The 55,287-nt window shown below is 70.1% G+C and carries 56 protein-coding genes and 4 tRNA genes (2 of these 60 cut by a window edge); 40 read left to right on the top strand and 20 right to left on the bottom strand.

All coding sequences use genetic code 11. The annotated features are described in order from the left end of the window. The 4 genes from BV453_RS14680 to orn form a co-directional block, all read right to left on the bottom strand. On the bottom strand, positions 1–166 hold the start of the coding sequence (locus BV453_RS14680; RefSeq protein WP_025103385.1) for a metallopeptidase family protein. 182 nt of this gene lie to the left of the window's left edge; the window shows 166 of its 348 coding nt (coding positions 1–166); the start codon lies at positions 164–166; its stop codon lies beyond the left edge, outside the window. Positions 167–199: 33 nt separating this feature from the next. After that, a complete protein-coding gene (locus BV453_RS14675) occupies positions 200–829 on the bottom strand; it encodes a LysE family transporter (RefSeq protein WP_085607447.1) in 630 nt (209 codons plus the stop codon). Between the two features lie 68 nt (positions 830–897). Next, positions 898–973 (bottom strand) — tRNA-His (locus BV453_RS14670). Positions 974–1,009: 36 nt separating this feature from the next. Next, positions 1,010–1,636: an oligoribonuclease gene (gene orn / locus BV453_RS14665; protein ID WP_025103387.1), complete on the bottom strand. Its 627-nt coding sequence runs from the start codon at positions 1,634–1,636 to the stop codon at positions 1,010–1,012. Positions 1,637–1,697: 61 nt separating this feature from the next. On the opposite strand from orn, the gene BV453_RS14660 reads away from it, so the two are divergent. Next, positions 1,698–1,773, top strand: a tRNA-Arg gene (locus tag BV453_RS14660). A gap of 26 nt (positions 1,774–1,799) precedes the next feature. Here the strand turns inward: BV453_RS14660 and BV453_RS14655 are convergent. Further along, positions 1,800–2,072, bottom strand: coding sequence for a hypothetical protein (locus BV453_RS14655; RefSeq protein ID WP_025103388.1), 273 nt, complete (start codon positions 2,070–2,072; stop codon positions 1,800–1,802). 206 nt (positions 2,073–2,278) lie between these two features. Between BV453_RS14655 and BV453_RS14650 the strand changes: the two genes are divergently transcribed. The 4 genes from BV453_RS14650 to BV453_RS14635 all read left to right on the top strand — a co-directional run bounded on the left by BV453_RS14650 (position 2,279) and on the right by BV453_RS14635 (position 5,485). Then, the gene (locus tag BV453_RS14650) at positions 2,279–2,734 is read left to right on the top strand and encodes a single-stranded DNA-binding protein (RefSeq protein ID WP_025103389.1); all 456 of its coding nucleotides are present in this window, start codon (positions 2,279–2,281) and stop codon (positions 2,732–2,734) included. 9 nt (positions 2,735–2,743) lie between these two features. After that, a complete protein-coding gene (locus BV453_RS14645) occupies positions 2,744–3,229 on the top strand; it encodes a hypothetical protein (RefSeq protein ID WP_249521913.1) in 486 nt (161 codons plus the stop codon). An 80-nt stretch (positions 3,230–3,309) separates the two neighbouring features. Then, entirely contained in the window at positions 3,310–4,989 is a 1,680-nt protein-coding gene (gene ettA / locus BV453_RS14640; RefSeq protein ID WP_025103391.1) for an energy-dependent translational throttle protein EttA, read from the top strand. 7 nt (positions 4,990–4,996) lie between these two features. Beyond that, complete coding sequence (locus tag BV453_RS14635) at positions 4,997–5,485, top strand: thioesterase family protein (RefSeq protein ID WP_025103392.1); 489 nt, start codon at positions 4,997–4,999, stop codon at positions 5,483–5,485. A gap of 8 nt (positions 5,486–5,493) precedes the next feature. Here the strand turns inward: BV453_RS14635 and BV453_RS14630 are convergent, their stop codons facing one another. After that, positions 5,494–6,381 (bottom strand): acyl-CoA thioesterase II, encoded by an 888-nt coding sequence (locus BV453_RS14630; RefSeq protein ID WP_085607449.1) that lies wholly within the window; start codon positions 6,379–6,381, stop codon positions 5,494–5,496. A gap of 50 nt (positions 6,382–6,431) precedes the next feature. On the opposite strand from BV453_RS14630, the gene BV453_RS14625 reads away from it, so the two are divergent. Beyond that, a complete protein-coding gene (locus tag BV453_RS14625; RefSeq protein ID WP_249521912.1) occupies positions 6,432–7,097 on the top strand; it encodes a hypothetical protein in 666 nt (221 codons plus the stop codon). A gap of 31 nt (positions 7,098–7,128) precedes the next feature. On the opposite strand, the gene BV453_RS14620 is transcribed toward BV453_RS14625, so the two are convergent. From BV453_RS14620 to pepN, 4 genes are all read right to left on the bottom strand, one after another. Continuing rightward, a complete protein-coding gene (locus BV453_RS14620; RefSeq protein ID WP_249521911.1) occupies positions 7,129–8,793 on the bottom strand; it encodes an FAD-binding dehydrogenase in 1,665 nt (554 codons plus the stop codon). Continuing rightward, a complete protein-coding gene (locus BV453_RS14615) occupies positions 8,790–9,239 on the bottom strand; it encodes a globin (RefSeq protein ID WP_025103396.1) in 450 nt (149 codons plus the stop codon). Before BV453_RS14615 ends, BV453_RS14620 begins: the two co-directional genes overlap by 4 nt. Continuing rightward, positions 9,236–10,312, bottom strand: a complete 1,077-nt coding sequence (locus BV453_RS14610; RefSeq protein WP_249521910.1) for a mechanosensitive ion channel family protein — start codon at positions 10,310–10,312, stop codon at positions 9,236–9,238. Before BV453_RS14610 ends, BV453_RS14615 begins: the two co-directional genes overlap by 4 nt. Before the next feature lie 81 nt (positions 10,313–10,393). Continuing rightward, positions 10,394–12,946 carry an aminopeptidase N gene (gene pepN, locus BV453_RS14605; protein WP_025103398.1) on the bottom strand — a complete coding sequence of 851 codons (2,553 nt, stop codon included), beginning with the start codon at positions 12,944–12,946 and terminating at the stop codon, positions 10,394–10,396. Between the two features lie 170 nt (positions 12,947–13,116). Between pepN and BV453_RS14600 the strand changes: the two genes are divergently transcribed. From BV453_RS14600 to BV453_RS14580, 5 genes are read left to right on the top strand one after another with little or no spacing between them, the layout of a single operon-like run. Next, positions 13,117–14,301 carry a ferrochelatase gene (locus BV453_RS14600; protein ID WP_025103399.1) on the top strand — a complete coding sequence of 395 codons (1,185 nt, stop codon included), beginning with the start codon at positions 13,117–13,119 and terminating at the stop codon, positions 14,299–14,301. A gap of 33 nt (positions 14,302–14,334) precedes the next feature. Further along, positions 14,335–14,820, top strand: coding sequence for a ribose-5-phosphate isomerase (locus BV453_RS14595; RefSeq protein WP_025103400.1), 486 nt, complete (start codon positions 14,335–14,337; stop codon positions 14,818–14,820). A gap of 1 nt (position 14,821) precedes the next feature. Then, complete coding sequence (locus BV453_RS14590; protein WP_025103401.1) at positions 14,822–15,820, top strand: Fpg/Nei family DNA glycosylase; 999 nt, start codon at positions 14,822–14,824, stop codon at positions 15,818–15,820. Between the two features lie 42 nt (positions 15,821–15,862). Continuing rightward, positions 15,863–16,504 carry an FMN-binding negative transcriptional regulator gene (locus BV453_RS14585; protein WP_025103402.1) on the top strand — a complete coding sequence of 214 codons (642 nt, stop codon included), beginning with the start codon at positions 15,863–15,865 and terminating at the stop codon, positions 16,502–16,504. Beyond that, complete coding sequence (locus BV453_RS14580; RefSeq protein ID WP_126893240.1) at positions 16,501–17,997, top strand: amidohydrolase; 1,497 nt, start codon at positions 16,501–16,503, stop codon at positions 17,995–17,997. Before BV453_RS14585 ends, BV453_RS14580 begins: the two co-directional genes overlap by 4 nt. Positions 17,998–18,059: 62 nt before the next feature. Here BV453_RS14580 and BV453_RS14575 read toward each other — a convergent pair whose 3' ends face one another. Beyond that, on the bottom strand, positions 18,060–18,545 hold the full coding sequence (locus BV453_RS14575; protein WP_126893239.1) for a Dps family protein: 486 nt from the start codon (positions 18,543–18,545) through the stop codon (positions 18,060–18,062). Positions 18,546–18,675: 130 nt separating this feature from the next. On the opposite strand from BV453_RS14575, the gene BV453_RS14570 reads away from it, so the two are divergent. The 7 genes from BV453_RS14570 (at position 18,676) to BV453_RS14540 (ending at position 24,331) form a co-directional block, all read left to right on the top strand. Beyond that, positions 18,676–19,212, top strand: a complete 537-nt coding sequence (locus BV453_RS14570; RefSeq protein ID WP_025103405.1) for a gamma carbonic anhydrase family protein — start codon at positions 18,676–18,678, stop codon at positions 19,210–19,212. A gap of 29 nt (positions 19,213–19,241) precedes the next feature. Further along, a tRNA-Ile gene (locus BV453_RS14565) sits at positions 19,242–19,315 on the top strand. Positions 19,316–19,410: 95 nt separating this feature from the next. After that, positions 19,411–19,923 carry a DoxX family membrane protein gene (locus BV453_RS14560; RefSeq protein WP_249521909.1) on the top strand — a complete coding sequence of 171 codons (513 nt, stop codon included), beginning with the start codon at positions 19,411–19,413 and terminating at the stop codon, positions 19,921–19,923. A 306-nt stretch (positions 19,924–20,229) separates the two neighbouring features. Beyond that, entirely contained in the window at positions 20,230–21,996 is a 1,767-nt protein-coding gene (locus BV453_RS14555) for a DUF5979 domain-containing protein (RefSeq protein ID WP_249521908.1), read from the top strand. 148 nt (positions 21,997–22,144) lie between these two features. After that, positions 22,145–22,651 (top strand): hypothetical protein, encoded by a 507-nt coding sequence (locus tag BV453_RS14550; protein ID WP_249521907.1) that lies wholly within the window; start codon positions 22,145–22,147, stop codon positions 22,649–22,651. 99 nt (positions 22,652–22,750) lie between these two features. Beyond that, positions 22,751–23,962 carry a globin domain-containing protein gene (locus BV453_RS14545; RefSeq protein WP_249521906.1) on the top strand — a complete coding sequence of 404 codons (1,212 nt, stop codon included), beginning with the start codon at positions 22,751–22,753 and terminating at the stop codon, positions 23,960–23,962. A 108-nt stretch (positions 23,963–24,070) separates the two neighbouring features. Then, entirely contained in the window at positions 24,071–24,331 is a 261-nt protein-coding gene (locus BV453_RS14540) for a DUF6458 family protein (protein WP_025103410.1), read from the top strand. A gap of 53 nt (positions 24,332–24,384) precedes the next feature. Here BV453_RS14540 and BV453_RS14535 read toward each other — a convergent pair whose 3' ends face one another. Together BV453_RS14535 and BV453_RS16785 are read right to left on the bottom strand one after the other, a co-directional pair. After that, positions 24,385–24,702 (bottom strand): hypothetical protein, encoded by a 318-nt coding sequence (locus BV453_RS14535; protein WP_060921991.1) that lies wholly within the window; start codon positions 24,700–24,702, stop codon positions 24,385–24,387. A 185-nt stretch (positions 24,703–24,887) separates the two neighbouring features. Next, positions 24,888–25,802, bottom strand: a complete 915-nt coding sequence (locus tag BV453_RS16785; RefSeq protein ID WP_249521905.1) for a helix-turn-helix transcriptional regulator — start codon at positions 25,800–25,802, stop codon at positions 24,888–24,890. Positions 25,803–25,938: 136 nt separating this feature from the next. On the opposite strand from BV453_RS16785, the gene BV453_RS14525 reads away from it, so the two are divergent. After that, a complete protein-coding gene (locus BV453_RS14525) occupies positions 25,939–26,838 on the top strand; it encodes an alpha/beta fold hydrolase (protein ID WP_249521904.1) in 900 nt (299 codons plus the stop codon). On the opposite strand, the gene BV453_RS14520 is transcribed toward BV453_RS14525, so the two are convergent. Further along, positions 26,810–27,283 (bottom strand): Lrp/AsnC family transcriptional regulator, encoded by a 474-nt coding sequence (locus BV453_RS14520; RefSeq protein ID WP_025103414.1) that lies wholly within the window; start codon positions 27,281–27,283, stop codon positions 26,810–26,812. The genes BV453_RS14525 and BV453_RS14520 overlap by 29 nt on opposite strands. A 171-nt stretch (positions 27,284–27,454) precedes the next feature. On the opposite strand from BV453_RS14520, the gene pdhA reads away from it, so the two are divergent. From pdhA to BV453_RS14505, 3 genes are read left to right on the top strand one after another with little or no spacing between them, the layout of a single operon-like run. Next, a complete protein-coding gene (gene pdhA, locus BV453_RS14515) occupies positions 27,455–28,570 on the top strand; it encodes a pyruvate dehydrogenase (acetyl-transferring) E1 component subunit alpha (RefSeq protein WP_249522084.1) in 1,116 nt (371 codons plus the stop codon). A 2-nt stretch (positions 28,571–28,572) separates the two neighbouring features. After that, positions 28,573–29,583, top strand: a complete 1,011-nt coding sequence (locus BV453_RS14510) for an alpha-ketoacid dehydrogenase subunit beta (protein ID WP_102209208.1) — start codon at positions 28,573–28,575, stop codon at positions 29,581–29,583. Further along, complete coding sequence (locus BV453_RS14505; RefSeq protein WP_249521903.1) at positions 29,580–30,959, top strand: dihydrolipoamide acetyltransferase family protein; 1,380 nt, start codon at positions 29,580–29,582, stop codon at positions 30,957–30,959. The genes BV453_RS14510 and BV453_RS14505 overlap by 4 nt, the downstream gene beginning before the upstream one ends. On the opposite strand, the gene BV453_RS14500 is transcribed toward BV453_RS14505, so the two are convergent. Next, positions 30,952–31,554: a TetR/AcrR family transcriptional regulator gene (locus tag BV453_RS14500; RefSeq protein ID WP_249521902.1), complete on the bottom strand. Its 603-nt coding sequence runs from the start codon at positions 31,552–31,554 to the stop codon at positions 30,952–30,954. The two genes, BV453_RS14505 and BV453_RS14500, sit on opposite strands and share 8 nt — an antisense overlap. A 111-nt stretch (positions 31,555–31,665) precedes the next feature. Here BV453_RS14500 and BV453_RS14495 point away from each other — a divergent pair, with 111 nt between their 5' ends. From BV453_RS14495 to BV453_RS14475, 5 genes are read left to right on the top strand one after another with little or no spacing between them, the layout of a single operon-like run. Beyond that, the gene (locus BV453_RS14495; RefSeq protein WP_051582212.1) at positions 31,666–33,219 is read left to right on the top strand and encodes a carboxyl transferase domain-containing protein; all 1,554 of its coding nucleotides are present in this window, start codon (positions 31,666–31,668) and stop codon (positions 33,217–33,219) included. A 5-nt stretch (positions 33,220–33,224) separates the two neighbouring features. Continuing rightward, positions 33,225–35,159 (top strand): biotin carboxylase N-terminal domain-containing protein, encoded by a 1,935-nt coding sequence (locus tag BV453_RS14490; protein WP_249521901.1) that lies wholly within the window; start codon positions 33,225–33,227, stop codon positions 35,157–35,159. Further along, positions 35,159–36,307 (top strand): acyl-CoA dehydrogenase family protein, encoded by a 1,149-nt coding sequence (locus BV453_RS14485; protein ID WP_283399081.1) that lies wholly within the window; start codon positions 35,159–35,161, stop codon positions 36,305–36,307. The genes BV453_RS14490 and BV453_RS14485 overlap by 1 nt, the downstream gene beginning before the upstream one ends. 15 nt (positions 36,308–36,322) lie before the next feature. Then, positions 36,323–36,805: a MaoC family dehydratase gene (locus tag BV453_RS14480; RefSeq protein ID WP_371512203.1), complete on the top strand. Its 483-nt coding sequence runs from the start codon at positions 36,323–36,325 to the stop codon at positions 36,803–36,805. Beyond that, positions 36,802–37,608, top strand: coding sequence for a CoA ester lyase (locus BV453_RS14475; RefSeq protein ID WP_025103423.1), 807 nt, complete (start codon positions 36,802–36,804; stop codon positions 37,606–37,608). The genes BV453_RS14480 and BV453_RS14475 overlap by 4 nt, the downstream gene beginning before the upstream one ends. An 8-nt stretch (positions 37,609–37,616) precedes the next feature. Here the strand turns inward: BV453_RS14475 and BV453_RS14470 are convergent, their stop codons facing one another. Together BV453_RS14470 and BV453_RS14465 are read right to left on the bottom strand one after the other, a co-directional pair. Continuing rightward, on the bottom strand, positions 37,617–38,204 hold the full coding sequence (locus BV453_RS14470) for a histidine phosphatase family protein (RefSeq protein ID WP_025103424.1): 588 nt from the start codon (positions 38,202–38,204) through the stop codon (positions 37,617–37,619). Beyond that, positions 38,201–39,040 (bottom strand): Sir2 family NAD-dependent protein deacetylase, encoded by an 840-nt coding sequence (locus BV453_RS14465; protein WP_085607476.1) that lies wholly within the window; start codon positions 39,038–39,040, stop codon positions 38,201–38,203. Before BV453_RS14465 ends, BV453_RS14470 begins: the two co-directional genes overlap by 4 nt. A 65-nt stretch (positions 39,041–39,105) precedes the next feature. Here BV453_RS14465 and BV453_RS14460 point away from each other — a divergent pair, with 65 nt between their 5' ends. After that, positions 39,106–39,912 (top strand): RNA methyltransferase, encoded by an 807-nt coding sequence (locus BV453_RS14460; protein WP_249521899.1) that lies wholly within the window; start codon positions 39,106–39,108, stop codon positions 39,910–39,912. A gap of 9 nt (positions 39,913–39,921) precedes the next feature. Here BV453_RS14460 and BV453_RS14455 read toward each other — a convergent pair whose 3' ends face one another. Then, a complete protein-coding gene (locus BV453_RS14455; protein ID WP_025103427.1) occupies positions 39,922–40,749 on the bottom strand; it encodes an SGNH/GDSL hydrolase family protein in 828 nt (275 codons plus the stop codon). A 145-nt stretch (positions 40,750–40,894) separates the two neighbouring features. On the opposite strand from BV453_RS14455, the gene BV453_RS14450 reads away from it, so the two are divergent. Together BV453_RS14450 and BV453_RS14445 are read left to right on the top strand one after the other, a co-directional pair. Then, entirely contained in the window at positions 40,895–42,637 is a 1,743-nt protein-coding gene (locus BV453_RS14450) for a DEAD/DEAH box helicase (protein ID WP_029989244.1), read from the top strand. A 130-nt stretch (positions 42,638–42,767) separates the two neighbouring features. Beyond that, a complete protein-coding gene (locus tag BV453_RS14445; protein ID WP_126893227.1) occupies positions 42,768–43,865 on the top strand; it encodes a VIT1/CCC1 family protein in 1,098 nt (365 codons plus the stop codon). A 102-nt stretch (positions 43,866–43,967) separates the two neighbouring features. On the opposite strand, the gene BV453_RS14440 is transcribed toward BV453_RS14445, so the two are convergent. Next, positions 43,968–44,050, bottom strand: a tRNA-Leu gene (locus BV453_RS14440). A 113-nt stretch (positions 44,051–44,163) separates the two neighbouring features. Here BV453_RS14440 and BV453_RS14435 point away from each other — a divergent pair. Beyond that, a complete protein-coding gene (locus tag BV453_RS14435; protein ID WP_249521898.1) occupies positions 44,164–45,459 on the top strand; it encodes a M20/M25/M40 family metallo-hydrolase in 1,296 nt (431 codons plus the stop codon). Between the two features lie 47 nt (positions 45,460–45,506). Continuing rightward, positions 45,507–46,337 (top strand): undecaprenyl-diphosphate phosphatase, encoded by an 831-nt coding sequence (locus tag BV453_RS14430; protein ID WP_085607482.1) that lies wholly within the window; start codon positions 45,507–45,509, stop codon positions 46,335–46,337. 13 nt (positions 46,338–46,350) lie between these two features. Here BV453_RS14430 and BV453_RS14425 read toward each other — a convergent pair whose 3' ends face one another. Beyond that, positions 46,351–47,199, bottom strand: a complete 849-nt coding sequence (locus BV453_RS14425; RefSeq protein ID WP_025103432.1) for a PAC2 family protein — start codon at positions 47,197–47,199, stop codon at positions 46,351–46,353. 87 nt (positions 47,200–47,286) lie between these two features. Between BV453_RS14425 and BV453_RS14420 the strand changes: the two genes are divergently transcribed. The 8 genes in view from BV453_RS14420 to BV453_RS14385 are tightly spaced (at most 57 nt apart) and all read left to right on the top strand, a layout consistent with a single transcriptional unit that may run on beyond the window. Continuing rightward, positions 47,287–47,970: an HAD family phosphatase gene (locus BV453_RS14420; RefSeq protein WP_025103433.1), complete on the top strand. Its 684-nt coding sequence runs from the start codon at positions 47,287–47,289 to the stop codon at positions 47,968–47,970. Continuing rightward, positions 47,967–48,986 (top strand): tRNA (adenine-N1)-methyltransferase, encoded by a 1,020-nt coding sequence (locus BV453_RS14415; protein ID WP_249521897.1) that lies wholly within the window; start codon positions 47,967–47,969, stop codon positions 48,984–48,986. The genes BV453_RS14420 and BV453_RS14415 overlap by 4 nt, the downstream gene beginning before the upstream one ends. A 10-nt stretch (positions 48,987–48,996) precedes the next feature. Next, entirely contained in the window at positions 48,997–49,929 is a 933-nt protein-coding gene (locus BV453_RS14410) for a hypothetical protein (RefSeq protein WP_249521896.1), read from the top strand. Further along, a complete protein-coding gene (locus BV453_RS14405) occupies positions 49,929–50,921 on the top strand; it encodes a YafY family protein (protein WP_249521895.1) in 993 nt (330 codons plus the stop codon). The genes BV453_RS14410 and BV453_RS14405 overlap by 1 nt, the downstream gene beginning before the upstream one ends. After that, positions 50,918–51,901, top strand: coding sequence for a YafY family protein (locus BV453_RS14400; protein WP_085607488.1), 984 nt, complete (start codon positions 50,918–50,920; stop codon positions 51,899–51,901). The genes BV453_RS14405 and BV453_RS14400 overlap by 4 nt, the downstream gene beginning before the upstream one ends. 45 nt (positions 51,902–51,946) lie before the next feature. Beyond that, positions 51,947–52,183 (top strand): twin-arginine translocase TatA/TatE family subunit, encoded by a 237-nt coding sequence (gene tatA, locus BV453_RS14395; RefSeq protein WP_025103438.1) that lies wholly within the window; start codon positions 51,947–51,949, stop codon positions 52,181–52,183. A 57-nt stretch (positions 52,184–52,240) separates the two neighbouring features. After that, positions 52,241–52,999, top strand: coding sequence for a twin-arginine translocase subunit TatC (gene tatC, locus BV453_RS14390; RefSeq protein WP_025103439.1), 759 nt, complete (start codon positions 52,241–52,243; stop codon positions 52,997–52,999). After that, positions 52,996–55,287: the 5' portion of an RNA helicase gene (locus tag BV453_RS14385; protein ID WP_025103440.1), read on the top strand. The gene runs 183 nt beyond the window's last position; only the first 2,292 of its 2,475 coding nucleotides appear in the window; its start codon is at positions 52,996–52,998; the stop codon falls past the right edge of the window. Before tatC ends, BV453_RS14385 begins: the two co-directional genes overlap by 4 nt.

The following is a 55,287-nucleotide window of genomic DNA, read 5'->3' as shown; positions in this document are numbered from 1 at the left end:
CCGGCAACGCGAGGCCGTCGTACAGGCCGAGCAGATCGAGGCTGCCGTCCTCGGGACGATCCTCCACCACGAAGACGACGTTCTCGAGCTGCTCGACCATTTCGTCGGGCAGCTGGTCGAGTTCGTCGATCACGAGGGCCTCGAAGGCCGCGGCGTCCATGTCCATCCCCTCCAGCCTACGGGGACGACGACGGGTTCCTCAGTGCAGGAGGACGAGCAGCGCCGCGACGCCGATGAAGAGGCTTCCGAACACGGTGTTGAGGATCCGCTGGCCGTGCGGAGAGCGGGTGAGGCGCCGGAAGGGGCGTGCGGCCGTGGCGAAGAATCCCCACATGACGAGCACGTCGACGACCACGACGGTCGCGACGAGGGCCAGGTACTGGGGGAGCGGAGGCTGGTCCAGCCGGATGAACTGCGGGATGAAGGCGAGGAAGAAGACGATCGCCTTGGGATTCAGCAGGTTGACCCAGAAGCCTCGGCGCATCATCGACCAGTGGCTCTCCCGGGCATCCACCGGATCCGGCGCGTCATCGAGCGCCGGAGCGGGGCGGGTCAGGATCAAACGGATGCCGAGGTACACCAGGTAGGCGGCGCCGGCGTATCGGATGAGGTTGAACAGGACGTCCGAGCGCGAGACGAGGAGCCCGACGCCGGCAGCCACGATCACGACATGCACGATGAGCGCGATCTGCTGGCCGATGATTCCCCAGATCGAGCGCTTCCAGCCCTGCGTGAGGGAGTTGGACATCGTGTTGATCGCGCCGGCCCCCGGCGTGAAGCTGATCACCACGGATGCGGTGAGAAGAGAGAACCAGACCGCCAGTGACACCAGGACAGTCTAGGGCCCGCGTGAGAGGCGAAGAGGCTCGGACCGAACCGGTCCGAGCCTCTTCGAGCTGGGGTGAGTAACGGGGCTTGAACCCGCGACCTCCTGGACCACAACCAGGCGCTCTACCAACTGAGCTATACCCACCATGCGCCCGTCGAAACAGGCAACCCCACGAGTCTATTACATGTTCGGGGCGAACTCCGACACCGTGCGCGCGGCGATCTCCTTGGCGTCGTCGCTGGAAGGGCCCGGCTCGTCCACGAAGACGGCCTCCCGGTAGTAGCGGAGCTCGCGGATCGACTCCAGGATGTCGGCCAGCGCGCGGTGGCCCCCGTCCTTCGCCGGAGCCTGGAAGAACACGCGGGGGTACCAGCGACGGGAGAGCTCCTTGATGCTGGAGACATCGACGTTGCGGTAGTGGAGCCACTGGTCGACCTGAGGCATGTACTTCGCGAGGAACATCCGGTCGGTGCCGATCGTGTTGCCGGCGAGAGGGGCGCGGCGCTCGAGGGGGACGAAGCGGCGGATGTACGCCAGCGTCTGCTCCTCCGCCTCCTCGAGGGTGACTCCGTGCGGGATCTCGTCGATGAGCCCCGAGGTCTCGTGCATGGCGGTGACGAAGTCGTTCATGTTCGCGAGCGCGTCCGCGCTCGGACGGATGACGACCTGGAATCCGGGGTCGAGCGGACGGAGCTCGAAGTCGGTGACCACCACCGCGATCTCGACGAGCTCGTCGACGGCGAGATCGAGCCCCGTCATCTCGCAGTCGATCCAGACGAGGCGGTCGTTCTCCGAAGCAGTCACCATGTCGCCATCCTATCGACGGCCCCGACATCGACCCGCGGGGCGCGGTACGGTAGAGACGTCCGCCTCCGTAGCTCAGGGGATAGAGCAGGAGCCTTCTAATCTCTTGGTCGCAGGTTCGAATCCTGCCGGGGGCGCCACTGATCGCCCGTCAGATCGACGGGTCTCAGCAGTGCCGCAGCGCGTCGACCGCGTCGTCTGCGCGCCAGAACTCGCCGATCAGCCGGAAGCCGCCCGTCGCCAGATGGAGCCGCTCCGCGCGGTAGCGGACGCCGAGGGGATCGGCCACCGCGCGGAGGTGACCGAGGACATGCTCGCGGCTGTCCTGGACACGCCACAGGTGATCGGCGGCACGGACGAGGTGCTCTCGACGGGACGCGAGCGGCGGGGCTGCAAGCGGGACTCCGGGAGCGGGGGTCGAGGTGGTGGTGGCGGTCATGGTCTCTCCTTCCATGGTTCGAACATACGACCGGCCACCGACATTCGTCCGGGTGTCGATATCCGGCGGTGACCGGGCCTCTTCTGCACGGATCCTCTCCGCTGTCGACCTTCCACAGAACGCGCGATCGCGCCCTCGCGCACCCGTCGGCGCGGTGCACGCTGGAGGTCATCCGGCCGCCGAGCCGGCACCGAGAGGACGAACACATGATCGACACCGTGACCATCGTGGGCAGAGTCGCGACGGACCCCACCCCCGGGCGGACGAGCGCTGGAGTGCCCGTCACGAACTTCCGGCTGGCGAGCACGCACCGGCGCTTCGACCCGGCGAGCGGGACCTGGGTGGATGCGGGGACCAACTGGTTCTCGATCGCCGCCTTCCGACGGCTGGCGGAGCACGCGCGGGCATCGCTGCGAGTGGGCGACAGCGTCATCGTCTCCGGGCGACTCCGGGTGCGCCCATGGGAGAGCAACGGCAAGCAGGGGACGAGCGTCGACATCGACGCGGACACCATCGGACACGATCTGCGGTGGGGGACCACGGCATATCGGCCGAGCTCCCGGCCGTCATCCGGGGAGGCGGGGGAGAGCGCTGATCTCTCGACGGTGGATGACGAGGCGCACGACGCGTGGGATCAGCCTGCAGAGACCGAGGCGGCCTAGACTCTGCTCGTGCTCCGATCGGTCCTCCCGTCCCGCGCTGCGGCGCTCGTGCTCGTCGCCGGTGTCTCGGCCGCCGTCCTCGCCGGATGCGCGCCGGAGCCCTCGGCGACGCCGACTCCCACGGCGGCAGCCACCGCTGATCCGACGCCGTCCGCCGCTCCTGCTCTGGTGCCGGACGGGAGCGCCGAGGACAACCTCCCCGTCTTCACGGCGGTGGCGGAGCAGGTCTGGGGGACGGAGCAACGCGGGGAGGGGCGCGCGTACGTCGACGGTCTCGTCGCGGCGGGATTCGATCGGGACGCCATGCAGCTCACGCCGGACCAGTCCACGGTCGGGAACCCGGCGGAGAGCATCCAGTTCTCGGTCCGCTGGGGCGAGGAGGAGTGCCTGATCGGACAGGTCGGTCCCTCCACCGGTGCCGTCGTGACCACGGTCATGCCCCAGCTGGCCGGCGGGCGGTGCCTGGTGGGCGCGACGCGGCCGATCGACTGGTGACTCGCGTACACAGATAAGCCCACTCGCGGCCGGTAGGCTGGAGTGTCGATCTTCGACGCCAACAGAAGGAGCGGTTTTCGGTGGCTGAGTACATCTACTCCATGGTTCGTGCCCGCAAGGCGGTGGGTGAGAAGCTCATCCTGGACGACGTCACGATGGCGTTCCTGCCGGGCGCGAAGATCGGCATGGTCGGCCCCAACGGCGCCGGAAAGTCGACGATCCTCAAGATCATGGCCGGGCTCGACACCCCGTCCAACGGTGAGGCCAAGCTCTCGCCGGGGTACTCCGTCGGCATCCTCATGCAGGAGCCGGAGCTCGACGAGTCGAAGACGGTCCTCGAGAACATCCAGGACGGCATCGCCATCAAGGCCAAGGTCGACCGGTTCAACGAGATCTCCGCGCTGATGGCCGATCCGGACGCCGACTTCGACGCGCTCCTCGCGGAGATGGGGACGCTGCAGGAGGAGATCGACGCGGCGGACGGCTGGGACCTCGATTCCCAGCTCGAGCAGGCGATGGACGCCCTCCGCACCCCGCCCGGCGACGCGGCCATCGCTCCGCTCTCCGGTGGTGAGAAGCGCCGTGTGGCGCTGGCCAAGCTGCTGCTGCAGAAGCCCGACCTGCTGCTCCTCGACGAGCCCACCAACCACCTCGACGCGGAGAGCGTGCTCTGGCTCGAGCAGCACCTCCAGTCGTACAAGGGCGCCGTGATCGCCATCACCCACGACCGGTACTTCCTGGACCACGTGGCCGAGTGGATCGCCGAGGTCGACCGTGGACGCCTCATCGGCTACGAGGGCAACTACTCCACGTACCTGGAGAAGAAGGCGGAGCGCCTCGACATCCAGGGCAAGAAGGATGCCAAGCTCGCCAAGCGCCTGAAGGACGAGCTCGACTGGGTCCGCTCCAGCGCGAAGGGCCGTCAGACGAAGTCGAAGGCGCGTCTGGCCCGGTACGAGGAGATGGCGGCCGAGGCGGAGCGCACCAGGAAGCTGGACTTCGAGGAGATCCAGATCCCCGCCGGTCCTCGACTCGGCAACGTCGTCATCGAGGCCAAGAACCTCAAGAAGGGCTTCGACGGCCGCTCGCTCATCGACGGCCTGAGCTTCAGCCTTCCGCCGAACGGCATCGTCGGCGTCATCGGCCCGAACGGCGTCGGAAAGACGACCCTGTTCAAGACCATCGTCGGGCTGGAGCCGCTGGACGGCGGCGACCTCAAGATCGGCGAGACCGTCAAGATCAGCTACGTCGACCAGTCGCGGTCGTCGATCGACCCGAACAAGACCCTGTGGGAGGTCGTCTCCGACGGCCTGGACTTCATCACGGTCGGCAAGACCGAGATCCCGTCCCGTGCCTACGTCTCGAAGTTCGGGTTCAAGGGCCCGGACCAGCAGAAGAAGGCCGGCGTGCTCTCCGGTGGTGAGCGCAACCGTCTGAACCTCGCGCTCACCCTCAAGGAGGGCGGCAACCTGCTCCTCCTCGACGAGCCGACCAACGACCTCGACGTCGAGACGCTGAGCTCCCTGGAGAACGCGCTGCTCGAGTTCCCCGGCTGTGCGGTGGTCATCACCCACGACCGGTGGTTCCTCGACCGGATCGCGACGCACATCCTCGCCTACGAGGGCACGGACGAGAAGCCCGACCAGTGGTACTGGTTCGAGGGCAACTTCGAGGCCTACGAGCAGAACAAGATCGAGCGTCTCGGCCCGGATGCGGCGAAGCCCCACCGCTCGACGCACCGCAAGCTCACCCGCGACTGAGGCGGCCATGAGCACCGACTCGCCGGGTTCCCGCCTGCACATCCCGATCCACCTCCGCTGGGGCGATCTGGATGCGTTCAACCACGTCAACAACACCTCGATGCTCAAGCTGCTCGAGGAGGCGCGCGTCCGCGCGTTCTGGCGTGCGGGACCCGGCGAGGAGGCGCCGTCCACCGCCGTCCTCGACTCCGGGATCGAGGAGGGCATCCTGACGCTCATCGCGCGGCAGGAGATCGAGTACCTCGCTCCGGTTCCGTACCAGCGGCGCCCGCTCGAGGTGCAGATGTGGTTCGGGAAGCTCGGCGGGTCCAGCGTCGAGGTCTGCTACGAGGTGCACAACGACCCGGCCGCCGAGCCGCGTGAGCTCTACGCGCGATCCACGGCCATCATCGTGCTCGTCGACGCGGGCACGGGACGGCCGACACGCCTGACAGCGGAGATGCGCGAGGCGTGGGAGCCGTACGTCGGTCCCTCCATCGAGTACGCACACCGCTGAGCGCAGCGTCAGCGATCCTCGGGAACCCGGATCATGATCTCCTGAGCGACGCTCGCCACGAGCGTGCCCTCTCGGGTGTACACGCGCCCCGTGGCCAGACCGCGACCGCCGCGGGCGCTCGGCGACTCCTGCACATAGAGGAGCCACTCGTCCACGCGCGCCGGGCGGTGCCACCACATCGCGTGGTCCAGGCTCGCGACCTTCAGGCCGGGAAGTGACCAGGAGACCCCGTGAGCGCGCAGGATCGACTCCTGGATCGTCATGTCGCTGAGGTAGGCCAGGGCGGCCCGGTGCAGCCGCTGGTCGTCGGGGAGCGGGGCGCGCAGTCGCATCCACACCGCCTGCCGGGGGACCCGTTCGTCATCGTTCGGCAGATAGAGGGGGGAGTCGACGTGGCGGATGTCGGCCGCACGCTCGCTCAGCATGCGTCGCGCACCTCCGGCGAGTGCGGGCACACGGTCCTCATCGGGGGCGAGGTCTTCCGGGACGGGCACACCGGCGGGCATGGGCTCCGCGTGCTCCACCCCGGGGTCGGCATCCTGGAACGAGGCGATCATCGAGAAGATCGGCACGCCGTTCTGGTACGCCTGGGTGCGGCGGGTGGAGAACGAACGTCCGTCGTGGATCCGGTCGACGGCGATGGTGATCCCCTGGCTCGCATCGCCGGGACGGAGGAAGTAGCCGTGCATCGAGTGGACGGCGCGGTCCTCCGGAAGCGTGCGCTCCGCGGCCACGAGGGTCTGCGCGAGCACCTGTCCGCCGTAGATGCGGCCGCTCGGCATCGGGTGCGACGAGCCCGTGAAGATGTCCTCGGTGGTCCGCGCCTGGGTGGCGTCGAGGTCGAGGACGTCGAGAAGACGCTCCACGGTCTGGATGGCGTGCTCGTCGGCGCTCATGTGTTCCCCTCCGCGGCCCGGGGTCGCCGCTCGTTGGTAGTTTAGAACGCGTGACCCCTCAGCTCCTGCTCGCCGATCCGGACACGGCGAAGGATGTCCTCACGTTCACGGGCCGCGCGGCCCGGGTGTCCGACGAGGGTGTGCGTCTCCAGGCTCATCAGGGCGTCCTGGCGCTCACCACGGCGGTCCTCGCGCCTCAGGGGCTCTTCGATCAGACGCCGACGATCCTTGCCATGCGCATCGTCCGTGCCGATCCCGAACTCGAGTGCGACCTCGTGATCGACGCCCTGAGGTCGACGGACGACCCGCAGCGCCTCGCTCTGCCGGAGACCGCTCTCTCGCCCGCGTGGGCCGGTGTCGCGCCCCCACGACAGGGGTGGGCGCTGGAGTCGACCCTTCCCGCCTCCGTCATCGCGCAGAGCGCGCAGTGGGGCATCTCCGCGGTCGCGCACGGCGCGGGACCGGGATCCGGCGAAGAGGCGGTGCGTGCGCTCCGCGCGGCGATCTGGGGCGAGCCGGACGACGACCTCGGCGGCCTGCCGCGCGGCGTCGCTTTCGCAGCAGACGCGCTCGGCTTCATCTCCGGCGAAGAGGACGTGCCCGTGACGCGTTCCGGTCGTTGGACGCGGCTCGCGTTCCGCCGCGGCCACGTGCTCGCCCGCGGTCCCGTGGCCTCCGGGCTGACCGGCGTGCGAGCCACCGGCACCCGGGCCTGACGCGACCACGGGACCGGCGGGCAGCTCCGGATCAGCCGAGGGCAGCCGCTGCGCGTCCGGCCTGACGGCCGGAGAACAGGCACCCGCCGAGGAACGTGCCCTCCAGGGCTCGGTAGCCGTGCGCGCCACCGCCGCCGAAGCCGCTGGCCTCGCCCGCGGCGAAGAGACCCGGAATCGGCGCGCCGCTTCCATCCAGTGCGCGACCGTCGAGATCCGTGTTGATCCCCCCGAGGGACTTCCTGGTGAGCACGTGCAGCTTGACCGCGATCAGCGGCCCGGCGGCGGGGTCCTGGAGCCGATGCGGGGCCGCGGTGCGGATGAGCTTGTCCCCGCGATAGGCCCGCATCGAGCGCAGCATGCCGATCTGCGGGTCCTTGCTGAAGTCGTTGGCCATCTCCCGGTCGCGGGCGACCACCTCGCGGCGCACGGCCTCGATGTCCAGGAGCTCGCCCCCGGGGTGGGCCGCCATCTGCTCCAGCAAGGACTCCAGGTCGTTCTCGACGATGAAGTCCTCGCCCTCGTCGAGGAACGACTGCACGGGTCCGGTCGGCCCTTTCGCGAGGCGGGACTTGAGGAGCAGGGCCACGTCCTTGCCGGTGAGATCCGGGTTCTGCTCGCTGCCGGACAGCGCGAACTCCTTCTCCACGATCTGCCGCGAGGTCAGGAACCAGGAGTGGTCGTGGCCCGTCCGCCGCAGGTACTCGAGCGTGCCGAGGGTGTCGAAGCCGGGGAAGAGCGGAACGGGGAGCCGGTGTCCGGTCGCGTCGAGCCACAGCGACGAGGGGCCGGGCAGGATGCGGATGCCGTGCTGCGGCCACACCGGGTCCCAGTTGGTGATGCCTTCCACGTAGTGCCACATCCTGTCGCCGTTGATGAGGCGGGCGCCGGCGGCGGCGCTCACGGTCTGCATCGAGCCGTCGACATAGGCGGGCACGCCGGAGAGCATGTGCGCCGGGGGAGTGCCGAGGCGCGAGGGCCAGGCCGCGCGGACGAGGTCATGGTTTCCGCCGATGCCCCCGGAGGCCACGATCGTCGCCGTCGCGTCGATCTCGAACGCGCCGATCACGTCTCGGGACGAGGCGACGCCCCGGGCGGCACCGTCCGACGCCAGCACGCTCCCGCGGGCACCGGTCACGCGCCCGCCGGTGAGGACGAGTTCCTCGACGCGGTGTCGGGCGAGGACGGTGAGCCGTCCCTCGCGCTCTCCCTGCTCGACGGCGGCCGCGAACGGGGCGACGATCCCCGGCCCGGTGCCCCAGGTGATGTGGAAGCGAGGGACCGAGTTCCCCGGACCGAGGGCGCCGTAGCCGCCCCGCTCGGCCCAGCCGACCACAGGGAAGAAGCCGACGCCGCGGGCGCGGAGCCACGAGCGCTTCTCGCCGGCCGCGAACTGCAGATAGGCCTCTGCCCAGCGCCGGGGCCACTCGTCCTCGGGGCGGTCGAATCCGGCGGTGCCGAACCAGTCCTGGGTCGCGAGCTCGAGCGAGTCGGTGATGCCGAGGCGGCGCTGTTCCGGAGAATCCACGAGGAACAGCCCGCCGAAGGACCACCACGCCTGCCCGCCCAGGTTCGTCCGCGGTTCCTGGTCCACGATGACGACCCGACGTCCGGCCTCGAGGGCTTCCGCGGCGGCGACGAGACCGGCCAACCCCCAACCGATCACCAGGACGTCTGCGGTCGGGGGTGTGGTCGTCATGGGGTCTCCGTTGATTCCTGACGGGAGCGGGTCTCCAGGGTCGTGCGCCCCTGGGGTGCCGTGCCGATGCCGGACGGCTCGAATGTGTTCACCATGGCATAGGCGGCGCGCTCCAGGTAGTCCCAGAGAGTGGTTTCGTGCAACGGGGACAATTGCGCCTCGTCCACGGCCGTGCGCATATGACGAAGCCAACGATCCCGGGCGTCGGGGTCGACCCGGAAGGGCATGTGACGCATCCGCAGGCGGGGATGGCCGCGGGTCTCGCCGTAGGTGCTCGGGCCGCCCCAGTACTGCTCGAGGAACAGGAGCAGGCGCTCCTCGGCCGGACCGAGGTCCTCCTCCGGATACATCGGCTTGAGCACGGGGTCGAGGGCCACCTCGCGATAGAACACCGAGACGATCTTCGCGAACGTCTCGCGCCCACCGACCTCGTCGTAGAACGTCACTTGTCTGTACTCCCGTCGCCGCCGGTGTTCTTCTTGCGCCGCCAGATGCCGCGATCCGGGATGACGGGCACCCCGGTGACGGCGTTGGGGCGCGTCTTCGGCGGGTTGGCGCCCCGGACGCGGCGCGCACCCTCCAATCCGGTGGGCACGACGTCCGCGAGACGCGGCACGTCGATCTCCTTCTCCAGCAGAGCGGCTCGGAGACGGCGTCGGAGCTCCTGCGCCACGTCGTCGCGCGCGTTCGCCCTGGTCTTGATGACGGCGCGCACCACGAGGGCGTCGCCGTCCACCGACTCCAGGCCCCACAGCTCCGGCTTCTCCACGATGCGGGTGCGCCACTTCGGGTCTTTCGCCAGGCCCTGCGCCGTCTCCAGCAGGATGTGCTCGACCTGTTCGAGGTCGGAATCCGGCGCCACACCGATGTCGACGATCGCGCGCGCCCAGCCCTGCGACATGTTCCCGATCCGGGTCACTTCGCCGTTGCGCACGTACCAGAGGGTCCCGTTCACGTCCCGCACCTGGGTCACGCGCACACTCACGTACTCGACGACGCCGCTCGCCAGCCCGAGGTCGACGACGTCGCCGATGCCGATCTGGTCCTCGGCGACGAGGAAGATGCCGTTCAGCACGTCTTTGACGATGTTCTGGGCACCGAAACCGAGGCCGGCACCGACCGCCGCCGTGAGAAGGGTGAGCGATCCGAGGAGAGCATTGTCGATCGCGTTGACGATGAGGATGATCGCGATGATCACGAGCATCACGTTGACGATGTTCTGCAGGATGGTGCCGAGTGTGCGTGTGCGCTGGACCAGTCGCATGTCGGCCAGCGGGGAGCGTTCGAGTGCCTGGGTGTCGTCGACGGCGGCCTTGTTCTTGGCGGTGTCGACGATGCGGTGCACGACCCGCCTGATCACCCGGCGCAGTACGAGCGCGATGAGGACGCAGGCGCCGATGATCAGGGCGATCTGCAGGAGCTTGCCGCCGACCGTGGTCAGCAGCGTGAGCATGTCCTCCACCCATGGGGGGAGCTCGGTCGGCGTCGGCGTGGGGGTCGTCTCAGCGGAAATCAGCATCGTCTCGATGGTACCGAGAGGGCCTCTGCGCCGGCTGGAAGAGCGGCGGCAGAGGCCCGTGTCGGTGTCGGCGGTGGAGGGTCAGTCCTCGGCGTCGCGGGACTGCGCGGCGAGGGCGCGCTCCACGTCCGCGAGGTTCTCCAGCACGAGACGGCGCAGAGCGGGCGGCGCGTCCTGGTGCTCGGAGAGCCAGCCCCGCGTCGCGTCGCGCAGCGCGACGTCGGCGAGAGCGGTGGGAAAGAGCCCGACGATCAGGTACTGCGCGATCTGGTAGGTCCGCGACTCCCACACCGGCAGGAGCATGTCGAAGTACTGCGGCACGAAGGCGCCCAGCACCTCCGCACCCGCCGGGTGGACGAAGCCGAGCGCCGCCGAGCGGACAATCGTGTTCGGGGCGTCGTCGCGCGCGATCAGCGCATCCCAGGCCTCCTGCTTCGCGGCCGCGTCCGGAAGAGCGGCGCGCGCCTGCGCGGCGAACTCCGCACCCTTCGCGGTGTTATCGGCGGCGAGCGCGGCGTCGATGGCCCCGGCGTCGGTCGCACCGATCGTCGCGAGGCCGACGAGCAGCTGCCAGCCCAGGTCGGCGTCCACGTCGAGCCCGGGGAGCGTCTCCTCACCCGAGCGCAGACGCCCGACGATGCCGGCGTGCTCCGGTGTCACCAGGTTGTTCGCGAAGGCGGTGACGAACTGGAGCTGGCTGTCGCTGCCGGCCTCCGCCGACTCGGCGAGTGCCCAGAGGCCATCCGCCACCTTCAGCCGTGCGGCTTCGCGCTCCGCCGGGGCGACATACAGGGTCGCGGCCGTGCGCAGCTGCGCGAGGGTGGTGCGGACCGTGGTGGACTCGGTCTCCCGGCCGATGTTGCCGAGAACGAGGTCGATGTAGTCGGACGCCGCCGTCTCCGCGTCGCGGGTCTGGTCCCAGGCTGCTCCCCAGACGAGCGAGCGGGCGAGGGGATCGTGGATGTCGGCGAGGTGGGCGATCGCGGTCGCGAGCGACTTCTCGTCGAGACGGATCTTCGCGTACGCGAGGTCGTCGTCGTTGAGGAGGATGAGGTCGGGACGGTCGAGGCCCTGGAGCTCGGGGACCTCGGTGCGGTCGCCGTCCACGTCGACCTCGATGTGATGGGTGCGCGTGAGCGCGCCGTCCTGCAGCGAGTAGAAGCCGATGCCGAGACGGTGCGGACGGATGGTCGGGTAGTCGGCCGGAGCCGTCTGGGTGATGGCGAAGCGCGAGATCCTGCCGTTGTCGTCCTCGGCCACGACGGGCTCGAGGGTGTTCACCCCGGCCGTCTCCAGCCACTTCTTCGACCAGGTGCCGAGATCGCGGCCGCTCGTGGCCTCCAGCTCCGTCAGGAGGTCGCTGAGCTCGGTGTTGCCCCAGGAGTGCTTCTGGAAGTACTGCGAGACACCGGCGAAGAACGCCTCGATGCCGACCCACGCGGCGAGCTGCTTGAGGACCGAGCCGCCCTTGGCGTAGGTGATGCCGTCGAAGTTGACCTGCACGTCCTCGAGGTCGTTGATCTCGGCGACGATCGGGTGCGTGGAGGGGAGCTGGTCCTGGCGGTAGGCCCAGGTCTTCTCCATCGCGTTGAAGGTGGTCCAGGCCTCGGTCCACTCGGTCGCCTCGGCCGTCGCGATGGTGGACGCCCACTCCGCGAACGACTCGTTGAGCCAGAGGTCGTTCCACCACTTCATGGTGACGAGATCGCCGAACCACATGTGGGCGAGCTCGTGCAGGATCGTCACGACGCGACGCTCCTTGACGGCGTCGGTGACCTTGCTGCGGAAGACATACGTCTCGGTGAACGTCACCGCTCCCGCGTTCTCCATCGCGCCGGCGTTGAACTCGGGCACGAAGAGCTGGTCGTACTTGGCGAACGGGTACGGCACGCCGAACTTCGACTCGAAGTAGGCGAAGCCCTCACGGGTCTTGTCGAAGATGTAGTCGGCGTCCAGGTGCTGCCAGAGGCTCTTGCGTCCGTAGACGCCGAGCGGGATCACGCGGCCCGAGGCGCTGGTGAGCTCCGAGAAGGTGGCCTCGTACGGTCCGGCGACGAGGGCCGTGATGTAGGAGGAGATCCGGGGCGTGGGCTCGAAGCCCCAGGTGGCCGAGACCCCGTCGTCGTGGACGATGGGCTCCGGGGTGGGGGAGTTGGAGACGACCTTCCACTCCGCAGGGGCGGTCACCGTGAACTGGAAGGTGGCCTTGAGGTCGGGCTGCTCGAAGACGGCGAACACGCGACGGGAGTCGGGCACCTCGAACTGCGAGTAGAGGTACACCTCGCCGTCCACCGGGTCGACGAAGCGGTGCAGACCCTCGCCGGTGTTGGTGTACAGGCAGTCGGCGTCGACGACGAGGACGTTCTCCTCCTGCAGCCCGGCGAGTGCGATCCGGGAGTCGGCGAAGACCTCGCGCGGGTCGAGCTGCTCTCCGTTGAGCGAGATCTCGCGCACGTCGCGGGCGATGAGGTCGATGAAGGTGAAGCTGTCGGGGGACGCGGAGAAGCGCACGACGCTCCGGGAGCCGAAGACCTCGGCGCCCTTGGTCAGATCGAGGGCGACCTCATAGGAGTGCGTGTCGACGACGTCGCGGCGCTCCTGCGCTTCGATTCGGGTGAGGTTCTCTCCAGGCAAAGCTGTACTCCCAGGGGTGAGGGGATGTAACCGGGGGTCGGCGCAGTTGGCGCCGACGGCAACCATGACAGCCTACGCCAGAGCGACGCGCGCGCCGTCGATCCTCACGAACCGGGGATAGTCACGGTCGTGCGGACGCTCGTCGTCCGCGGAGATGGGAAGATGGAGGGGTGACCGCGATCGAGCCGAATGTCGTTCCCTTTGCCTCGCCCGCCGCTGCCGGCGGCGACCCCTATGTGACCACGCCCGTCGCCTACGACGCCATCCTCTTGGCGAGCTTCGGCGGCCCGGAGGGCCAGGAGGACGTGATCCCCTTCCTCCGGAACGTGACGCGTGGTCGGGGCATCCCGGACGAGCGGCTGGAGGAGGTCGCGCACCACTACCGTCACTTCGGCGGCGTGAGCCCGATCAACGGCCAGAACCGCGTGCTCAAGGAGGCGCTGGAGAAGGCGCTCGTGGCCCGGGGGATCGACCTCCCGGTGTACTGGGGCAACCGCAACTGGGGTCCGTACCTCGAGGACGTGCTCCCCGAGGCGTCGGCCAACGGCCACACCACCCTCCTCGCCTTCGCAACGAGCGCCTACAGTTCGTTCTCCAGTTGCCGCCAGTACCGCGAGGACTTCGCCCGCGTGCTGACCGACACCGGCCTCGGCGAGACGGTCACCATCGACAAGATCCGTCCCTTCTACGACCACCCCGGCTTCGTCGAGGCCTTCGAGGCGGGCGTGCGGGAGTCGGTGCAGGGCTACCTCGACCAGGGGTTCGCGCCGACCGAGATCCAGGTCCTCTTCTCCACGCACAGCATCCCGACCGCCGACGCCGAGCGCTCCGGCGCCCGCGACATCGACTGGGGCGAGGGCGGGGCCTACGCCGCCCAGCACCTCGCCGTGTCGGAATGGACGATGGAGCAGGTGCGGGCCGCCGTCCCGGGAGCCGCCGACGTGCCCTGGGAGCTGGTCTACCAGTCGCGTTCCGGCCCCGCGTCGCAGCCCTGGCTGGAGCCCGACGTCTGCGACGTGATCGCGGAGCTCCCGGCGCGCGGTCGCAAGGCGGTCATCGTGGTCCCCGTCGGCTTCATGAGCGACCACATGGAGGTCCTCTGGGATCTCGACACCGAGGCCGCCGAGGCCGCGGAGGAGGCGGGCCTCGCCTTCGTCCGCACGCCGACGCCCGGTGTCCGCGAGGCTTTCGTTGAGGGCATCGTCGACCTCATCGAGGAGCGCCTGCAGGGTCGCCCGAACGCGGAGCGTCCGCACGTCACTGATCTGCCCGGTGCGTTCGACGTCTGCCGTCCCGGGTGCTGCGAGAACGTGCGCGCGGGGTTCAAGCCCGCGGCTGCCGGCATCGCCCCCTGAGTCGCGGACGGAGCGGATCCTAGGATGGAGAACATGCGCATCCACATCGCCACCGATCACGCCGGACTCGAGTTCTCGACCCAGCTGCAGGAGCATCTCCGCGCCGCGGGGCACGAGGTGATCGACCACGGTCCGGTGGAGTACGACGCGCTCGACGACTACCCGGCCTTCTGCATCCGGGCGGCGCAGGCCGTCGTCGTCGATCAGGCGACAGGGGTGCCGGCGCTCGGGGTCGTCTTCGGGGGCTCGGGCAACGGCGAGCAGATCGCCGCGAACAAGGTCGCCGGGGTCCGCGCAGCGCTCGTCTGGAACCTCTCCACGGCCGAGCTCGCGCGGGAGCACAACGACGCGAACGTCATCTCCATCGGAGCTCGTCAGCACACCTACGACGAGGTCACGGCGTTCATCGACCGGTTCATCGCCACGCCGTTCTCCGGCGACGAGCGGCACGTCCGGCGCATCGGACAGATCGCCGACTTCGAGCGCGACGGCTCGCTCCTCCCGGACCCCCGAGCCTGACATGCCCGAGGGACATTCCGTCCACCGCATCGCGCGGCAGTTCGATCGCAACTTCGTCGGCAAGACGATGAGCGCCTCCAGCCCGCAGGGACGCTTCGCCGAGGGCGCCGCGGTGCTCGACGGACGCCAGGCCGTGAGCGTGCAGGCCGTGGGCAAGCAGATGTTCCTCGAGGCGGAGGGTGACCTCTGGCTGCGCGTGCATCTCGGTCTCTACGGTGCCTGGGATTTCGCGGGGGAGATCCTCGTCGACCCCACCATCGCGTCGGCCAACGGCAGGATGGGCCAGACCAATCAGCGCGGCACCACTCTCGACGAGGCGATCCTCGACGACGCGGGGGAGAACTCCCTCGCCTCGATCGGGGCGCCGCGGCGCGCCAGGGTCCACGTGCGGATGTCCGAGCAGACCAAGGGGCTGACCGACGAGGTCGACGAATGGCCGCCGCCCGTGGTGGGTCAGGTGCGGCTGCGCCTCATGACCGACATCACGGTGGCCGACCTGCGCGGTCCCACCGCCTGCGTGTTGCAGACTCCCGAGGAGATGCTGGCGACGGTGGCCAAGCTCGGTCCCGATCCGCTCGTCGGCGATCCGGCGGAGAACGAGGAGCGGTTCGTCCGCGCCGTGCGGAAGAAGCCGACCCCGATCGCGCTGCTGCTGATGGACCAGGCGGTCGTCAGCGGCATCGGCAACGTGTACCGCGCCGAGATGCTCTACCGGCAGCGGCTGAACCCGCACACGCCCGGCCGCGACGTCCCGGAGGATGTCGTCAGGGCGCTCTGGCATGACTGGGTGCGACTGCTGGCCATCGGCGTGGAGACGGGTCAGATGATGACCATGGACGGGCTGTCTCCCGAGCAGTACCGCGCCGCGATGGCGAGCCGCGACGATCGTCACTGGGTCTACCACCGGGCCGGCCTGCCGTGCCGGGTCTGCGGGACCGAGATCGCGCTGGAGGAGATCGGCGCCCGCAAGCTGTACTGGTGCCCGCGCTGTCAGGCCTGAGGGCGGGATCCCCGGGGCTCCCGCCGCTCTAGGCTGGGATCCATGCGACAGAATCCGAGCTTCACGCTCGCCGATGTGGCCGAGATCCGCCGCGTCATCGACGCCAACCCGTGGGCGACGGTGGTGAGTGCGCCTGAGGACGGTCTGGTCGCCTCGCACTATGCCGTCCTCCTCGACGACGACCGCGATGATCTGACGGTCGTGGGGCACGTGGGCCGCCCGGACGACGCCATCCACGGCCTGGGGGAGCGGGAGATCCTGCTCGCCTTCCAGGGGCCGCACGGGTACGTCTCCCCGGGCTGGTACGGCGACGTTCCCGCGGTCCCGACCTGGAACTACACCGCGGTGCACCTGTCGGGCGTTCCCGAGATCCTCAGCACCGCGGAGAACCTCCGTGTGCTCGATGCCCTGGTCGCGCGGTTCGAGTCGCGGCTGCCCGACCCGCGCCTGATGTGGGAGCGTCCGAACGACGCGGCCTTCATCGAAAGACTCGAATCCGGAACGGTCGGCTTCCGCCTCACCCCGACGAAGGTCGTCGCCAAGCGGAAGCTGAGCCAGAACAAGCCCGCGGAGACCATCGAGGCGGTGATCGCGGCGCTGCACGCCGAAGGGCCGTATGCGAACGCCGCCCTCGCCGCGGAGATGCGTCGTGCACAGGACGCACGGACGGGTGGAAGGGCGTGAGCGCCCTCGGAGTCGAGGTCGGAACGGTCCGTGCCGTCCGCCCCGTCGGTCCGGGGCGGGAGTTCCTGCTGGATGATGAGCCGGTCGACCTCCACCTCGCCGACGGACGCATCGTCGACATCGCGCCGACCGGGGCCCTGCCGGCGCGCGGCGAGGTCATCGAGGCCGACGGTGCCTGGGCGGTGCCGGGGCTCTGGGACAACCATGTGCACACTGTGCAGTGGGCCCTCGCCGCGGAGCGCGTGCCGCTCGGCGCGGCGGACTCGGCCGCCGGGGCCGCGAGGTTGATGCGCGACGCGCCCGTGCTGCCGGACGGCCGACGGATCGGCACGGGGTTCCGGGACGCGCTGTGGCCGGATCGGCCATCCGTGGCCGCGCTCGATGCCGAGACGGGCGTCGTGCCCACCTACCTGATCAATGCGGACGTGCACAGCGTCTGGCTGAACTCGGCGGCCCTGGCGCGCGAAGGCTTCCGCGGAGACGACGGTCTGCTCCGCGAGGAGGACGCGTTCGAGATCTCCCGACGGCTCAATGCCGTCGATCCTGCCCACAGCGATGAGGCGGTCATCCGCGCGGGGGCGGCCGCCGCGGCACGGGGCGTGACCGGTCTGGTCGACTTCGACATGGCGTGGAACGCCGATGCCTGGCCGCGACGGATCCTCGCGGGCTTCGCCGCGCACCGTGTCGAGTTCGCGTTCTACCCGGCGGATCTCGATCGGGCGATCGCCGCGGGCCTCCGCACGGGGGAGCGCCTTGCGGTGACGGATCCGACCGGGCTTGTCGGGTCCCTCGTGCGGGTCGGGTCGTTGAAGGTGATCAGCGACGGCTCGCTCGGCACCCGTACGGCGGCGTGCTCACACTCCTACCCCGGCGACCCCGCGAACTTCGGGGTGCTGACGGTGCCTCCGGACGAGCTCACGGCGCTGCTGACCACTGCGGCGGGAGCGGGGATCGAGGTCGCCGTGCACGCGATCGGCGATCGCGCCGTGACGGCGGCCCTCGACGCGTTCGGCGCTTCCGGTGCCACGGGGTCGATGGAGCACGCGCAACTGGTGCGGCACGCCGACCTCGCCCGATTCGGCCGGCTCGGGGTGCGCGCGAGCGTCCAACCCCAGCATGCGGTGGACGACCGCGACCTCGTCGAGCACCACTGGGCGGAGCAGACCGCGATCGGCTACCCGCTCGCCTCGCTGTTGTCGGCGGGTGCGGAGGTGCGCTTCGGCTCCGATGCGCCGGTCGCGCCGCTCGACCCCTGGCATGCGATCGCCGCGGCGGTCTGGCGGACCGACGACGACCGGGCCGCCTGGCATCCGGAGGAGCGGGTGACGCTGGATCAGGCCCTCGAAGCGAGTGTCCGCACGTCGCTCCGTCCCGGTCAGAGCGCAGACATCGTGCTCCTCGGGAGTGATCCTCGCACCGCTGACGCGGCGGGGCTCCGGACGATGCCCGTCACCACCACGCTGCTCGGCGGTCGCCTCACGCACCTCGCCTGAGGCAGCGCGCACACGACGAAGGGCGGCCCCGTAGGGAGCCGCCCTTCGTCGTGTACGTGGTGTCAGGCCGCGATGTGCGACACGAGGAACCAGCGGTCCTTCTCCAGCCCGCGCTGGATCTCGATCGCCACGTCCTGGCTCGTGAGGTCGACCTCGTCGAGGCCCTCCACGGCCGCCTTCACATCGACGAGGATCGCGTCGATGTCGGCGATCACGGCGCGGATCAGATCGTCCGACTGCGCGAAGCCGGCCGGAACGCCGGTGGCGCCTGCCTTCTCGGCGACGGCGTTCACGCGCGCGTCGATCGGAAGGCCCAGAGCGACGATGCGCTCGGCGGCAGTGTCGGCGAAGTCTCCGGCGTGGGCGACGATCGTGTCGAGCAGCTCGTGCACGCCGACGAAGTTGGCGCCGCGGACGTGCCAGTGCGCCTGCTTGCCGTTGACGGTCAGCGCCTGGAGGCCGAGGACGACGGGGGAGAGGAACTGCGCCGCACCGGCGGCCACAGTCGGGTCGATGGCGGTGGTGGAAACGGTCTGGGCCTTGCTCATCTTCTTGCTCCTCCGAATGAAGTTCTCTGTCTGACGAGTACAACGTTACTCAGGCTCAGGCATTCCGCAAGGAAGCTGAGGCTCCACTCACTTCCGCGTGATTCCGGGGGAGTGAGGGTAGTCTCGCCTCATGAGCATCGCTGCCGGAGCCTCCGTCCTCGCCCTCCCGGATCGCACCCCCGAGCTCGACGACACCGCCTTCGTCGCTGACGGCGCGCGCATCGTCGGCGCGGTGTCTCTCGGAGCCGGTGCCAGCATCTGGTACAACGCGGTGCTCCGCGGTGACTCCTCGCCGATCGTCATCGGACCGGGCAGCAACGTGCAGGACAACGTGTCGATCCACGTCGACGCCGGGCATCCCGTCCTCGTCGGGTCACGGGTGTCGATCGGGCACAACGCTGTCGTGCACGGCTGCACGATCGGTGACGGCTCTCTCATCGGGATGGGGGCCGTCGTCCTCAGCGGCGCCGTGATCGGAGAGGGCTGCCTGATCGCCGGCGGTGCCGTCGTGCTGGGTGGGACCGAGGTGCCGCCGGGTTCCCTCGTGGCAGGCGTGCCGGCGAAGGTGCGCAGGGCGCTCTCCGACGACGAACGCGCCGCGCTGCTGGCGAATGCCGCGATCTACCTGGAACACGTGGCCACGCACACGCAGGCGAGCGAGGCGTGAGACCCTCCCCCCGCTAGGCTGGGCGGTACGGGGCGGTGGCCAAGCTGGTTAAGGCAGTGGGCTCATAACCCAACGATCGTCGGTTCAAGTCCGACCCGCCCTACTCCCTGGCCTCGTCTGTCGTAATCGTCGCGGCGCTCTCCTGTCTCTTCTCTGGAGGTCTCGACGCCCGTCAGCCTCCGGATCGGAGCAGGAGCCATGACGACAACGAGTGTGCCGAACGCGGAGACGCGTCGTCGGATCGAGGATGTGGGGCAGTTCGCGTTGCGTCTCGCGATCGCGGCGAGTTTCGCCCTCGCCGTCGCCGACCGTTTCGGCGTCCTCGGCGGCCCGGGGGCAGATGGTGTGTCGTGGGGCTCGTGGACGATCTTCCGTGCGTACACCGCGCAGCTCGTCCCTGTCCCCGTCGACGCAGTGGTGGACACGGCGGCGGTGCTGGCGACGACTCTGGAGACCGTCCTCGCCCTGCTTCTGGCCGTCGGGCTGTGGACCCGGATCGCGGCGGGAGTCGCTGCGCTGCTCACGGCGACGTTCGGGGTGACGATGCTCGCCTTCCTCGGGCCGCTCGCGCCGTTCCGGTACCCGGTCTTCGTCTTCACGGCCGCCGCGATCCTGCTCGCGGGGCTGAAGCGCTACCGGTGGAGCATCGATGCGCTGCGAAAGGAGGTGCCGGGAGCGGGGAGAGACAACGATGCCCCCGGCACCAGGTAGACGGCGAATGCCTCTACAGACGGACGGACGCGTCGGAAGGGGAAGCGATCCGTCACAGGAGAGATGACGAGGTGACCGTTTCATGACGCCGTTTTCCGTAGCATCACGGCATATTGCGTGTGCCGCGAGAAACCCGTTCGGCGGAACCGCGTAACAGAACGCGTCGTTCTGCATCCCTTCCTGGGGACATCACTCGCGCGGAAGAAGCCATCCGCGCGAGTTCATCGATCATCTGGGGAGTCGAAAGTGCCAGTCATTCAGCATGCAATCAGATCGGGCGCGCGGGGAACGCGCCTGACGACGTTCGTGGGTGCTCTGCTCGCGATCTGTCTGGCGGCCCTGGCGGCCGTCATCGCGACGCCGGCGACGGCCCGCGCTGCGGAGGTCACCGGGATCACCTCGTTGACCATCACCGAACCCACCGACCAGATCGAGGTCTGGGACCGGATCGCGTTCGAAGCGACCTGGGCAGTGCCGGACACGGCGACCGCGGGGGACACGTTCCGCCTCGCCTTTCCGACGAGCCCGAGCCTGACCGGGGTGCGCGATTCCTTCGCCCTGACGGCGCCGGACGGCCAGACCGTCGGAACCTGCGAGGTGTCGACCGGTGAGCTCGTGTGCACGCTCACGGATTACGTGGACAGCCACACCGACGTCAGCGGCACGCTGCACTTCCGCGCCAGGGCGGACGAGGAGACCACGCTGACGGAGATCCCGTTCACGACAGGCGGCGGAACCGTCGTCCCGGTCGACGTCCCCGGCGGGATCGGACCGGTCCCGGAGTTCCCGGCGCCGACGACCCCGACCAAGTGGGGCGACGTGACGCTCGACGGTCGGAAGATCGCATGGGGCGTGAACATCCCGTCCTCCGCGCTGGCCGGGGAGGACCCGACGCTCACCGACACGTTCACGGCCGGTCTCGTGCTCGATCCCGGGTCCGTCACCGTGGCGTACGTGCTCGCGAAGGACTGGGCGGGAGGCAAGTACACCGTGTCGACGGGGCTGCAGTCGGGCAGCGATTTCACCGTCACGGAGGTCAGCTCCGAGTCGTTCACGGTGACAGTGAACGCGCCGATCGTCGCCGACGCGATCTACGTGCTCCGCTACAAGACGGCTCTGCCCGCCGACGTCCGTCCCGGTGATGCGTTCCACAACACCGTGACCGGCTCCCGCTGGGTCACCGAGAGCACACCGGTCATCTACTCCCAGGGCGGGGGCGATGGCGAAGGGGTGCTCCCGGTCGGCGGATTCACCGTGACCAAGGAGGTCAGCGGTGCCGGCGCGGCTCTGGTGCCCGACGACCGCGAGTTCCGGGTGGCCTACTCCTATCAGCGTGCCGGACAGACGGTGGAGGGCGAGCTCGCCCTGCGGTCCGGCCAGACCGATGGCCTGAAGGATCTGCCGGTGGGCACGGTCGTCACCCTATCTGAGGTCACGCCGGCGGACGTCGACGGCGTGACCTGGCAGGCGCCGGTCTTCTCCGGCACCGGTGTGGCGATCACCGATGGCGGCGCGACCGTCACCATCGCACGGGGGGCGACGGTCGCGGTGACGCTCACCAACCCGACGACGGTCACGCCGCCGCCGGTCGGGGGCTTCACGGTGACCAAGAACGTCACGGGCCCGGGGACGTCGCTGGTCCCTGCGGACCAGACGTTCACGGTGGAGTACTCGTACGAGCTCGCGGGACAGCCCGTCACCGGTGAACTCGCGCTCCGCGCTGGGAAGAGCGACGGACTCGCGGATCTGCCGGCGGGAACGGTCGTCACGCTCCGCGAGAAGGCGCCGAGCTCCGTGGAGGGCGTCACGTGGAAGAGCCCGCGCTTCACCGGCGCGGGAGTCGACGTCGGCGACGGCGGTGCCACGCTCACGATCTCCGAAGACGCGACGGTCGCGGTCGTGCTCACCAACGGGACCGCGGTCACTCCTCCGCCCACGCCGGGCGGTGAGCTCGCCCTGACCGGGGCCGAGGGGCCGACCGGCCCGATCCTCCTGGGAGCGCTGCTGCTGCTCGCCGGAGTCGTGGCGCTCGGCGTCCGTCACCGGGTCTCGGGTTCGCGCACCGGCGACTGAGGGCCGGGAGGGGCCACGCCGATCGATCACGCAACGACTTCACCGTCGTCGCGTGATCGATCGCGCCGTTCAGCGTCCTGTCGTCGTCGAGGGGCTCTCCCTCGACGACGACGTCGACGCCGCAGCGCGTCGGAGAAAGGCACCTCTCATGACCAAGACGCTCCTCGCCCGTACCTCGGCCACCCTCGGCGTGGCCGCCGCTCTCTCGCTCGGCGGGGCGGTGCTCGCTTCCGCCGCTCACGCCGAGTCGACGCCCGCGGATCCGACGGCGTCGAGTACGCATAGCACGGGCGTTCTCACGCAGCGCGTCGGGGCGGCGTGTCTCTTCTTCCAGTACACGTTCAACATGAGTCCGACCGATCCCCAGGTGGGGGACACCGTGACGTACACCATGCAGTTCCTCAACAACGGCGAGGTCGACTCGACGAAGAGCGCGCTCACGTTCCGCCTGGACGGCCTCCTCGACGACTCGACCTGGGCAGCGTCGGCCCTGGAGGCGACCTCCGGTCGCGCTTCCGTCGCGGGGAATGCCGTCACGTGGAACGGGCCGCTCGATGCCGGAGACAGCGTCGTGCTGCGCTTCACCGGCGTGTGGACCGGCGACGGCGATGGGCTCGCGTTCCCGCGGGTCGAGTCGTACGGCTACGTGAGGTGAAGGGCGGCCGCGCGCCGCGGCCTCGTTTTCCACGGTATCCGCGGCGGCGTGGCGCGCTCGTCGTCGAGAGGCTGAACGGACACCGACCGAAAGGCAGTCATGCAGCTCTCCACGGACTCCGAAGTCATCGTCCGCGCCACCGCCGGCGTCGTCGCCGCACACGCCGACGAGATCACCGCCCTGTTCTACCGGCGGATGTTCGAGGCCCATCCTGAGCTGTTGAACGTCTTCAACCGCGCGCATCAGGTCCAAGGCGATCAACCCAAGGCGCTGGCGGCGTCCGTCGTGGCGTTCGCGGTGCACCTCATCGATCCGGACGCGCCGGACTTCTCCCCGGTGATGCGACGCATCGCCCACCGCCACGTCTCCTTGGGTATCTCGGCGCGCCAGTACACGATCGTGGGCCGCTATCTCCTGGCCGCTGTCGATGACGTACTCGGCGACGCGATCACGCCGGCAGTGCATGCGGCGTGGGACGAGGTGTACTGGCTCTTCGGCTGCTCTCTCATCGCCGAGGAGGCGCGGCTCTACGCGGACGCCGGGACGGACCCGGACCACCCATGGCGACCGCACCGGGTCGTCGACCGCGTGGAGGAGGCTCGCGACGTCATCTCCCTCATCCTGGAGCCGGTGGACGGTCGCCGAGCGCCCCATCGCATCGGGCAGTACGTGGCCGTCGCCGTCGACCTCCCTGACGGCACGCGCCAGCCCCGCCAGTACACGATCTCCTCGTCGACGCCCGAGGCCGCACTGCGCGTCACCGTGAAGCGCGTGCGCGGCGCGGACGGCGCACCAGACGGGCAGGTGTCGACCTGGCTGCACGAGAACGCCCACGTCGGAACGGTGCTCGACGTCTCTCAGCCTGCCGGGGACCTGCTCCTCGATGACTCCGATGATGCGCTGGTCCTCATCTCGGCGGGAATCGGCATCACGCCCGTCGCAGCGATGGTGGACGATCTCGCGCAGCGGCGTCCCGAGCGGCCGGTGCACCTGTTCCACGTGGACCGGGAGCCGGAGACCCACGCTCTCGTCGCCGACGTGCGCGACCGTTCGCAGCGATTGAGCGACGTCCGCACCCTGACCTGGTACTCGGCGAGTGAAGCGGAGGGCCCGGCGGTGCGTTCCGGCCGGATGGATCTCGCCGACATCGACCTCCCGCCGACACCGCGCGTGTTCCTGTGCGGGCCGCTACCGTTCATGCAGGCGATCCGAAACGCTCTGACGGCACGCGGCATCGCCCCGGACCGCATCGACTACGAGGTCTTCGGTCCGGACCTCTGGGCACGACAGCCGAAGACCGCCGCGGCCTGACCCCACTGCGAAAGACCTGCGTGCGGCCGTGTCAAGCCCCTCCTCGAGGCCATGGCGAACTGACATGCTCCCCGAGAGCGGCACCGCGCCGCGGGAACGGGAGAGACTATGAGCATCGGCAGCGGAATCGCGCTCTTCGTCATCGGAGCGATCCTCGTGTTCGCGATCAACGTCGACGTGCCGTGGGTCGACCTGGACATGGTCGGCTACATCCTCATGGGTGCCGGCGTGATCATCTTCCTCATCGGCATCGTGCTCCTCGCGCGTCGGCGTCGCACGGAGACGGTGTCGCGCACGTACGTGGACCCGGCGACGGGCGAGCCCACGACCCGGCGTTCCGTCAGCTCGAGCTCCGACGACGGGCTCTGAGCGCACGCACACAGGAAGGAGAAGGGCCGCGGGAGAACCCGCGGCCCTTCTCGTCAGACGACGTCCGCGCCTTCGAGATGCTCCTCGACGAGGGTGATGCCCCCGCTCGAGTTCGCGGAGTGCGCGAGCTCCTCGATCCAGCGCCGGCTCAGCTCGGGCGTCTCGGCCTCGTCGAAGACGAAACGGAGCGGGATCGACGGGTGCAGCCACAGCGTGGACCGGCCGGGAGCATCGCCCTCCGGGTGGCGCCAGGAGAGCGTGAAGCTCTCGTTCCGCCGCAACTTCGTGGCGATCACGACCTTGAGGTGCGCGAGCGCACGGTCTTCGATCTGGATCGGCGTCTGGGTGTCGCCGTAATACAGGCTGCCCATCGTCAGCCCACCTTCGCGGCGGGGGCTGCGGGAATGTTCATGGCGCTCCTTGGGAACGTGGGGGGAAGACGGCAGACCGCTCCCGGGGATACTTGGACTCTAGCCAATTTGCGCACGACATCGTGCGCATCAGGGCGACGCGCCGTCTGCTGCGAACAGAGTATGCGCGCGGTGTCAGTCTCCCGTCACATAGCGGTGAGAGCGGGCGGATTCCCGTACGCTTCGCGATAGGCCACGGCGAACCGGGAGACGTTGCTGAACCCCCACCGGCGCGCGATCGCGGACACCGACGTGCCCTTGCCGTGTCGCAGATCCCGATGCGCGCCGTCGAGCCGGGCGCGCCGCAGGGCCTCGTTCGGTGTCATGTCGAGCGCGCGACGGAACGCGTACTGCAGGCCTCGGGTGGACATGAAGGCCGCCGCCGCGACGTCGTCCACCGTGATGGGCAGGTGTGCGTTGTCCTCGATGAACGCGAGGGCGCGACGCACCGAGGCCGGCGCCGCGGAGCGTTGGGCCGGACGGTGCAGCGACTCGCTGAAGGTGGTGGGGAACGCCGACATGGTCAGCAGCAGGGCGTGGCGCTCGAGCTCGGCGGCGATGAGGGGGTCGGCGCCATCCGGACCGAACGAGCCGTCGATGTAGGAGAACATCCGCTCCCACCGTGCCCCGTCCTCCCGCGTGTGCGGAGCGAGTCCGGTGGCGCGGAGCTCGAGGCGGTCGTCGCCGGTGATCTGTCTGATCGAGTCACGCGCCGCCGCGCGATCGAACACGAGAGCACGGACGCGGGCGACCTGGTTCCACTTCGCCTCGACCCGGACACCGTCCGTGAGCCACGGCTGACCGGCGTCGAGTCCTTGCCGGCCCGACCAGATCCGGGCGTCGGCGGCATCGACGCGACACACCAGCAGCTGATCCTCCGGCTCGGCGCGGGAGTGCACCTGGGCCGCGAGCTGATAGCGGACGAGCGACATGGACGCCGCCTCCACCGATCGCCAGTCGAAGCGGAACCGGCGGGGGTCCACGTCCTGGAGGGTCGCCGAGGGCACGAACTGCTGCCAGGTGGACTCCACCTGCTCGATGTCCGTGGATGTGAACTGCACCGACACTCCTTGCTGCGCCTCGTCCGGGTGGCCGGGGCTTCTTGGACACTAACCCACGCCACTGACAACACGGTGGGGACGCCCCGGGGGTATCCGTCGGGAAGGCGGGAGTGCCGAGGCCTCGTAGACTCGGACCATGAGTGTTCCTTCCCCGTATGCGGAGCGATTGAGCCGGATTCCGGTGCAGCGCCAGGAGGTGGAGGTGCGCGGGGGAACGACGGCGTACTGGGTCTACGGTCCGGACGACGCCGAGACGACCGTCATCGCGGTTCACGGCTTCCGAGGCGAGCACCACGGCCTCGAGTCGGTCCTCGCCTTCCTTCCGGAGCTCCGCGTGCTCGCGCCCGATCTGCCCGGATTCGGGGAATCCGCCCCGCTTCCCGGTCGTCGCCACGACCTGCAGGAGTACGCGGGATGGTTGACCGACTTCGCCGCGGCCACAGCGCCGGGGGCGGTCATCCTCGGCCATTCCTTCGGCTCCATCGTGGCCGCCGCCGCCGTGGCCGGAGGGCTCGAGACGCCGCGGCTGATCCTCGTGAACCCCATCGGCGCACCGGCGCTGGAGGGCCCGAAGGGCGTCATGACCCGACTCGCAGTGCTCTACTACGCGCTGGGCGCCAAGCTCCCGCCGCGGATCGGGACCGCGCTACTGCGGAATCGGATGATCGTCCGCGTGATGAGCATGACCATGGCGAAGACGCGGGACCCCGAGCTGCGGCGCTTCATCCACGACCAGCACGACACCTACTTCTCGCGGTTCTCCGATCGCGACGTGCTGCACGACGCCTTCGTCGCGAGCGTCTCGCACGACGTCAGGGAGTTCGCCCACGCGATCGACGTGCCCACGCTCCTCATCGCCGCACAGCGCGACGACATCACCCCGATCGAGGCGGAACGGAAGCTGGTGACGCTCTTCCCCGACGCGTCTCTCGTCGAGATCGCCCAGGTGGGTCACCTCATCCACTATGAGACGCCGGCGGAAGCGGCCGGCGCGATCCGTCGGTTCCTCAGGATTCCCGTCGCGCGAGGCCGATGAGCCCGGCCACTCGGAACGGGATCACCTCACCCATGGCGAGCGAGGTCTCGGTCCGCTCCACACCCTCGATCGAGAGGATCCGGGCGTCCGTGTCGAACAGATGACGGGCGTCGCGGCACGCCACGCGCGCCAGCAGGTCGATGGAGCCGCTCAGACCGTGTGCCTGGACGACCTCCGGGATGCGCGCCAGCTCGTTGATGATGCGGGGGAGCTCGGTCTGGCGGACGCCGATGCTGACGAACGCCTGCAGCGGGAACCCGAGGACGTCGGGGGAGAAGGCGCGCTCGTAGGAGAGGAAGACGCCGCTCTGCTCCAGCCGGGCCATCCGCGCCTGGATGGTGTTGCGCGACAGGCTCATGCGCTCGGCGAGAGCGACGATCGTCACGCGCGGGTCGTCGGCGAGGGCGGCGAGTAGCTCCAGGTCGATCCGGTCCAGTCCAGGCATAGTGCCAAACCCTAGCAGCACGGCATCGGAGAAAAATGAGCAACATGCTCAATCGGCGTTGAGTTGCTTGAGCGAGGTGTTGACCAGACGTACCCTCAGACCATGCCGGTGATGACGCCGGCTCCATTGTGCGTCGCCCCACGAGGGCCGCCAGGGACGAGGAGGACGATGATGTCGCCGCAGACCACCCCCATCGCGGACACCGCCCAGGATCTCGAGCTGTCGGAGCGGATCCTCGCTCCGGACGGGACCCGCGTCGCGAACGCCCGCCTCGACCCGTTCGTCGCCGATGTCGACGCCGCGCAGCTGCGCGCCCTGCATCGCGACATGGTCATCCTCCGCCGGATCGACGCCGAAGGTGTCGCGCTGCAGCGCCAGGGGCAGCTCGGTCTCTGGGCGCCGTGCCAGGGGCAGGAGGCCACGCAGATCGGCACCGCCCGGGCCCTCGATCCGCAGGACTACGTCTTCCCGAGCTACCGTGAGACCGGCGTGATCTACGCCCGCGGCGCCCAGCCGGGGGACTACGTGCGCATGTGGCGCGGCGAGGAGGGTGCCGCCTACGATCCCGCGGTCCTGCGGGTCGCTCCGCTGCAGATCATCATCGGTGCCCAGACCCTGCACGCGGTCGGGTACGCCCTCGGCATCCGGCACGAGAAGGCCCCGGAGGTCGCCGTGACCTACTTCGGAGACGGGGCCACCAGTCAGGGGGACGTGAACGAGGCGATGATCTTCGCCGCGTCCTACCAGGCGCCGGTCGTATTCGTCTGCCAGAACAACCACTGGGCCATCTCCGAGCCGGTCGCGGTGCAGTCGCAGTACCCGATCGCGGGACGCGCCCCCGGATTCGGGATCCCGAGCCTCCGCGTGGACGGCAACGACGTCCTCGCGTGCCTGGCGGCGATGCGCTGGGCGCTGGAGCACGCGCGCTCCGGGAAGGGGCCGGCCTACATCGAGGCGGTGACCTACCGGATGGGTCCGCACACCACCGCGGACGACCCCACCAGGTACCGGGACGAGGCCGAGCTGGAGTCGTGGCGGCGCCGCGACCCCATCGCGCGCATCGAGGCGTACCTCCGCGCCACCGGCGACCTCACCGCGGAGCACGTCGCCGAGACGCAGGCGGCTGCGGACGCCATCGCCAAGGAGATGCGCGCGACCTGCCTGGGCATGATCACCCGTCCGCCGCTGGCGGTCTTCGACGGCGTCTACGCCGAGCCGCACACGGGTCTGGAGCGGCAGCGCGACGAGTACGCCGCCTATCTGGCGTCGTTCGAGGGTGAGGCGTGACCATGACCGAGCTCACTCTCGGCAAGGCGCTCGGCGCCGGCCTGCGTCAGGCGATGCGCGACGACGAGAAGGTGGTGCTGCTGGGGGAGGACATCGGCAAGCTCGGCGGTGTCTTCCGGATCACGGACGGCCTCCTCGACGAGTTCGGGGCGGCGCGGGTCATCGACACCCCCCTCGCGGAGTCCGGGATCGTCGGCACGGCCGTCGGCCTCGCCTTCCGCGGCTACCGCCCGGTCGTCGAGATCCAGTTCGACGGGTTCGTCTACCCGGCCTTCGACCAGATCGTCTCTCAGGTCGCGAAGCTGCACTACCGCACCCAGGGGCGGGTGAAGATGCCGATCACGATCCGGATCCCCTGGGCCGGCGGCATCGGTGCCGCGGAGCATCATTCCGAGTCTCCGGAGGCCTACTTCGCCCACACGGCCGGCCTTCGGGTGGTCGCCGTGTCGAACCCGGAGGACGCCTACCGGAGTCTTCGCCAGGCGATCGCCTCGGACGACCCCGTCGTGTTCTTCGAGCCCAAGCGGCTCTATCACCACAAGGGGGAGGTCGACCTGGAGGCCCCGCTCGCGGATGCCCCGCCGATGGGCATCGCGCGGGTGGTGCGCCCGGGCACCGACGTCACCGTCCTCACCTACGGGGCCATGGTGAGCACCGCGCTGCAGGCGGCCGAAGCCGCGGAGGACGAGGGCATCGCCCTGGAGGTGATCGACCTGCGGTCGCTCTCGCCGGTGGACTACGACTCCGTCGCCGCCTCGGTGCGCAAGACCGGGCGTGTGGTCGTGGCGCACGAGGCCTCCCGGGAAGCCGGACTCGCCGCAGAGGTCATCGCGAGCGTGACGGAGCGCTGCTTCGAGTACCTGGAGTCCGCTCCGCTGCGAGTCACCGGCCACGACGTGCCCTACCCGCCGGCCAAGCTCGAGAAGTACCACCTGCCGGACCTCGACCGGATCCTCGATGCGGTCGACCGCGTGATGGATCGCCCGCACAGCCTGACGGGAGCAGACGCATGATCGCCGAATTCCGTCTCCCCGACCTCGGCGAAGGACTCACCGAGGCCGAGGTGGTGCAGTGGCTCGTCGCGCCCGGCGACAGCGTCGCGCTGAACCAGACCCTCGCGGAGGTCGAGACGGCCAAGGCCGTCGTCGAGCTGCCGTCGCCATACGAGGGCACGGTGTCGACCCTGCACGCGGACGCGGGAGAGACCGTCGCCGTGGGAGCGCCGCTGATCGCCTTCGACATCGAGGGGGACGACCCTCCGGCGGCGCCGTCCGGTGGCGAGCAGGAGTCCTCCGCGGAGAAGGCGCAGCCGAACCTCGTGGGCTACGGGGCCGCCCCGACCTCGAGCGGACGCCCCGCGCGCCGGGCGCGGCGACGGAGTGCCGCCCCGGTGGCCTCCGCGGCCGACACGGCCGTTCTCGAGGCGGCGCCGCACGACGCGACGCCATCGGTCGCGGTCGAGCCCGTTCTCGAGCGACCACGGTCCACCCCGCCGGTGCGCGCCTACGCCAAGCGACGGGGCGTCGACCTCGTCCTCGTCGCCGCGGAAGTCGGCGACCGCGTGATCACGAGGGCAGACGTGGATGCGTATGCGGAGCGCATCGGAGCGGAGCCGTCGCGGCTGATCGGGGCACCCGAGCGCGAGACCACCCCGATCTCCGGAACTCTCCCGCGCGCGGAGGAGAGGCCGCGGGAGACGCGCATCCCGATCCGCGGGGTCCGCAAGCACACGGCGGCGGCGATGGTGCAGAGCGCCTTCACCGCCCCGCACGTCACGGTGTTCCACACGGTCGATGTGACCGCAACCATGGAGATGCTGGCACGTCTCCGCGACGACCGAGCGCTCTCGGAGCATCGGATCGGCCCGCTCGCCGTCGTCGCGAAGGCGGTCTGCCTCGCCCTGCGCCGTGCTCCGGGCCTGAACGCGCGATGGGACGAGGAGTCCGGGGAGATCGTCGAGTACGGCTTCGTCGACCTGGGCATCGCCGCCGCGACCGAGCGTGGTCTCATCGTGCCGATGATCCGGGACGCGGAGCGGATGAATCTGGTGGAGCTGTCCGCAGCGATCCGTGCCCTCGCGGAGACCGCGCGTGCGGGGAAGACCTCGCCGGCCGAACTCGCCGGAGGTACGTTCTCGCTGTCGAACATCGGGGTGTTCGGGGTGGACGCCGGAACACCGATCCTCCCGCCGGGGCAGTCCGGAATCCTCGCGGTCGGCGCCGTGCGTCGGCAGCCGTGGGAGTACCGCGGGGAGATCGCGCTGCGTCAGCTCATGACGCTGAGCCTGTCCTTCGACCACCGCCTCGTGGACGGGGCCGAGGGCGCGACGTTCCTCAAGGACGTGGCGGACATCCTCGAGGATCCGGGGCGGGCGATGCTGCTCAGCTAGCGGCGCGCAGCGCAGCCTCGGCCATCGCGACCAGCACGGTCGCGGTGGCCGCGTGCCGTCTCGTCGCGGCGCGTGTGCTGTGCGGGGTGGAGTTGATGAGACCGAAGCACGCCTGCACGCGCAGCCGCAGCTCGTCACGGTCCAGGGGCTCCGGACGATCCAGGGCGGCGAGCGCATCCATCCAGAGCTCGATGTAGGCGCGCTGCAGGCGACGGACCTCGGCGCGGTCGTCGTCGTCGAGGAAGGCGAGGTCCCGGTCCTGCACCTGGATCACCTCGGCGTTGCCGAGCGCGAACTCGACGTGGAAGCGGATGAGTCCGCGCATCCGCTCGTCGGCTGCCGTCGTCTCCGCGGACACGCGTCGTCCGCCCGCGACGAGATCCTGGCTGACCTTGACCAGGACCGCGCCGAGAAGGGCCTGCTTCCCGGCGAAGTGGCGGTACACGGCAGGCCCGGACACGCCGACGGCGGCGCCGATGTCCTCCAGGCTCACGCCGCTGTACCCGCGCGCGGCGAAGAGCCGTGCCGCGGCATGCAGAAGCGCGTCGGAGCGTTCCGCCTTGGCGCGGTCGCGGGCGGTGGCGGGGCTTGTCATCTCAGTTAATCCTCGCTAACCTGAATCAACGGGTTAGTGAACACTAACCGAGAATGCATGCAGCGCGCCAGGCTCCCACCCGGCGCGACGTGGGTCGAGGAGGACGTCACGATGCCGGCAACCCAGGAAGCGCTCGCCCAGCAGCTCCGCGACCGTCTCGCCGCGGCAGCGCAGGGCGGGCCGGCCGCCTCGCGTGAGCGACACGTGGCCCGCGGCAAACTGCTTCCTCGCGACAGGGTGGCGCGCCTCCTCGACGAGGACAGCCCGTTCCTCGAGGTCGCGCCGCTCGCGGCCGACGGCCTGTACGGCGGCGAGGCGCCCGGGGCCGGTGTCATCGCCGGCATCGGCCTGGTCCACGGCCGGCACGTCATGGTGGTCTGCAACGACGCCACCGTGAAGGGCGGGACCTACTATCCGCTCACCGTGAAGAAGCATCTGCGCGCGCAGGAGATCGCCCTCGAGAACCGCCTGCCCTGCCTCTACCTCGTCGACTCGGGCGGCGCCTTCCTTCCCCGCCAGGATGAGGTGTTCCCGGATCGGGAGCACTTCGGACGCATCTTCTTCAACCAGGCGCGGCTGTCCGCGCAGGGAATCCCGCAGCTCGCAGCGGTCCTCGGCTCGTGCACGGCCGGGGGCGCCTACGTTCCGGCGATGAGCGACGAGACCGTCATCGTCCGGGGACAGGGCACGATCTTCCTGGGCGGGCCGCCGCTGGTGAAGGCGGCGATCGGCGAGGTGGTCACGGCGGAGGAGCTCGGGGGAGGGGAGCTGCACGCCCGTCGCAGCGGCGTCGTGGATCACCTGGCCGACGACGACGAGCACGCCCTGGAGATCCTCCGCGACATCGTCGCCACGCTGCCGCCGCCGCTCGCCCCGGCCTGGGACGTCGGCGACAGTCGACCGCCCGCGGAGGTCGGCTCCCTGTATGACGTCGTTCCGGTGGACGTCAACGCCTCCTACGACGTGCGCGAGGTCATCGCACGCCTCGTCGACGGCGACACCTTCCATGAGTTCAAGGCCGAGTACGGCACCACACTGGTGACGGGTTTCGCGCGGCTGCACGGCCACCCCGTCGGCATCGTCGCGAACAACGGCGTGCTGTTCAGCGAGTCCGCGCTCAAGGGCGCGCACTTCATCGAGCTCTGCGATCAGCGGGGCATCCCCCTGCTCTTCCTGCAGAACATCACCGGGTTCATGGTCGGCTCCGATGCGGAGGCCGGTGGCATCGCGAAAGACGGGGCGAAGATGGTCACGGCCGTCGCGACCACCCGCGTCCCGAAGCTCACCGTCATCATCGGGGGCTCCTTCGGAGCGGGCAACTACTCGATGTGCGGACGTGCCTACTCTCCGCGGTTCCTCTGGACCTGGCCCGCGAGCCGGATCTCGGTCATGGGCGGACCCCAGGCCGCCTCGGTGCTGGCCACCGTGAAGGACGACCAGCTCTCGGCGCGAGGGGAGTCGTGGACCGCGGAGGAGCGTGCGGCGTTCGAGGAGCCGATCAGGGCGCAGTACGAAGAGCAGGGCGAGCCGTACTACGCCACCGCACGGCTCTGGGACGACGGCATCGTCGATCCGGAGCAGACCCGTGACCTCCTCGGACTCGCCCTGGACGTCGTCGCCCGCTGCCCTCTGCCCGAGCCGCGCTTCGGCGTCTTCCGGATGTGAGCCCCATGTCGCCTTCACCCGAACTCTCGTTCTCCTCGGTCCTCGTCGCGAACCGCGGCGAGATCGCGCGCCGGATCATCCGGACCCTCCGCGAGCTCGGCATCCGCAGCATCGCGGTCTACAGCGACGCGGACGCGGACTCGCCGCACGTCCGCGAGGCGGATGCCGCCGTGCGGATCGGTCCGGCACCGGCCGCGGAGTCGTACCTCGACATCGATGCCGTCATCGCGGCGGCTCGTGCCTCCGGAGCGGAGGCCATCCATCCCGGCTACGGATTCCTCTCCGAGAGCGTCGGGCTCGCGGAGGCGTGTGCGGAGAGCGGCATCGTCTTCATCGGTCCCACGGTCGAGGCGCTGCAGATCATGGGGGACAAGGCGCGAGCCCGTGAGCACGTGAGCCGCAGCGGCGTGCCCGTGGTGCCGGGGTTCGACGCGCGCGGGCTGTCCGACGCGGAGATCCGCGAGGAGGCGGAGGCTGTCGGATTCCCGCTCCTGGTGAAGCCGAGCGCGGGCGGCGGGGGGAAGGGCATGGAGGTCGTCGCCGACAGCACGGGTCTGGCGAGCGCGCTCAGCTCCGCCCGACGGGTCGCGGCATCCGCCTTCGGCGACGACGCGCTCATCCTGGAACGTCTCATCCGTCGACCGCGACACATCGAGGTGCAGGTGTTCGGCGACGCCCACGGCACCGTCGTGGCGCTCGGCGAGCGCGAGTGCACGCTCCAGCGTCGTCATCAGAAGGTGGTCGAGGAGGCGCCGTCCGCCGGGATCCCGTCCGCGACCCGCGACCGGCTGCTCGCGGCGGCGGTGCGGGCAGCGGAGAGCGTCGCCTATGTCGGGGCCGGCACCGTGGAGTTCCTCGTCGACGCGGACGCCCCGGAAGACGTCTTCTTCATCGAGATGAACACCCGGCTGCAGGTGGAGCATCCGGTGACCGAGGAGGTCACCGGACTCGACCTCGTCGCGCTGCAGCTCCGCATGGCCGATGGACAGAAGCTCGACGTCGAGCCCCGCACGACGGGCCATGCCGTGGAGGCGCGGGTGTACGCCGAGTCGCCGGAACGGGGGTTCCTGCCCTCGACGGGGACCGTGCTGCTCTTCGAGGCGCCTCCGGGCGTCCGGGTGGATGCCGCCGTCGAGTCCGGGAGTGTGGTGAGCGGGTTCTACGACCCGATGATCGCGAAGGTCGTCGCGTGGGCGGAGGACAGGGAGACGGCGCTGCAGCGCGTGGACGACGCCCTTGCCCGCACCGTGGTGTTGGGCGTGGAGACGAACATCGCGTTCCTGCGCCAGCTGCTTCAGGACCGCCGTGTGCGCGAGGGAGACCTCGACACCGGCCTCATCGAGACCCTGCTCCCGCTCGCACCGGTGCCCCCGTCGGCGGCGCAACTCGCGGCGGCCGCCGGCGTCGTGCAGACCCGCTCCGCGACGGTCACCGCGCGAGAGGGCGCCGGCCCGCTGTGGCACAGCCTCCCGGGATGGCGTCTCGGAGCGGCGCCGTGCGCCCCCGAACCCGTCGCCCTGCTCACGGACGACGAAGAGATCGTGCGCGCGACGCCACCCCTGGTGCGCGCCGACCGGGTGCACGTGGCCCGCGACGCCGAGGGCGCGGTATGGGTCAGCGAGGAAGGGCGGACGCTCCGGCTGCGTCCCCTGGACCGCCGCGGCCGGATGCGCAGGCGCCTCGCCGCCGCGGAACGCGAAGCCAGGGCCACGGAGCCCGAGGCTCGCGCCTCGATGCCCGGCGGGGTCGTGGCTGTTCACGTCGAGGACGGGGCGGCGGTCCGCGCGGGAGCGCCCCTCGTATCGATCGAGGCGATGAAGATGGAGCACCCCGTGCTCGCGCCGCACGACGGCGTGGTGCGGCTGCTGGTCGCGGTCGGCGACCAGGTGCGGCGCGACCAACCGGTCGCCCGCGTGACGATGACGGAGGAGGACCGATGATGCACGATCTCACCGAGGAGGAGCGCGAGCTCGCCGCGATGGTACGCGAGCTCGCCGACACGGTCGTCGCTCCGCAGGCGTACGAGGCGGATCGCACGCACACGCTCTCCATGGACGTCGTGCGGCAGATGGGGGAGCTCGGCCTCTTCGGACTGCCCTTCCCCGAGGAGTACGGCGGGCAGGGCGGCGACTACATGGCGCTCGGCCTCGCCATCGAGGCACTGGGACGGGTCGACCAGTCGATCGCGATCACCCTCGAGGCCGGGGTGAGCCTAGGGGCGATGCCCGTCTTCCGCTTCGGCACGGAGGAGCAGAAGCGCGAGCTGCTGCCGGATCTCCTCGCCGGTCGCGCCCTCGCCGGGTTCGGACTCACCGAGCCCGAGGCCGGGAGCGACGCCGGGGCGACGCGCACGACGGCGCGGCTCGACGGCGACGAGTGGGTGATCGACGGCTCCAAGCAGTTCATCACCAACTCGGGCACTCCGATCACCCGTTTCGTGACGGTCACCGCGGTCACCGGCCAGAGCGAGGGACGCAAGGAGATCTCGACGATCATCGTCCCGAACGGTACGCCGGGATTCACGGTCGAGCCGCCCTACGACAAGGTGGGGTGGAACGCGTCGGACACCCATCCGCTGACGTTCGACGGAGCGCGGGTGCCGGCGGGCAATCTCCTCGGCGAGCGGGGGAGCGGGTTCCGCAACTTCCTCAGCATCCTGGACGAGGGCCGCATCGCGATCGCCGCCCTGTCGACCGGCGCGGCGGAGGGGTGCCTGGAGGCGGCGGTCGAGTACGCCAAGAGCCGCACCATCTTCGGCAGCGCCCTCAGCACGCGGCAGAACGCCCAGTTCACGCTGGCGCGGATGAGGGCGCGCGTGCATACCGCACGGCTCGCCTGGCACCACGCCGCACGCCTCCGTGACGCGGGAGAGGCGTTCGCCGAGCAGGCGGCCATCGCGAAGCTCGTCGCGGGCGAGGCCGCGATGGACAACGCCCGCGATGCGACGCAGATCTTCGGCGGCAACGGCTTCATGAACGAGTTCCCGGTGGCGCGCCACTACCGTGACTCCAAGATCCTCGAGATCGGCGAGGGGACCACCGAGGTCCAGCTCCTCGTGATCGCCAGGGCGCTCGGACTCGCCCGGTAGCGTGGAGGCATGACCATGCGCGAGGTCGTGCAGCGCGGCCTGTACTACGAGGAGTTCGAGACCGACGTCCGGTACGTGCACCGCCCCGGTCGCACGGCTACGGAGGCGGACAACGTCCTCTTCACGACGCTGACGATGAACACCCAGGCGCTGCATCTGGACGCGGCGTTCGCCGATGCCCAGGAACCGTTCCACGCGCGCCTCATGAACTCCATGTGGACGCTGTCGACGATGGTGGGCTCCTCGGTCGCCCAGCTCACGCAGGGGACGCTGGTGGCGCAGCTCGGCCTCGGCGACATCGCCTTCCCGCATCCGCTGTTCGCCGGGGACACGCTCACGACCGAGAGCGTCGTCGTCGACAAGCGGCTCTCGTCGTCCCGTCCCGGCCAGGGCGTCGTGCAGATTGCGCACACCGGACGCAACCAGGACGGCACGGTGGTCGCGACGGCCGTCCGGACGGTGCTGGTGCGCTGCCGGCCGGAGGAGGACGCCGCATGACCTTCGAACTCGGCCCTGCCCTGCTGTTCTGCCCGGCGGACCGCCCGGAACGCTTCGCGAAGGCCCAGGAGCGGGCGGATGCCGTGATCCTCGATCTGGAGGACGCCGTGTTGCCGGAGGCGAAGAGCGAGGCCCGCGAGAACATCGTCGCCGCGGACCTCGACCCCGCGCGCGTCATCGTACGGGTGAATGCGCCGGACTCCGCGGCGTTCGCGGACGACCTCAAGGCCCTGGCTCGCTCGCCGTTCCGGACCGTGATGGTGGCGAAGACGGAGAGCGCGGAGGGCCTGGACGCCTTCGACGCGGGCTTCACCCTCCTCGCGCTGTGCGAGACGGCGCGCGGAATCCATGCGGCGCCCGAGATCGCCGCGCACCCGGCGGTCGCCGGACTGATGTGGGGCGCGGAGGATCTGGTGGCCTCCCTCGGCGGCACCTCGTCCCGCAACACGGAGGGCGGCTACCGCGACATCGCGCGCTACGCCCGCTCCCGGGTGCTCCTGGAGGCCGGTGCGCACGGCAAGGCGGCGATCGACGCGGTGCACGTCGACATCGGCGATACCGCGGGGCTGGAGCGGGAGGCGAACGATGCGGCGGCGTCGGGGTTCCGCGCGACGGCATGCATCCATCCGAGTCAGGTCGCGGTCATCCGGGCGGCATATGCCCCGGACGCCGAGACCGTGGCATGGGCGCGCGAGGTGCTCGCCGCTGCGGCGCAGGAGCGCGGTGTGTTCCGCTTCCGGGGGCGCATGGTGGACGAGCCCGTCCTGCGCCACGCGCGCGCCGTGGTCTCCCGCGCCGGCTGACCGTCCCGTCAGAGGACGGGCGTCTCCTCGAGCAGCCGGAGGTAGCCGGGTGCCGCGACGAACCGGTGCGCGGAGCCGTTGCGCAGCACCTCGCCGTCCCGGGGGAGCGTACCGCCGGAGACATGGTCGATGACGGCGCGGATGACTCCGCCGTGGGTCACCACGAGCACCGACTCCGCCTGCGGCGCCGACCTCCGCCGGGCGTCGCGCGCGATGCGGTGGAGCGCCGCGATGGCGCGGACGCCGACCTCGTGCAGCGATTCCGCGCCGGGGACCTCCGCGTGCCAGTCGCCGTAGGTCGAGATGTAGTCGGGGACGAGCATGCCCTCGCCCTCGCCGAACTCCCGCTCCCGGATGTCGGGGACCACGCCGGCGATCTCCAAGCCCAGGCGCTCCGCGATGATGCCGGCGGTCTCGCTCGCCCGCACGAGCGGGCTCGTGTAGACGGCATGGTGCGTCGTGCCGGCGAGTTTCTCTGCCGCCCACCGCGCGTCCTCGCGGCCCGTCTCGTTCAACGGGATGTCGGTCGACCCCTGGATGCGGCGGGCGAGGTTCCAGTCGGTCTGACCGTGGCGGATGAGGGTGAGATAGGTCACGACAGCATCTCCTGCAGGGCGGGGAGCACGTCGCTGGTGCCGGCGGCGATGGTGACATCGGCCCAGGCGTCCGCGCGGGTCGGCTCGCGATTGACGATGATCAGAGGGATGCCGCGTCGACGCGCCCGGTTCACGAGGCGCACGCCGGAGTTCACGACGAGAGAGGAGCCGGCCACGATGAGCGCGTCGCTGGAGCGCAGCAACGATTCGGCGGCACGGAAGCGATCCTGCGGCACATACTCTCCGAAGAACACCACGTCGGGTTTGAGCATGCCCGCGCACACGGTGCAGGTCGGGACCACGAAGCCCTCGGTGCTCTCCGGGAGCACGTCGCCGTCCGGGGCCAGCGCCACGTTCTCCGGGACGGTGATCCAGGGGTTGCGCTCCTCGATCTGCACGGCGATGTCCCGACGGTCGAACACCTGACCACAGTGCAGGCAGAGCACGCGGCGCATGGTCCCATGCACCTCGATGACGTGCGAGCTGCCCGCGCGGAGGTGCAGTCCGTCGACGTTCTGGGTGATGACACCCGAGGCCACGCCCCTGGACTCCATCTCCGCGAGGGCGCGGTGGCCGGGATTCGGGGCGGCCTGCGCGAACGCCCGCCAGCCGAGGTGGCCGCCGACCCAGTAGCGGCGCCGGGCGGCCTCGTCGCCGAGGTAGGTCTGGATCGTCATGGGGTCGCTGCGGGTGCGCGCCCCCTCGCCGCGGTAGGCGGGAATGCCGGAGTCGGTCGAGATCCCGGCGCCGGTGAGAAGGGCGATCCGCTTGCCGCGCAGCAGGTCGGCGGCGTGGGAGAGCTCAGCCGACGGCTCAGCGGTGTTCGTCACGCTCACAGGACCTCCTCGATCGAGTCTACGGGGCGCGGGGTGGACGAGAACCGGGATGGCAGAGTGGAGCGGTGGACCTCCAGCATGTGACCGACATCGACGACCCGCGGCTGGACGACTACCGCGGCCTCACCGACACCGCCCTCCGCGCCGTCCGCGAGCCCGCGGAGGGACTCTACATCGCCGAGACCGCCAAGGTGATCGAGCGCGCGCTGGCCGCCGGGCACGAACCCCGATCGGTGCTGGTCTCGGCCCGGCGCGTCGACGAGGTGCGGCGCATCCTGGGGGAGCGCGCCGTTCCGGTGCTCGTGGTCCCGGACGAGGTCGCGGAACAGGTCACCGGCTATCAGGTCCACCGCGGAGCCCTCGCCGCCATGCGCCGTCCGGCTCTGGCGCCGGTCGCCGACGTGGTGCGCGACGCCCGGCTGGTGCTGGTGCTGGAGGACCTCGGCGATCACACCAACGTCGGCGCCGCCTTCCGCGCCGCCGCCGGCCTGGGGGCGGATGCGGTGCTCGTGTCGGCGCGCTGTGCCGACCCGCTCTACCGTCGCAGCGTCCGGGTGAGCATGGGCACGGTGTTCCAGGTGCCCTGGACCCGGATCGACGAGTGGTCGTCGGCGGTCTCGGATCTCCGTGAGCAGGGCTTCGACATCGCTGCCCTCGCACTCAGTGACACAGCCGTGGATCTCCGGATGTATGCGGCACAGCGGCCCGAGAAGGTGGCGCTGCTCTTCGGAGCCGAAGGCGACGGTCTCACGCGGACCGCGCTCGACAGCGCGGACACCGTGGTCACCATTCCGATGGCCGGCGGCGTGGATTCGCTCAACGTCGCCTCGGCCGCCGCCGTGGCGCTGTGGGCACTCGCTCCCGCGGAGTGAGAGTGCGCGTCACTCCTTGCCGGGGAGGATGACCGGGGAGGGTTCGGGGCGCTTGGCAGCGATGTGGTCGCCGGACGACTGGTGGCGCAGCCGGCGGAGCACCCAGGGCACGAGGTGCTCCCGGGCCCAGCCGAGGTCTTCGCTGCGGGCGGCACGCCAGGTCCGCAGCGGCAGCGGCTCGGGCTGCATGGCCTCGAGGTCGTTCGGAACGTTGAGGGCGCGGAGCACCATCCGCGCGACCTCGTGGTGGCCGAGCGCGTTGTAGTGCAGGCGATCGTCGTCGAAGAATCGCGCATCCTGCACGACCTTCAGTGCCCACTGGTCCGCGACGATGCAGTCGTGGCGCTCCGCGATCGCGCGGACGTTCTCGTTGTAGATCGCGACTTTGCCGCGGAAGGGACGGAACACCGGCGTGAACCCCGTGTCGATGCCGGTGAACACGACCACGGCCGCGCCGGTGGACGACAGGCGCGCCACCGCGTCCTCCAGCTGTGCGGCGATGGCATCCGGATCGGTGCCGGGGCGGATGACGTCGTTGCCGCCCGCGCAGATCGAGATGAGGTCGGGGCGCAGCGCAACGGCGGGCTCCACCTGATCGGCGACGATCTGCGCGATGAGCTTTCCTCGGACGGCGAGGTTGGCATAGGCGAAGTCGTCGACCTGCTGGGCGAGTACCTCGGCGACGCGATCGGCCCAGCCGCGGTGACCCCCGGGGGCCGCCGGGTCCGGGTCGCCGATGCCCTCGGTGAACGAGTCGCCGATCGCGACGAACCGGCGCCACGGGTGCGGGGTCTCGTTCGCGACGTACGGGGTCCTGGTCGATTCCTGATCGCTCATCCGGCTCTCCTTCGCGAAGGCGTGCGCGCACGGTGGTGACCGCCGCGCAGTGACCGAGCCTACCCGTGCCGGTGCTTTCGAGGGGGACGCGCGCGGCACCCTGGCGGATGCCGCGGTGTCAGTGGGAGCGATTATCGTGGAGTCGATGCTCTCTCCGTCCTTCCCTCAGCGCGCCCCGTGGGGAACGGCGAACAAGCTGCGGGCATGGCAGCAGGAGGCTCTGGACGCGTACTTCCAGGCCGACCAGCGTGACTTCCTCGTGGCCGCCACACCGGGCGCCGGCAAGACCACGTTCGCGCTCACCCTCGCGGTCGAGCTCATGCGCATGGGCGAGGTGAACCGGGTCATCGTCGTGGCACCCACGGAGCACCTGAAGACCCAGTGGGCCGACGCCGCCGCCCGCGTCCACATCCGGCTCGACCCGCGCTTCCGCAACAGCGACTGGGCACCGGCGCGGCACTATCACGGCGTCGTGGTCACGTATGCGCAGGTCGCCGCGAAGTCGTCGGTGCACCGTCACCTGACGGAGGACGCGAAGACCCTGGTCATCCTCGATGAGGTGCACCACGGCGGCGACGCCTTGAGCTGGGGCGACGCGATCCGCGATGCTTACGGACCTGCGAAACGCCGACTGCTGCTCTCGGGGACCCCGTTCCGGAGCGACACCGCACCGATCCCGTTCGTGGAGTACCTCCCGGACGAGACCGGAGCCCGGGTCTCCAGCACCGACTACGCCTACGGGTACGGCCGCGCTCTCGCGGACGGCGTCGTCCGTCCCGTGCTCTTCCACATGTATGCCGGGAAGATGCGGTGGCGGACGAGTGCCGGCGACGAACTCGAGACCCATCTGGGACAGGACAACACGAAGGACGTCACCTCGCAGGCCTGGCGAACGGCCCTCGACCCCGAGGGCGACTGGATGCCTGCTGTGCTCTCCGCGGCGGATCGCCGTCTGACCGAGATCCGGCACCACATCCCCGATGCTGGCGGACTCGTGCTGGCGACGGATCAGACCGTCGCCCGGGCCTACGCCAAGATCCTGCACAGCATCACCCGTGAGCAGCCGACGATCGTGCTGTCCGACGACGCCACCGCCTCCGAGCGTATCGAGAAGTTCTCGGAGGGCACCGCCCGGTGGATGGTCGCGGTGCGCATGGTCTCGGAGGGCGTCGACGTGCCGCGGCTCGCGGTGGGCGTGTACGCGACATCGTCGTCCACCCCGCTGTTCTTCGCTCAGGCCATCGGCCGCTTCGTGCGGGCGCGTCGTCGAGGCGAGGCGGCGAGCGTCTTCCTCCCGCACGTCCCCGTGCTGATGAAGCTCGCGAACGAGATGGAGAAGCAGCGCGATCACGCGCTCGACCGTCAGTCGAAGGACGACGACGGCCTCGAGGACTCGCTGCTGGAGAGCGCGAACCGCGAGGACGAGGCCTCCGACGCGCTGACCCAGGAGTTCAGCTACCAGGCGATCTCCTCCGTCGCCCACTTCGACCGCATGGTGTTCGACGGGAAGGAGTTCGGCCAGCTCGCCGAGCCGAACACGCCCGAGGAGGAGGAGTTCATCGGCTTCCCCGGTCTGCTCGAGCCCGAGCACGTGCACGAGCTCCTGATGCAGCGGCAGGCCCGCCAGTCCCGGCACCGCGAGGTCCGGGAGGCCCAGGCCGACCCGACGCAGACGACGACACTGCCGGCGCCGCTGCATCGCACCCTGCGCGAGCAGCGCCAACTGCTGAACAGCCTGGTAGGCCTCTACGCCCGGCAGTCGGGCCAGCCGCACGGCGCCGTGCATGCCGAGCTCCGTCGTATCTGCGGCGGTCCGGCGGTGGCGCAGGCGACCGTGACACAGCTGCAGTCCCGCATCGAGGTGCTGCGCAAGCGCGTCCGCTCCTGAGCACTTTCCGGTCGCTGCTTCGGATCCCCGAAATGCTGGCAATCCGTGCCAGGACGCGGCCGGCGCGGCACCGCGCGGATAGCGTGGAACGGTTGCCCGGACGCCGGGCACCGTGACACCTGGAGGTTCCATGACAGCCCCTGCCGCAGCCGATTCCACGGCCGCCGATCGACGGCGCTGGGCTCGCTATCTCGTCGAGGAACGGGCGGAGGGCGCCGTCTATCAGCGCCTCGCGGCCCGCCGGTCGGGGGAGGAGCGGGCGATCCTGCTCGGGCTCGCCGAGGCCGAGCGCCGGCACGAGAAGCACTGGCTCGACCTGCTGGGCGGCGAACCGACGCGCCTGCCGCGGGCCGGGGTCCGTTCCCGCCTCCTGGGGTGGATGGCCGGCCGTTTCGGCTCGATCTTCGTCCTCGCCCTCGCCCAGAGCGCCGAGGCCCGCTCTCCGTACGACGCCGAGCGCTGGGCCACCCCGGCCATGCGCGCCGACGAGAAGGTCCACCACGAGGTCGTCCGCGGTCTCGCCGCGCGCGGCCGCCGGCGCCTCTCCGGCTCCTTCCGCGCGGCCGTCTTCGGGGCGAACGACGGTCTCGTCAGCAACCTCGCCCTCGTGCTCGGCATCGGCGCCACCGGCGTGAGCTCGGGTTTCGTCCTGTTCAGCGGCATCGCGGGTCTCCTCGCGGGCGCACTGTCGATGGGCGCGGGGGAGTTCGTGTCCGTGCGGTCGCAGCGGGAGCTCCTCACGGCCACCGAGGCGAACGAGGATGCCGCGGCGGCCGCGGCCGACCTCGACATCGACGAGAACGAGCTCGCGCTCGTGTACCGCGCCCGCGGCATGGATCAGGGCGAGTCGCTGGCCCGGGCCCGTCGCATCGTCCAGGCGGCCCAGGAAGGCGTCCGGCGTGCGGCTACGGGGCCGGTGGCCGTCCAGGGCGGCGACGCCCACGAGGTCGTCGGCAACGACTGGACGGCGGCCATCTCCAGCTTCCTCCTCTTCGCCTCCGGCGCGATCGTGCCCGTCCTGCCCTGGATCTTCGGCATGGAGGGCACCGCGGCGATCGTGCTCGCGCTCGTGCTGGTCGGCGTCGCGCTGCTCAGCACCGGTGCGATGGTCGGCGTCCTCTCCGGAGGACCGCCGCTCCGGCGGGCCCTGCGGCAGCTCGCCATCGGGTTCGGCGCGGCTGCGGTGACCTACGCGCTGGGTCTGCTCTTCGGCGTCGGCGCGGTGTGACGGTCCTGCGGTCCCGCTCGCGCGGGACCGCAGCGCACCGCCATGACCGCACCGGAAACCACCAAGGCCCCGGATCCGTGGATCCGGGGCCTTCGCTCTCTGTGCGCGGAGGGGGACTTGAACCCCCACGCCCTATCGGGCACTAGCACCTCAAGCTAGCGCGTCTACCATTCCGCCACCCGCGCAGGTGTTGGATTTGATCGTTGCCGACCGAAGAATGAGATTAGCACGTTCTCGGAGGCGTCTCGAACCGAGCGTGACGCCCGGGCGTGGCACGCGGTTTCGATAGCCTGAGTCCATGACCGATTCCTCCCTGCCGGAGGTCGCCCGCGTCGCGAGCGACCTCATCCGCATCGACACCTCCAACTACGGCGGCGGCAACGCGAAAGGGGAGCGCGAGGCGGCCGAGTACGTCGGGGCGTACCTGGAGGAGCTGGGACTCGAGGTCGAGTACTACGAGCCCATCCCGCGGCGCACGAACGTCATGGCGCGGGTCCCGGGCCGCGACCGCACCAAGCCGGCTCTCGTCGTGCACGGCCACCTGGACGTCGTGCCCGCGGTCGCCGAGGACTGGACGGTGGATCCGTTCGCCGGCACCGTGCAGGACGGCATGCTGTGGGGTCGCGGCGCGGTCGACATGAAGAACATGGACGCGATGATCCTCACCGCCGTGGCCGACATCCTGCGCGCGGGGGAGCAGCCGGAGCGCGACCTCGTCCTGGCGTTCTTCGCCGATGAGGAGAACGGCGGGGTCGAGGGCTCCGCGCTCGTCGTGAAGGACCGGCCGGAGTGGTTCGCCGGGGCGACGGCCGCGATCAGCGAGGTCGGCGGCTACTCCATCTCGGTGGACGACCGTCGGGCGTACCTGCTGCAGGTGGGGGAGAAGGCCCTGATCTGGATCCGTCTCGTCGCCACCGGTCGGGCGGGGCACGGCAGTCGCCTGCACGAGGACAACGCCGTCACGAAGCTCGCCGAGGCCGTCGCCGCCATCGGCCGGACGCGGTGGCCGGTCCGGCTCACGCCGACGACGGGAGCGCTGCTCGAGGGCCTGAGCGCGCTGAGCGGCCGGAGCGCCGACGACCCCGACGCCCTCGCCGCCGCGGCCGGTCCGGCTGAGGCCTTCCTCCGGTCCACGTTCCGCACGACGACCAACCCGACGGCTCTCACCGCCGGCTACAAGCACAACGTCATCCCGGAGCGCGCCGAGGCGCTGATCGACGTCCGCGTGATCCCGGGGACCGAGGACGACGTGCTCGCGGAGCTCCAGCGCATCGTGGGTGACGACATCCGGATCGAGACCGTGGTCCGTGACATCGGCATGGAGACGCCGTTCACAGGGGAGCTCGTCGAGGCGATGGTGGCGGCGCTGGGGCGGCACGACCCCGGTGTCCCTGTCATCCCGTACCTCCTGGGCGCGGGAACCGACAACAAGGCGCTGGCCACGCTCGGCATCACCGGCTACGGCTTCGCCCCGCTGCGCCTGCCGGCCGATCTCGACTTCACCGGGATGTTCCACGGAGTCGACGAGCGGGTGCCCGTAGACTCACTTGTCTTCGGTCAGCGGGTGCTGGCCGATCTGCTGCGCACGTACTGAGCGGCGTCCACGCGCTCCGTGCCGCCCCGAAAGACGAAGGCCTCTCCATGCACCTGCTCGAAGCTCTGATCCTGGGAATCGTCCAGGGTCTCACCGAGTTCCTGCCGATCTCCTCCAGCGCCCATCTGCGGGTCGTGGGGACGTTCCTGCCCTCAGGGGAGGACCCGGGCGCGGCGTTCACCGCCATCACGCAGATCGGCACCGAGGCCGCCGTCGTCGTGTTCTTCTGGCGCGACATCGTCCGCATCATCTCCCAGTGGTTCCGGTCCCTCGCCGGAAAGGTGCCGCGGAACGACCCGGACGCGCGCATGGGGTGGCTCATCATCATCGGCAGCATCCCGATCGTGCTGCTCGGACTCCTGTTCCAGGACCAGATCGAGACCGTCTTCCGCTCGCTCTGGATCGTGGCGATCATGCTCATCGTGTTCGGCATCCTCCTGGGCATCGCCGACCACGTCGGAGCCAAGCGCCGCACGCTCGACGATCTGACCTACCCGCACGGCATCGCCTTCGGACTCGCCCAGGCACTCGCACTCATCCCCGGCGTCTCGCGGTCCGGCGGCACGATCACCATGGGGCTGTTCCTCGGCTACGAGCGCGCCGCCGCCGCCCGCTACGCGTTCCTGCTGGCGATCCCGGCCGTGTTCGGCAGCGGCTTCTACCAGCTGTTCAAGAGCTGGGGCGAGCCGTCCTTCTTCTCGCTCGGCGACACGATGGCCGCGACAGGGGTCGCCTTCGTCGTCGCGCTCGGCGTGATCGCGTTCTTCATGAACTGGATCTCGAAGCGCAGCTTCCTGCCGTTCGTGATCTACCGGATCCTGCTCGGCGGCGTGCTGCTCGTGCTGCTCGCGATGGGCGTGATCCCGGCCTCGGCCTGAGCCGGACGCCTGATCAGCGCTTGCGGTCGCCGCGGCCGTCGTCGCGGCGCCGCAGGTAGCGCTCGAAGGCCTGGGCGATCGCGTCTCCCGACGCATCGGGGGAGTCCCATGTGTCCCGCGTGCGCTCCAGCTGCCGGATGTACTCCGCCATGTCCTCGTCCTCGGATGCGGCGGCATCGATCGACGCCTCCCAGGCCGCGGCTTCCGTGCGGAGGTGCCGGCGGTCGACATCCACCCCGGTCAGCTCCTCGAGACGGTCGAGGAGGGCCAGGGTGACCTTCGGCGAAGGGGCGGCAGAGGCGACGTAGTGCGGGACGCTCGCCCAGAGGCTCACGGAGGGGATGCCCGCGTTCTCGGCGAAGTGCTCGAGAACGGTGAGGATGCCGACCGGGCCCTCGTACACCGACCGCTCCAGCGCATGCGCCTCCCGGACCTGCTCGTTCTGGCTCGACGCGAAGATCGAGATCGGGCGAGTGTGCGGCACGTCGGAGAGCATGGCGCCGAGGGTCACGAAGCCGGTGATGTCGTCGCGCAGGGCGACGTCGATGAACTCGGACGCGAACGCCTGCCAGGTGCGCGCGGGCTCGGCACCGGTGAGGAGCCAGAACTCGGGGCCGGGTCCTGGCTCGCGCGGACGCCACAGCCCCGCCTCCGGCCACGTCATCTGACGGCGGCCCTCGGCGTCGAGCCGGGTGGCGGGTCGCGTGTACTGGTAGTCGAAGTAGAGTTCCGGGTCGACCGAGTGCACGAGGTCGTAGCCGCCCGCCGCCTGCAGCGCGCCGACGGCTCCGGTCGCGGCCTCACCGGCGTCGTTCCAGCCGTCGAAGGCGGCGATGATGATGCGCGAACCGAGAACGTCCATGCCGTACTCCCTTCGAGGTCGTGGCTCCGTCCCCCCAGGCTAGCCCGCGTCGAGGGGATGTGGGCGGGCCCGGCTAGCATGGGTTCAGTGAGCAACAAGCCCCGCGCGGTCCTCTGGGACATGGATGGAACACTCGTCGACACCGAGCCGTACTGGATGGCGGCCGAGACCGCACTGGTGGAGTCGTTCGGCGGCACCTGGTCCCACGAGGACGCCCTGCAGCTCGTGGGCAGCGGCCTCATCGACAGCGCGATCATCCTCCAGGGCGCGGGGGTCGACATGGCTCCGGAGGCGATCGTCTCCCACCTCACGACGGCCGTGCAGGAGTCGCTGCGGGCCCAGGGCGTCCCCTTCCGGCCGGGCGCCCAGGAGCTTCTCCGCGATCTCCGTGCCGCCGGGATCCCGACCGGTCTGGTGACGATGTCGCTGCGCCGGATGGCTCTCGACGTGGTCGGGCTGATCGAGTTCGAGGCCTTCGACATCGTCGTGGCCGGAGATGACGTCGACAACCCCAAGCCGCACCCGGAGCCGTACCTCCAGGCCGCCGCGCTCCTCGACGTCGACATCGCCGAGGTCGTGGTCATCGAGGATTCCCCGACCGGTCTCCGCGCGGGCCTCGCCTCCGGCGCCCTGACGCTCGGCGTGCCCCACATCGTCCCGCTCGACGGCCTCGGCGCCCACGAGCTGTGGCCGACCCTCGACGGCCGCGGTGCCGCCGACCTCGTGGAGCTCTTCGGCTCCCGCGCTGCGATCACGGAGGCCACCCGATGACCACCACGTCCGCCCCGCGCCCCAGCGGCCCCTTCCGGGAGGGCGACCGCGTACAGCTCACCGGCCCGAAGGGTCGCCTGCACACCGTGACGCTCCGCGAGGACGGCGAGCTGCACACGCACCACGGGGTCCTCCGGCACCGCGACCTCATCGGGCTCCCTGATGGCTCGGTCGTGGCGAACAGCTCCGGGCACGAGTACCTGGCGCTGCGGCCGCTGCTGCGGGACTTCGCGATGTCGATGCCCCGCGGTGCCGCGATCGTCTACCCGAAGGACGCGGCGCAGATCGTCATGCAGGCCGACATCTTCCCGGGCGCGACCGTCGTCGAGGCCGGAGTCGGGTCCGGCGCCCTGTCGCTCTCGCTCCTCCGGGCCGTGGGCTCCACGGGGCGCCTGCTCTCCTTCGAGCGCCGCGAGGACTTCGCCGAGGTCGCCCAGGCCAATGTGGAGACCTTCTTCGGGGAGCGCCCCGACTCCTGGCGCGTCGTCGTCGGAGACCTCGTCGCCGCGCTGCCCGAAGAAGTCGAACCCGGCACCGTCGACCGGGTGGTGCTCGACATGCTCGCGCCCTGGGAGTGCATCGAGGCGGTCGCGGAGGCGCTGACCCCCGGCGGTGTCGTGCTCTGCTACATCGCCACCGCCACGCAGCTCTCCCGCGTCGCCGAGTTCATCCGCGGCACCGGGCTCTTCACCGACCCCGAGGCGTCGGAGACCATGGTCCGCGGGTGGCACGTGGAGGGGCTGGCTGTCCGGCCGGACCACCGCATGGTCGCGCACACGGGGTTCCTCCTCACGGCTCGCCGGCTCGCCCCGGGTGCCGTGGCCCCGTCTGTGAAGCGTCGGGCCTCGAAGAGCAGCTACAGCGACGAGGACGTCGAGCTGTGGACGCCGGGCGCGGTGGGCGATCGCGAGATCACGGACAAGAACCTCCGCAAGCGCGCGCGAGAGGCCGGGAAGGCGGCTGAGGGCGCGCGGCTGGCGGCGGCATCGCGCGAATCCGAGCACACGACGGAATAGACTGGAGCGCGTGCGTAAAACGTCCGCCGTTCTGGCCTCCCTCAGCCTCGCCGCCCTCGCTCTGACGGGGTGCAGCGTGACCTCTTCGTCCGCCGACGCCTCGTGCGATCGTGGCGGACACGCCAACGGCATCGACAGCGCCGTCACCGTCTCCGGTGAGGTCGGCTCCGAGCCGAACGTCGAGATCTTCGCGCCGGTGCGCCTCACGGAGACGTCCTATGCGGACGTCGTCACGGGGGACGGCCGTGCACTCGTCGACGACGCCCAGCCGCTCGTCGCCCAGATCTCCATCTACGACGGGGCGACCGGCAAGCAGGTTTTCGCGACCACGTACGACGAGGACACCACGCGCGCCTCGACCATCGGGTCCTGGGCCGCGCAGTCTCCCGGACTCGCCGATGTCCTGGAGTGCGCGACCGGCGGCAGCCGCATCGTGGCGGGTCTGACCCCGGAGGACTTCGGGGAGGCGAACCTCGGCGGCTTCGGCATGGGCCAGGACGACATCGCGGTGTTCGTCATCGACGTCGTCGACGCGTTCCTCCCGAAGGCCGAGGGCACGCTGCAGTTCAACGACGCGCAGGGCATGCCGACCGTCGTGCGCGCCGACGACGGCACTCCCGGCATCATCATCCCCGACAGCGCCGCCCCGGACGAGCAGGTCGTCCAGACACTCATCCGCGGCGACGGCGAGGAGCTGACCGAGGAGCAGACGCCGCTCGTGCACTTCACCGCGGTGAACTGCGACGACAAGACCGTCGTGCAGAGTACTTGGGGCCAGTCCGCCACCGACGGCATCCGACAGATCGCCGCGCCGGTCGCGGATGCGCTGGTCGGGAAGCCGGTCGGCTCGCAGGTCCTCGTCGTGCTCCCCAAGACCGAGAGCTCCCCGGCCATGGCCGTCGTGGTCGACATCCTCGGCGTGTCCCCGGTCGCCGCACCCTGATGGCCGCCCGGATCCCTGCCGAAGAGCGCCTGACGAATCTCGTCGTGGCGCTGATGGCCACGGAGATCGGGCTCACCAAGCAGCAGATCCTCGACAACGTCTCCGGCTACCGCCAGCGCGCCGACGCGGGGACGCGGTCGGACGCGCTCGAGAAGATGTTCGAGCGGGACAAGGACGAGCTCCGCTCGCTGGGTGTCCCCATCGAGACCATCGGTGACGCGGCGGACCCGAACGATCTCCGTGAGGCGAGGTATCGCATTCCGCAGGCGGAATACGATCTGCCAGGGGACATCGAGTTCTCGCCCGCCGAGTTGGCCGTGCTCCGCCTCGCGGGCAGCGTCTGGAGTTCGGAGTCGGTCTCGGGAGACGCACAGTCCGGTGTCCGCAAGATCCGGGCCCTCGGCATCGACGGCGACGAGCCGATCATCGGCTTCGCGCCGCGGATCACCGCGCGCGACCCTGCGTTCGCCCCGCTGCAGGACGCGATCGAACGCAGCAGGGTGGTGTCCTTCGACTACGTGAAGCCGGGCGAGGACGCTCCTCGACGGCGTCGGATCCGGCCCCTCGCCCTCGTTGACTATGAAGCGCGCTGGCACGTGTACGGCGTCGACGTCGACATCGACGAGGACCGGACGTTCCTGTTGAGCCGCATCGTCGGCGACGTCGTCGTCAGCACGAGCACCTTCGACCCCGCGTTGCGCGAAGGGGCGGGGGAGCGGGCTCTGCGGGGTCTGGAGCGCGTCGCCGCGGAGAACTCGGCACTCCTGGAGGTGACGCCCGGCACTGAGGCCGCGTTGCGGCTCGGGCGGCGGGCGACGCCCGCGGCGCAGGGAATCCACGTCCCCTTCGTCGATCTGCACATCTTCGCGGACGAGCTCGCGTCCTACGGTCCCGAGGTCCGCGTCGTCGAGCCCGCACGACTCCGCGATGCTGTGATCGGCCGCCTGCGCGCGGTGGTCGAAGCCCACACCGATGCGGAGGTGTCCGCATGAGCGCGGCTCCCAAGCCTCTCCTCGCCGCGGAGCGCGTGCGTCTCTACCTGACGCTCGTCCCGTACCTGCTCGAGCACGGACAGGTCTCACTCGCCGAGGCCGCCGAGGAGTTCGGCGTGACCCCGCGGGAGATGCGGGCGATGGTCGAGAAGCTGACGGTCATCGGCCTGCCGGGCGAGGCGGGCTACTGGCAGCAGCCGCAGGAGATGTTCGACATCAACTGGGATCTCCTCGACCTCGAGGACGTCATCGAGATCACGAACGACGTGGCCCTCCGCCGCGTGCCGCGCTTCACCGCACGAGAGGCGGCAGCCCTGCTCGCCGGTCTGCAGATGGTCGCCGCCGTCCCGGCCGTATCCGACTCCGGACTCGTCGCCGGCCTCATCTCGAAGCTCTCGCGCGGTGCCGCCGATGCGCCGGCCGACGTCGTCGTCGCCCCGACCGCGGTGGACGAGGTGCGTGAGGTCGTCGCGCGCGGCCTGCAGAACGGGGTGGCCGTGTCGTTCACGTACCAGGCTCCCGACGCCGAGCCCACCACGCGCACCGTGGATCCCGTGCAGATCCTCATCACGAACGGACAGTGGTACCTGCAGGGCTGGTGCCACATGCGCGAGGCGATGCGCACGTTCCACCTCGATCGCGTCAGCGCGCCCACCCTCACCGACATCCCCAGCACGCACGGCGGCGACCGGGTGCCGGAGGCGTTCGCCGGGCTGGAGGAGGAAAGGGAGGTCACCGTCCGCGTCCCGGAGCGCCTCGCTCCGCTGCTCAGCGGTTTCGTGCCCACGGAGACGCTCCGCGCCGGCGACGGGATGGTGACGACGCAGCTCCACCTCGCGGACCCCCGCAGCATTAAACGGCTCGCGGCTCGTTTCGGCGGTGCGATGGAGGTCACGGATCCGGGGATCGCGCGGACCGCCACCCGGGAGTGGGCCGCCGCGGGACTCGCGCTCTACCACCGGCCTGATGCCGAGGTTTGATCTGTAGACTGGGGCGGAAAGCCCCCCTACGACGGGATTGTCGATATGTTCGCTGGAATGCAAGGCTGGCACCTGCTCATCGTGCTGGCCGTTATCCTCCTCCTCTTCGGCGCTGCCAAGCTGCCGGCTCTCGCGAAGAGCATGGGCCAGTCGGCCCGCGTCTTCAAGGGTGAGATGAAGGCCATGAAGGAAGAAGACGCGGTTCGTGCCGAGTCGGCTCCCGCGGAGCCGACGACGGTGAAGGACTCGGGCACCGACCCTGAGACTCCGCCTCGCGCCTGACCGGCCGTGGCAGCCATCGAACCGACCGTGATGCCGACGGCGGATCGGGATCGGCGGATGTCGCTGGGCGCACATCTCGTCGAACTGCGCAAGCGCCTCATGTACGCGGCGATCGCTCTGGTCGTCGGCATGGTCGTGGCGTTCATCATCGCGGACCCGGTCATCCACTTCATCACCGGTCCGATCCGCATCATCTCGGAACAGCGAGGTGATGACTTCAGCGCCCTGAACTTCGCGACAGTGACGTCCGCGTTCGACATGCGTATGCGCATCGCGTTCACGATCGGCCTGTTCCTGTCCGCACCCGTCTGGCTGTGGCAGATCTGGGCCTTCATCATGCCCGGCCTCACCCGCAAGGAGATCCGCTACACCGTCGGCTTCGTCGTCGCCGCGGTGCCGCTGTTCTTCGCGGGGTGCTATCTCGGGGTGCAGATCATGCCGCACGTCATCGAACTCATGTGGAGCTTCACGCCGGAGGGCGGCACCAACTTCTACTCCGCGCAGGAGTACTACGACTTCGTGTTCAAGCTGATGATCGTCATCGGCATCTCGTTCGTCCTCCCCGTCTTCCTCGTCGCGCTCAACCTCGCCGGCGTGATGTCGGGCCGCGCCATCCTCAAAGGGTGGCGGGTGGCGATCCTCATCGCGACGATCTTCGCCGCGCTGGCGACCCCGGCAGCGGATGTGGTGAGCATGCTCATGCTGGCCGGCATCCTCATCGTCCTCTTCTTCGCAGCGGCAGGACTCTCCCTCCTCTTCGACCGACGCAAGCGCAAGCGGGACACCGCCGCCGGACTCGTCCCGGACGCCACATGAGTTCGCCGTCCGAGCGGTACGCGCAGGCTCAGGAGAGCGCCGCGCACCCGGAGACGGCGGCGTTCGCCGCGCGCCAGCGCTTCCAGCTCGATCCGTTCCAGCTCGCCGGCTGCCACGCCCTGGAGAACGGACGCAGCGTTCTCGTGGCCGCCCCCACGGGTGCCGGGAAGACCATCGTGGGGGAGTTCGCCATCCACCTGGCGATGCAGACCGCGACGGACAAGGCGTTCTACACCACGCCGATGAAGGCGCTGTCCAACCAGAAGTTCCGCGAACTCGTCGATGTGTACGGTGCGGACGACGTCGGTCTGCTGACGGGCGACACCAACATCAACGGCAACGCACGCATCGTGGTCATGACCACCGAGGTCCTGCGGAACATGATCTATGCCGACTCCGCGGCTCTGCGCGACCTGCGCTACGTCGTGATGGACGAGGTGCACTATCTGGCCGACCGCTTCCGGGGTGCCGTGTGGGAAGAGGTCATCATCCACCTCCCGCCCCGCGTGCGCCTGGTCTCGCTGAGCGCGACGGTGTCGAACGCCGAGGAGTTCGGCGACTGGCTCGACACGGTTCGCGGTGACACCGAGGTCATCGTCTCCGAGATCCGTCCGGTGCCGTTGGAGCAGCACGTGCTCGTGCGCGACGACCTGCTACCGCTCTTCGACGACCGTGCCGGCATCGCCACGGCTCAGGTGAACCAGGAGCTCATGCGCATCCGGTCGTTCACCGGCTCCACCTACGAGAGCAACCGTCAGGCGCAGTCGTATCGCAGCAACCGGCACGCCGGGCGGCAGGCCCCCCGACCGCCGCGGGGCGGGCGTCGCCCCGTGCGCGCGGCGAACGCGCGCCGGATCGAGCGCATGGACCGCCCGGACGTGGTCGAGCTACTGGAACGCTCGAACCTGCTCCCCGCCATCTTCTTCATCTTCAGCCGCGTGGGCTGCGACGCCGCGGTGCAGCAGGTACGGCGCTCCGGGCTCCGCCTGACCTCGGCGGAGGAGCGCGCCGAGATCCGGGCCATCGTCGAGGAGCGCACGCGCACTCTGCAGGACGAGGATCTCGGGGTGCTGGGCTACTGGGAATGGCTGGACAACCTCGAACGGGGCGTGGCCGCCCACCACGCCGGCCTCCTGCCGGCCTTCAAAGAGGTCGTCGAGGAGCTGTTCCAGCGCAAGCTGCTCAAGGTCGTCTTCGCGACCGAGACGCTGGCCCTCGGCATCAACATGCCGGCGCGGACGGTGGTGCTCGAGAAGATGGAGAAGTTCAACGGAGAGGCTCGCGTCGCGATCACCTCCGGTGAGTACACACAGCTCACGGGCCGCGCCGGGCGCCGCGGCATCGACGTCGAGGGGCACGCGGTCGTGCAGTGGAGCGAGGGCATGGACCCGCAGGCCGTCGCCGCCCTCGCGTCGCGGCGGACCTATCCGCTCAACTCCAGCTTCCGGCCGACGTACAACATGGCCGTCAACCTCATCGACCTGTTCGGCCAGGCGAGAGCCCGGGAGATCCTGGAGTCGTCGTTCGCCCAGTTCCAGGCGGACCGCGCCGTGGTCGGGCTGGCCAGACAGGTGCGGGAGGCCGAGGAGTCGCTGGCCGGCTATCAGTCGGCGATGGCGTGCGAGCACGGCGACTTCCCGGAGTACGCCGCCATCCGCCGCGAGCTGAGCGACCTCGAGAAGAAGAACCGGCAGGACACCCAGGCCCCGCGCGCTGCTCGGGACAAGCGGATGAAGCGGATCCAGACGCTCCGCACGCGGATGCAGCGCCACCCCTGCCACCGCTGTCCTGACCGCGAGAAGCACGCCCGGTGGGCCGAGCGCTACTGGAAGCTCAAGCGCCAGACCGATCGCACGCGCCGTCAGATCGAGACCAGGACCGGCACGGTGGCCCGCGTCTTCGACCGTGTCGTCGAGGTGCTGGAGACACTGGACTACGTCCGTCGCGACGAGGACGGGATGCACCTGACCGACGCCGGGCGCACGATGCGGCGGATCTACGGTGAGCGCGACCTGCTCGTGGCCGAATCGCTGCGTCAAGGCCTCTGGAAGGGGCTGGACGCGCCGTCGCTGGCCGCGATGGCATGCTGCCTCGTGTACGAACCGCGCCGCGACGAAGCGAATGCGGGGGAGCGGGGCCTCCCGAGGGGCGCCTTCCGAGCGGCATACGAGAAGACGACCGCTCTCTGGGCCGAGCTCGACGACCTGGAGCAGGACCATCAGCTCCCGGGAAGCGAGCCGCTGGCCGCCGGGCTCGCGGGTGCGATGCACGCCTGGGCGCGCGGCGGG

Origin of the sequence: Microbacterium sp. ER1, assembly GCF_023383675.1 — a bacterium.
Taxonomy (GTDB): domain Bacteria; phylum Actinomycetota; class Actinomycetes; order Actinomycetales; family Microbacteriaceae; genus Microbacterium.
The sequence above is the reverse complement of the archived record's forward strand: the minus strand, read 5'-3'. Positions and strand labels throughout refer to the sequence as shown.

What these genes read in the sequence shown, in the direction of transcription:
- orn (WP_025103387.1), bottom strand. Translation starts at nt 1,636, where the DNA reads ATGGTGACTGCTTCGGAGAACGACCGCCTCGTCTGGATCGACTGCGAG.
- BV453_RS14655 (WP_025103388.1), bottom strand. Translation starts at nt 2,072, where the DNA reads ATGACCGCCACCACCACCTCGACCCCCGCTCCCGGAGTCCCGCTTGCA.
- BV453_RS14650 (WP_025103389.1), top strand. Translation starts at nt 2,279, where the DNA reads ATGATCGACACCGTGACCATCGTGGGCAGAGTCGCGACGGACCCCACC.
- BV453_RS14635 (WP_025103392.1), top strand. Translation starts at nt 4,997, where the DNA reads ATGAGCACCGACTCGCCGGGTTCCCGCCTGCACATCCCGATCCACCTC.
- BV453_RS14630 (WP_085607449.1), bottom strand. Translation starts at nt 6,381, where the DNA reads ATGAGCGCCGACGAGCACGCCATCCAGACCGTGGAGCGTCTTCTCGAC.
- BV453_RS14620 (WP_249521911.1), bottom strand. Translation starts at nt 8,793, where the DNA reads ATGACGACCACACCCCCGACCGCAGACGTCCTGGTGATCGGTTGGGGG.
- BV453_RS14610 (WP_249521910.1), bottom strand. Translation starts at nt 10,312, where the DNA reads ATGCTGATTTCCGCTGAGACGACCCCCACGCCGACGCCGACCGAGCTC.
- BV453_RS14595 (WP_025103400.1), top strand. Translation starts at nt 14,335, where the DNA reads ATGCGCATCCACATCGCCACCGATCACGCCGGACTCGAGTTCTCGACC.
- BV453_RS14590 (WP_025103401.1), top strand. Translation starts at nt 14,822, where the DNA reads ATGCCCGAGGGACATTCCGTCCACCGCATCGCGCGGCAGTTCGATCGC.
- BV453_RS14585 (WP_025103402.1), top strand. Translation starts at nt 15,863, where the DNA reads ATGCGACAGAATCCGAGCTTCACGCTCGCCGATGTGGCCGAGATCCGC.
- BV453_RS14575 (WP_126893239.1), bottom strand. Translation starts at nt 18,545, where the DNA reads ATGAGCAAGGCCCAGACCGTTTCCACCACCGCCATCGACCCGACTGTG.
- BV453_RS14570 (WP_025103405.1), top strand. Translation starts at nt 18,676, where the DNA reads ATGAGCATCGCTGCCGGAGCCTCCGTCCTCGCCCTCCCGGATCGCACC.
- BV453_RS14560 (WP_249521909.1), top strand. Translation starts at nt 19,411, where the DNA reads ATGACGACAACGAGTGTGCCGAACGCGGAGACGCGTCGTCGGATCGAG.
- BV453_RS14550 (WP_249521907.1), top strand. Translation starts at nt 22,145, where the DNA reads ATGACCAAGACGCTCCTCGCCCGTACCTCGGCCACCCTCGGCGTGGCC.
- BV453_RS14545 (WP_249521906.1), top strand. Translation starts at nt 22,751, where the DNA reads ATGCAGCTCTCCACGGACTCCGAAGTCATCGTCCGCGCCACCGCCGGC.
- BV453_RS14540 (WP_025103410.1), top strand. Translation starts at nt 24,071, where the DNA reads ATGAGCATCGGCAGCGGAATCGCGCTCTTCGTCATCGGAGCGATCCTC.
- BV453_RS14535 (WP_060921991.1), bottom strand. Translation starts at nt 24,702, where the DNA reads ATGGGCAGCCTGTATTACGGCGACACCCAGACGCCGATCCAGATCGAA.
- BV453_RS14525 (WP_249521904.1), top strand. Translation starts at nt 25,939, where the DNA reads ATGAGTGTTCCTTCCCCGTATGCGGAGCGATTGAGCCGGATTCCGGTG.
- BV453_RS14520 (WP_025103414.1), bottom strand. Translation starts at nt 27,283, where the DNA reads ATGCCTGGACTGGACCGGATCGACCTGGAGCTACTCGCCGCCCTCGCC.
- pdhA (WP_249522084.1), top strand. Translation starts at nt 27,455, where the DNA reads ATGTCGCCGCAGACCACCCCCATCGCGGACACCGCCCAGGATCTCGAG.
- BV453_RS14510 (WP_102209208.1), top strand. Translation starts at nt 28,573, where the DNA reads ATGACCGAGCTCACTCTCGGCAAGGCGCTCGGCGCCGGCCTGCGTCAG.
- BV453_RS14505 (WP_249521903.1), top strand. Translation starts at nt 29,580, where the DNA reads ATGATCGCCGAATTCCGTCTCCCCGACCTCGGCGAAGGACTCACCGAG.
- BV453_RS14500 (WP_249521902.1), bottom strand. Translation starts at nt 31,554, where the DNA reads ATGACAAGCCCCGCCACCGCCCGCGACCGCGCCAAGGCGGAACGCTCC.
- BV453_RS14495 (WP_051582212.1), top strand. Translation starts at nt 31,666, where the DNA reads ATGCCGGCAACCCAGGAAGCGCTCGCCCAGCAGCTCCGCGACCGTCTC.
- BV453_RS14490 (WP_249521901.1), top strand. Translation starts at nt 33,225, where the DNA reads ATGTCGCCTTCACCCGAACTCTCGTTCTCCTCGGTCCTCGTCGCGAAC.
- BV453_RS14485 (WP_283399081.1), top strand. Translation starts at nt 35,159, where the DNA reads ATGCACGATCTCACCGAGGAGGAGCGCGAGCTCGCCGCGATGGTACGC.
- BV453_RS14480 (WP_371512203.1), top strand. Translation starts at nt 36,323, where the DNA reads ATGCGCGAGGTCGTGCAGCGCGGCCTGTACTACGAGGAGTTCGAGACC.
- BV453_RS14475 (WP_025103423.1), top strand. Translation starts at nt 36,802, where the DNA reads ATGACCTTCGAACTCGGCCCTGCCCTGCTGTTCTGCCCGGCGGACCGC.
- BV453_RS14455 (WP_025103427.1), bottom strand. Translation starts at nt 40,749, where the DNA reads ATGAGCGATCAGGAATCGACCAGGACCCCGTACGTCGCGAACGAGACC.
- BV453_RS14450 (WP_029989244.1), top strand. Translation starts at nt 40,895, where the DNA reads ATGCTCTCTCCGTCCTTCCCTCAGCGCGCCCCGTGGGGAACGGCGAAC.
- BV453_RS14445 (WP_126893227.1), top strand. Translation starts at nt 42,768, where the DNA reads ATGACAGCCCCTGCCGCAGCCGATTCCACGGCCGCCGATCGACGGCGC.
- BV453_RS14435 (WP_249521898.1), top strand. Translation starts at nt 44,164, where the DNA reads ATGACCGATTCCTCCCTGCCGGAGGTCGCCCGCGTCGCGAGCGACCTC.
- BV453_RS14430 (WP_085607482.1), top strand. Translation starts at nt 45,507, where the DNA reads ATGCACCTGCTCGAAGCTCTGATCCTGGGAATCGTCCAGGGTCTCACC.
- BV453_RS14425 (WP_025103432.1), bottom strand. Translation starts at nt 47,199, where the DNA reads ATGGACGTTCTCGGTTCGCGCATCATCATCGCCGCCTTCGACGGCTGG.
- BV453_RS14415 (WP_249521897.1), top strand. Translation starts at nt 47,967, where the DNA reads ATGACCACCACGTCCGCCCCGCGCCCCAGCGGCCCCTTCCGGGAGGGC.
- BV453_RS14405 (WP_249521895.1), top strand. Translation starts at nt 49,929, where the DNA reads ATGGCCGCCCGGATCCCTGCCGAAGAGCGCCTGACGAATCTCGTCGTG.
- BV453_RS14400 (WP_085607488.1), top strand. Translation starts at nt 50,918, where the DNA reads ATGAGCGCGGCTCCCAAGCCTCTCCTCGCCGCGGAGCGCGTGCGTCTC.
- tatA (WP_025103438.1), top strand. Translation starts at nt 51,947, where the DNA reads ATGTTCGCTGGAATGCAAGGCTGGCACCTGCTCATCGTGCTGGCCGTT.
- tatC (WP_025103439.1), top strand. Translation starts at nt 52,241, where the DNA reads ATGTCGCTGGGCGCACATCTCGTCGAACTGCGCAAGCGCCTCATGTAC.